Source organism: Nocardia sp. NPDC058705 (genome assembly GCF_042749305.1).
In the GTDB taxonomy this organism is placed as follows: domain Bacteria; phylum Actinomycetota; class Actinomycetes; order Mycobacteriales; family Mycobacteriaceae; genus Nocardia.
On the sequence record NZ_JBHYRN010000005.1, the window covers coordinates 57,672 to 114,096 of the forward strand.

A 56,425-nucleotide genomic window follows, 5' to 3' on the forward strand; every position below is an offset into this window, starting at 1 on the left:
GCCTGCTCACGTGCAACCGGACCGCGACCGCGTCCGGGTTCACCGCCGGATCGGCGAAATTGCGGTCGATGAAATCGGCCGCCCGGCGGCGCAGCACGTCCTCGGCCGTCAGTTCCCTTGTCGCATCAGCGAGATCGCGTTCGAGCAGCGCGACCACCGCCGCCCGGAACATGATCTCGTCGATGCGCGCGACTATCCGCAGATGGCCCGGACTCGTTGCGCCACAAGCTATATCGCGAGCGAACATCAGGGCCGACACCGCTGCCCGCGACAACGGCCACGACCGGCCACCTGCCGCGGCGGCGTCGAGGCCCCACGCGGTCAGCGAATCGACCGGCAGGTAGAGGTTCAGGACATCGGTGGAGGGGTTGTCGCGGCGTGTGAGTGCCGCTCGGTACGGGCTGTCGAGGCACAGCGCGAACGCCTCCCCGGCCACCGCGGTCGACCGGTGGCCGCGTTGTTCGAGGGTGGCGCGGCCGGTGAGGACCAAGCCCAGTTGCAGATAGTGGCTGTAATGGTCGGGGGCGGTGCGGGTTCCGCGTTCGGCGGTGATGTCGGAGGAGCGCAGCCGGGCGACCAGTACCGACCCGGTGCTCGAGGTCCACAGTGTGGCGGCGAAATCCTCCTTGGCGCGGAGGTGGCAACCGAACGCCACCCGTTGCAGATCGCGTGACCCCCGCAGGATCACTCCGCGATCATCGGCCGGGCCCGGTCGGTCCATCGGGCAGACGGTTTCCGGCTGGATCAGTTCGCTCGCAGATTGCCCCATATCGAACAAAACGGACTTCTGTCGTGTCGATGCTTTCCGATCGACTGTCAATCGGCCGGAGAGCTGTTCGGTCCCGATCGTGTGCGCGCCCGCCTCGCCGTGCATATCCCACCTCCGCGCAAGGGTGCGCGGTCGCCGGAAACGGGGTGGGACGCGTCTCCGTCACCGGTTGCCTGCACCTGTCGACAACTGGAACTGCTCTCGAAAGAGCAAGGATAACAGTGCAATTCGATGACGCGGACCAGACCGGTGGATCTCTTCGGCGCCGTGTGGACGACACTCGCATTCCGTGCCAGGTTCGCCGGGATGTCGTGCCAGGACCGGCTGCGAGGGGCTGGCTGTCGACGGCTCCGAACGCGGGTCCCGCCTGCCGATCCCGTCGTCCGGTGGGCATCGCGGGACCTCGCCCACGGTTTGCTTGGTCATTGCGGTCGCCGCAGCGGCGGCCTAACCTCGACATCGTTGGCCCCCTTGCTGTTCCGTGGTCGACAGTCACCGTGTTCTCCCCGATTTCCGGCGCGCATCATCGCCCACCTCGACGACGAAGGACTACCGAGACATGCTCTGGGAAGCACTGCTGTGGGTGATCGTTGCCGCAGGACTGGCCGGGACCGCCGCCTATTTCGTGCGCAGGCGGGGCAAGGGCCGCGACGAGGAGTCCACCAACGAGTCGGTGGGACAGGTCTTCACCCTCGTGGGTGGACTGCAGGTGGTGCTGGCGTCGTTCCTGCTCATCGGCGTGCTCGACACCAACGCGGGCGCGGCCAAGGCCGCATCGGACGAAGCGGACCGATTGCTCGCCCTGCAGTGGGCGGGCGACGCGCTGTCGGAACCGGCCCGCAGCACCGTCACCAGCGCCGTGCACGCCTACACCGGCGAGGTGATCGAGATCGAGTGGCCCGCGATGACCGCCGGTGCCGTCGTCGACGACACGGCGTGGAATCAACTGTCGGCGGTGCGCCCCGCCATCGCCGCGACCCCCGCCGCCGACGAATGGCAACGCTCGCGTCAGATCGCGGCAGCCGACCGGCTGTGGGAGGTCTACGAGGCCAGGCAGGTCAGGATCGAAGCCGCGGGCAGCACGCTGTCGCCGATGATGTGGCTGGCCCTGGCACTCGGCGCGCTTCTGTCGGTGGGTTTGTCGCTGCTGTTCGCGGGCACCAGCGCGCGCGTGCACGTCATCGTGGTGTCCAGTTTCGCGGCGGTGGTGACGTTCATGATCTTCACCATCTTCGAACTGCAGAACCCTTATGGCCGGGCGGCGGCTGTCGCGCCGACGGCCTTCGACGCGGTGCTGGCACAACTGAGGTGAAAAAGACTGTACGGGTGGGGATCTGGGCTGCCGCGCTGGCGGGAGTCGGCCTGTTCGCGCCAGGGTCGGTCGGTGCCGTTCCCGGTGGGCCCACCGTGCCCGGTCGCCCGCAGGAACCGCGACCGTCGCTCTTCCTGACGATCAACCCCGCACCGCCCCCGTCGGTCGAACAGCCGAGTGTCGTCGTGCCGACCACGGTCCCGACCGAACCTCTGGAGACGCCTCGCGCACAGCCGGGCACCACGACACCGGGCGGGGTTCCACGGCTGGTTCCCCCGCTCGAGGAACCGGAGGCCCCCGGCGCCGAGCGACCGTTCGTGGAGCCCATGCTCCCGGATCAGGGCGAACGGCCCGTTCTGCCGGAGATGCCCACGCCGACAACGACATTCGAGAAGCCGGATGCTCCTTTACTCGAGGGGCCGAAGATACCTGTCCCTGATCACTCGTACGAAGTGCCGATCTCCCCAGCGCCGGTCCCGCCCCTCGGCGGTCTGGAATTGCCCGCCCCAGCCCGCCCGTTCGATGGACCGGAAGCGCCTGTTCCGCCGCCGCTCCCATTGCCCGTCCCGGCGCCGCCGGTCCCGTTACCTGCTCCCACACCGCCCAAGCCGCTGCCTGCGCCGCCGCCACTGTCGCCGACCCCGCCGCCACTGCCACCTGCTCCCGAACCAGCACCGACCCGGGAACCCCTGCCGACGCCGGCACCATCGCCGAGCGTGCCGATCACCCCCGCACCGACCCCGCTTCCATCGCCCGCGGAACCGTCACCGAGCCCGCCCGTACCGGTCTCGCCGCCGGCGAAACTGCTTTCCCAGCCCGAGAAGGAACCGGAGGCAGTGGTTGCCCAGCCGGTGGTGTTCGAACAGCGGCGCTGGGCACTCACCGCCCTGCTTCTGATCATCGGGAGTACGGGTGCGGCCAGGGCGGCGATGAGGCGCAGATGAGCGTGACAAGCCACGTTCTACGTCGGCGCGGCGACGGAAGGTTCCACGAGTGCCGCTGCCGTCCTAGATGCGCCGGGACCGTCGGCGGGTAGAGCAGGTGCTCGCCCCTGGAGCACGGTCATGGCAGCCGACCGGAGAGGTGACACCGAAAGGTGTTGTGCCCAGCGCAGTTCAGACAGCGACCGACGCGCGCAAGGCGAGGTGGCCGCCTTCCCAGCGGCTGCGCAGGCGCCGGTCGTGGCTGACGATCACGATGGCTCCCGGGAAATGGGCGAGGGCGGTTTCCAGCTCCTCGACCAGGGCCGGTGACAGGTGGTTGGTCGGCTCGTCCAGGAGCAGCACATCGACGGGTTCGGTGACCAGGCGGGCCAGGGCGAGGCGCTGGCGCTGGCCGGTCGACAGGTCCTCGACCCGGGTCGTGAATTGGGAGACGTCGAACAGGCCCAGTGAGAGCAGTTGGTTGCCGTGGAATTCGGGGTCGCCGGGGCGGTCGCGTGCAAAGGCGACGAACATCATGCGGCCGCGGACGGCGGGCGGTGGTTCCTGGGCGAGATAGCCGATCTTGCCGTGTTTGGTGACAGTGCCGGTGTCGGGTGCGAGTTGACCGGCCAGCGTGCGCAGCAGGGTTGTTTTGCCCGCGCCGTTCGGGCCGGTGATCAGCAGACGGTCGCCCGCACCGAGCGTCAGGCTGGTCGGCTCGAGCCTGCCCGCGACCGAGATGTCGGTGGCCTCGAGGATCGTCTCGTGAGTTCCGGCGGTCGTCAGGGTCGGCGCGAAACGTAGGGGTTGCGGCGGTGCCGGGACCGGGTCGGCGAGCAGGCGCCGCAGGCGTTCCTGTGCGTTGCGCACCCGGCTGGACACCGATTGCTGCACCCGACCGCCCGCGCGACCATAGGCCATCTTGTTGTTGTCGGCCATCCCCCGGCCAGGGGCGACCCGGCGGGCCGTGGTGTCGGCGGCCTCGCGGTAGCGATCGGTGTCGGCCAGCCATTGCGCGTGCGCCTGCACCCAGCGTGCTCGTTCGGCCTTCTTTTCCGCCAGGAACCCGGGGTAACCGTCGCTGTAGCGGACCACGCGCTGCCGGTCCGCGTCGACCTCGAGCAGGCTGGTTGTCACGCGTTCGAGGAAGGCCCGGTCGTGCGAGACCGCCACCGTCGTGCCGCGCCGGGCGAGGAGGTGGTCTTCGAGCCAGGTCAGGGCGACGTCGTCGAGATGGTTGGTCGGTTCGTCCAGCAGCAGCACTTCCGGAGCTGCCGCCAGTACCGCGGCCAGACGCAGCCGGACCTGTTCGCCGCCCGACAGTTCGCCGATCGTGCGGTCGCGATCCACCAGATCCAAACCCAGCCCGTGGAAAGCCTGTTCCACGCGCGCGTCGGCGTCGTAGCCGCCGTGATGTTCGAAAAGTAGTGTCAGTTCACCGTATTCGTCGATTCCGGACTCGTCGCCGTCGGCCATCGCGACCTCGAGGCGACGCATCCGGGCTTCGACAGCCCGCAGCTCGGCGAGAGCCTGATCGATGAGCTGCTGCACGGTGAGGTGCTGGGGGAGTTGCTCGTCCTGCGCCAGGTACCCGACGCCACCCTCGGCATGGACCACGACCTCACCGCTGTCGGGCTGCACCCGCCCGGCGAACAAACGCAGCAGCGTGGTCTTGCCGGACCCGTTCTCGCCGATGATCCCGGTCCGCTCGCCGACCTCGAGCGAACACGTCACATCCGTGAGCACGGGATCGCCGTCGAAAGACTTACTGACCGCGAGCGCGGTGATCTGGGTGGGCATGGCTCTCTCCGAACTGTCGCACCACGGTATCAAGCCGACAATCACCTGATCACAGCCACCGCGCGCGAGGGGCTGATAACCCGACTCGAACGAGATCGGGTCGGGATATCAGCCGTGAACGAGGTGGCGGTAAGTGTCGAGGATGTGGCGGATGGAGGACGTCACCGGCAGGTCGCCGTCGAGCGGTGCCCAGACGTAGCGGGCATGGACGGTGAGGCGGATCGGGGCGGTCGCCGCGACGTCCACCGCGAAATGCAGGCGGCGGACCGGGCGCGCGTCGGGGGACAGGTAGTCGAAGTCTCCGACGTGGTGGCGGATTCCGGTGACGATCAGCCCTGTTTCCTCGTGTACGCCTCGGCTGACCGCCGCGGCGAGCGATTCCCGCGGCATCACGGTGGTGCCGGGCAGCTTCAGGGTGGCTCTGATCGGGCCACTGTCGTGGCGTTCGAGTAGGAGTATCTGGCCGCCGCGATCGATGATGACACCCACTCTGGGCGCGGTGCCGTCGATCTCGGCCCGGCGGGACAATTCTTCCAGCTCTGACGCAGATACCATGGGTTTCACCAATTCTCAACACCGACACCGATTGCTACACAACGCGGGAACCGGCGAGTGTAGTCGGCGGCTACGGTACTTGCCGGGTCCTTCCGGCGTGGGCGAATCGGAGCAGAGTAGGTGCGGTTTTCACCTCCTGGTACGAAATGGTTTCTCGTACAGTGGAACCAAGTGTTCGTTCGGGGGAGAGGCCGGATGTGGCGACGAATTTGTCGAAGGGCAGAACAGTCCGCTGAGTGTCGGTGATGTCGTGGTCTCGGTGCAGGTCGAGGCCATCCCGCCACACCACCGCAGCCAGTGGCCGATCCGCCGCAGCGCCCGAGCACCGGTCACCGACCTACGTCGACGCCATCGGTCTCGGCCAGTGAGGTCAGGTTGTCGAAGAACCGCCGCGTCAGCCTGGCGAAAGGGCAGCGGGTCACGCTCCGCAAGGACGGTGGCGTCGCGCTCACCTTCATTCGCATGGGATTGGGCTGGGATCCGATCCGGCGTGGTGGACTGTTCGGCCGCCGGGCGATCGAGATCGACCTCGATGCCTGGGTGGCGATGTTCGCCGACCGGAATCTGGTCGACGTCTGTTACTACGGTCAGCTCGCGTCGAAGGACGGATCGATCCGCCACCAGGGCGACAACCTCACCGGCGAGGGCGACGGCGACGACGAGGTGCTCCTCGTAGACCTGACCCGCGTCCCGGCCCACGTCACGACCTTGCTGTTCGTCGTGACCTCGTATCAGGGACACACGTTCGAGAAGGTCACCAACGCGTTCTGTCGCCTCGTGGACAACACCACCGACACCGAACTGGCCCGCTACTCCCTGACCGGCGGGATGCCGTTCACCGCGATGGCCATGGCGAAAGTCTTTCGCGGCGAAGGAGACTGGCAGCTGCAAGCACTCGGCGAGGGCTTCCACGCCAAGCACCCCGGCGAGGCAGTGCCGCTGCTGGGGCGCTTCGTGCGGTGACTAGGCCGCCACGACCTCGGCGGCTCCGTCGAGTTGGGCGTAGCGGCCCCCGTGGTCGATCAGCGTGGGGTGGTCGCCGAGCTCGATGACCCGGCCGTGGTCGAGTACCGCGATCTGGTCGGCGGTGCGGATGGTGCTGAGCCGGTGGGCGATCGTGATGACCGTGCGACCCTGGGCTACGACGTCGATGGCGGCCTGGACCGCGCGCTCGGTTTCGTTGTCGAGGGCGCTCGTTGCCTCGTCGAGCACCAGCACGCGTGGGTCGCGTAAGAGGGTGCGGGCCAGGGCGATTCGTTGTTTCTCGCCGCCGGAGAAGCGGTGGCCGCGGGAGCCGACCACGGTGTCGTAACCCTGGGGGAGCGAGGCGATCAGGTCGTGGATCTGGGCGGCGCGGGCGGCGCGCTCGATCTCGGCGTCGGTGGCACTCGGGGCTGCGTAGCGGAGGTTTTTGCGGATGGTGGTGTGCAGCAGGTACGACTCCTGCGACACCACGCCGACGATGCGAGCGAGGGTACCTAGCTCCAGGTCGCGGACGTCGACGCCGTCGATGCTCACCCGGCCGCCGGTCGCGTCGTGCAGTCGCGCCACGAGGGAGGCGAGAGTGGTCTTGCCCGAACCGGTTTCGCCGACGAGGGCGAGCGTCGAGCCCGGGGGCACGACCAGCGTCACATCGTCGAGCACGTCGGGACCGTTCGCGTCGTAGCGGAAGCTGACATTGTCGAAACGGACTTCGCCCACGACATCACGCGGGTCGACGTCGACCGGCTCGGTGGGCTCGTCGATCTCGACCGGAAGGTCGAGGTAGCCGAAGATGCGGCTGAACAATGCCATCGAACTGGTGACTTCGACACCGACATTGAGCAGGGCCATCAGCGGCCGGAACAGCCCGGCCTGCAGGGTGGTGAAGGCGACCAGGGTGCCGATCGTCATGCCGCTGCTGGTCGCGGGCAAGCCGGCCGCGAGGTAGATCACCGCGGGAATGGCCGCGAAGACGATGCTCATGGTGGCCATCCGCCAGCGGCCTGCCAGCTGGGCGCGCACCTCGAGATCGACCAGGTCGTGCGAGGTCTTCTCGAAGGTGGCGCAGGCGTGGGGGCCGGTGCCGAGCGTTTTGCCCAGCTGCACGCCGCTCACCGACAGGCCCTCTTCCACTTGACCGTGCAGGTCGGCGAGATGACGTTGGCGCTGGGCGGTGATCGTGCGGCGAAGCAGCGCCACCCGGCGGGTCAGCCAGATCGCAGGCGGCAGTACTACCAGCGACAGCAGCGACAACCGCCACGACAGCACCGCCATCGCGACGGCCGTGCCGACCACAGTGGTGACGTTGCTCGCGATGGAGGTGGCCGTGCTGGTGACCACGGACTGCATACCGCCGACATCGTTGATCAGGCGCGACTGGACCTCACCGCCGCGCGTGCGGGTGAAGAACGCCAGCGACTGCCGCTGCAGGTGGCGGAACACATCGGCGCGCAGGACGTGCATGACCTGTTGGCCGACCGTGGTGGAGATGAGGGTCTGGCCGACGCCGAGTACCGCGGTCAGCACGGTGACGGCGAGCATGCCGCCCACGGCCCAGAGCAGGAGCGAAACGTTCTGATGGGGCAGCGCGTCGTCGATCACCAGGCGTAGCAGGAACGGTGAGGCGAGACCGATCGTCGAACCCGCCACGATCAAGACAGTCAGCAGGGTGAGCTGAAGTCGGTACGGCGCGAAGAGCGCGGCGATCCGACGCAGGGACACGGGCGATTCGCGCAATTGATCGCGGTCGGCCGGGTCGGAGCGGCGAGTACGCCCTGAGTCTTTGTCTTTCATGCAACCCCCTTGGGTTGTGCAGTTATGCTGAGGTTACCTCACTATCCGGTTGGGTAAACGAATCGAGAGGCGAGTTTATGCCCGACAACGAGAGCGACCTCCTGATGCAGGTGGCCAGGACGCTCCGTAAGCGCTGGTCAGCGGCCTACGCGCCGATCGGGCTTACCCCGCACCAGGCTCGCGCCCTGCGGGTGACGGGCGAGCACGACGGCCTCCGACTGTCGGCCATCGCTGACACGTTGCGGATCAGCCCCCGGTCGGCCACGGAGGTGGTGGACGCACTCGAAAAGGCCGAGCTGGTCACGCGCAAGCCCGACCCGACAGACCGCCGCGCCACCCTGGTATCGGTGACCGCGCGGGGCGAACGAACCCTCGACACCCTGACCGCCGCCCGCACGAAGGATGCCGACGACTTCTTCAGCCGACTCAGCGACCACGAGCGGGCCGCCCTGCGGGACATCCTCGGCAAGCTCGTTCCGTGAATGGAACCGGTTTCCAGCTCATCGAGTGTCGCTGCGGCCGGCATACCTCTTGGCGACTTGGACGACGGCGAACAGCATGGCGACCAGCAAGAGTGTGCTGAGCAGCGGGACGAGATCGAGGGGCAAGGTGTAGGCCATGACGAGGCGGGTACCGGCGTCGATCAGGAAGGCGCAGCCCCAGGCGAGCGTCAGCAACCGCATCGCCCGGCGGAAGGTCGGATCGTCGCGCCAACTGTCCTCCCAGGAGCGGGCGGTCGCCTCGGGCATGAGCGACAGTGTCGCGCTCAGGACGAACGGTCGGGCGGCCAACAATGTGCCGATCATCCACAGCCCGGCCAACCCGGTCAGGTAGCTCTCCCGGGCAACCAGCAGTCTGGGGTCGCCGGTGAACAGCCCCACCGCGGTGCCGCAGAGCAGGATGCTGAGGGTGAACAGAGTTCGAGTCTCGACGCGGCGCTCGGCGACGAGTCGATAGACAAGCAGGACAAGGGGAATCGCGCCGCTGAGGACCAGCGCGAGCCACTGGTCCACGCCCGCCGCACGCAGCGCGTAGAACATGGCCAGCGGGAGGGCGGTGTCGGCGAAAAGCATTATGAGAGTGGCAGTTCGACCGTGCCGGTCGGTTTCGGCCGCTGTCATCGCGCGTTGTCGTTTCTGGTGGCCAGCTCCACCATGGTCACCAATTCGGCGGTGTAGGAGTCGATATCGAAGTCGGGATCCGACGCGATAGCCGCGCCCGCCGCATCGACTGCGGCTCGGATGACGATCGCCATCGGCCTGGTCGCGAAGGCGCGGAACTCGCCGCTGTCCTGCCCGGAACGCAGAATCGACTCGAGGTGTCGAACAAGGTCGTCGGCGCCGTCGTACCGGGGCCGATCGTCGGCGCCACGACAGTTCATCAAGATGTCGGCCACCACCCGCACATCGGTCGGATATTCCTTGATGAACGCCAGGTTCGCTTCGAGGTAACCACGCAGGGCCGCAGCGACATTCGACGCCTCCTCGACCCGAGCCCCGATCGCAGCGCCCGCCCGGGTATAGAGCTCGAGCACGACCTGCTCGGTGAGCTCGTCCTTGCCGGCGAAGTGATACGAGATCATCCCGGGACTGCTCAACCCCGCCCGCTTCGCGATCTTGACGAACGAGGTATGGGCATACCCCAGTTCGGCGATCGTCTCGATCGCCGCGGCAACGATCTGTGCCCGCCGACCTACCTCGGTGAACGTCCGATCCTGCGGGTTTGTTTGCATGAACAAATTCTAGTTCGAGTAAACAGATCTGGCTAGGGCTTGGGGAACGTCAGGACGAGCTTGCCGATCGCGTCACCGAATCGGAAGGTTCGTCGGCAATCTGGCACAACGACTCCCACGGCGTGCGAATCCACCGATCTCTTACCAGCTACGACCACTGATCCCAGGAACCAATCATCTAGGCGCGGGGTCGAACGTGACAGGGCACCTCGCCCACCGGGTGCAGAACCACGTCGGCGGTCACCTCGATGTCCCCGGGTGGGGTGGTGAATTCGAAGTCGCGAACCAAGGTGGCCAGCGTCAGTGCGGCTTCGAGCATCGCGAAGCGTTGCCCGATACAGCCGCGCGGACCGTGCCCGAACGGGAACCAGGCGAACCTGTGCAGCTGCCTGTCCTGGTCCGGGTCGAACCGGTCGGGGTCGAAGCGGTACGGCTCGGGCCACAGGTCGGCACGGTGGTGAATGATCCACGGCGCCACCGTGACTCCCGCACCGGCAGGGATGTGGAAGCCGCAGATGTCACTGTCCTGCACGGTCTGCCGGGGGAGGTAGGGGGCCGACGGGTAGAGCCGGGTGGCCTCTTTGAGCACCATCGTGGTGTAGGTCAGCGCGTGGATGTCGGCGGCCGTCGGCGAGGGGCCGGTCAGGATCCGATCGGCTTCCTCGCGGACCTTGGCTTGGATGTGTGGGGCGGCGCCGAGCAGGTGCAGCGCGAAGGTGAGTGCGGTCGCGGTGGTGTCGTGTCCGGCGAACAGGAAGATCTTCACCTGGTCGCGAATCTCGTTGTCGGACAGGGTATCATCGCCGTCACGGGCCGAAACCAAGCGGCCGATCAGGTCTGAGCCGGGAACCTCCGCGGCGCGGCGATGCGCGATGATCTCGTCGCACACGGCATTGATGGCGTGCTGCGCACGGGTGATGCGACGGTTCGCCGGCGACGGCCAGTTCAACGGCAGGGCCACCGGCGAGAGGCCGCGCGACCTGACCGCACGTCCAAGAACGGGAAAGGTGGACCGCACGATCGGCACCATCCGCGTCGAATCCTCACCGAATAGCACGCGCGCCACGATGGCCAGCGTGAGCCGGGTCATTTCCGCGCCGATATCGATCACCGCCTCGGGCCGGGCCCGCCACGTCGTCACCGTGCGATCGACCTCGCCGACCATCGAGTCGGCGTATCCGTCCACGCTGTGCGCGGTGAACAGGGGCTGGATGAACCGCCGCTGCCGCTGCCAGGTGTCGTCCTGGCTGGTGACCAGCCCGTTTCCGAACATGTCCCGCATCGGCCGATAGAACCTGCCCTCCTTGCGATAATTCCGGTTGGTGGGTGCGTTCAGTATCTGCGCGGCGCCGTCGGGGTCGCCGATGATGAAGTACTCGCGGCGCATTCCAGGCGGCCCGAATTCGTACCGGGCGACATCGCCGCACTCGTCGAAACCACGCAGTCCCGCGCCGAGCGGATCACGAAGGAACTCCCGGGTGGTACCGAGCAACCAGGTGCCGGAGACCGTCGCCGGTTCGGTCCGATGCGTCGCAGTGGTGGTCATCGGAAGTCCTCCTTCTCGCGTTCTTTCCATCCTCCGCCGCACGGACCTCGCCAGCGCGAGTATTCGACTACTTCAGCCCCGCGCAGGAGTAGCGCACCACTCGCGTCATCGGCGCGATCGGCACGCATGCTGGGAATATGGGCGACTACCAGCAGCGTCGGGCGGCGATGGACCGCCTACCGGTGCCTTACGCGCTTGCGCTGCGGTTGCGCGACGAGGGCGTCGACGACGCGACGATCGCCGCGCGGGTGGGTATCGAACCCGAAGCGTGGAGGAACTTTTTGGCAATCGCGGTCGCCAAACTGGCCGCTGCGGAATGTCTCGAACAGGACCTGTAAGGCAAGGGGCGGCGGCGTACAATTCGATGATGATCAGCGCGTGGCCGCTGGTGGGTCGGGACGAAGAACTGCGAACGACCGAAGCCGCGGTCGGCGAGAATGCCGGACTCGTGCTCGCAGGTGCTGCGGGCGTGGGCAAAACCCGTTTGGCACGCGATGCCCTCTCGGGTTTGACCGGTGCCAGGGTGCACTGGGCCCTGGCCACTTCTTCCGCGCGCGGTCTGCCCTTGGGCGCTTTCTCGGATCTGTGTCAGCATCTCGGGTCGGACCCGATGCAGCTCGTGCACGAGGTCATTCACGCACTGACCGCCCCCGATCAGCCGGTCGTTGTCGCCGTCGACGACGCCCATCTGCTCGACGAACTCTCGGCATTGCTGGTCCACCAGCTCGTGGTGCGGCGGCTGGCGACCGTGCTGCTGACGGTGCGCACCGGGATGCCCGCCCCGGATGCGATCACCGCGCTGTGGAAGGACCAGGCGTTGCCGCTGCTGGAATTGCAGCCGCTCGGTTACGGGGAAATGCAGGCCCTGCTCGAAGCTGTGCTCGCCGGTGCTGTCGAGTCCGACAGTGCGCGGCGGATCTGGTCGTTCACGCAGGGCAACGCGCTGTACACGCGCGAACTGGTCGACAGCGAGCTCACCGCGAACCGGCTCTATCACAGTGCAGGACTGTGGATCTGGCACGGGCAGCCGACGGTGTCGCGCACACTGCGCGAGCTGATCGACACGCGGATCGGGGCGTTGTCGACCGAGGTGGCGGATGTCCTCGACCTCGTCGCCCTCGGCGAGCCCCTCGACGCGACGGTACTGTGCCGGTTGGCGGGTCCGAGCGCGATCGAAGCGGCCGAAGTGCAGGGGCTGATCACCGTCACCGACGATGTACCACCGCGAATCAGGTTGGCGCACCCGCTTTTCGGTGAAGTCCGCAGATCCGAGGGCAGCACGCTTCGGCTTCGCAGGTTACGAGGCCTGCTCGTCACCGAACTGCGTAGGTCGGGCGGTCGCTCTTCTGCGCAGGGGGTCGTCGCGAGGGCAGATCTGACTCTCGAATCCGACCTGACGCCCGATCCGGAGTTGTTCACCGCCGCGGCCGACGCCGCGCTCGGGATGCTCGACCCGGCGCTGGCCGTGCGGTTCGCCCAGGCCGCGTGGGAGACCGGCGGTCGCGTCGACCACCAGATTCTGTATGCGAAGCTGCTGATGCTCGTGTCCCGAGGCCGTTGCGCGGAAACGGAATTCGCGCGCCTGGCGGATTCCGATCTCTCGACGGGGGACCGTGTCGAAGTGGCCGGTCTGCGCGCGGCCAACCTCGTCTGGATGCTCGGCCGACCCCGTGACGCGAGCGCCGTACTGGACGCGGCCGCCGCCGGACAGGCCGCCACGGTGACTGCCATCCGGGCCTCGGTGGACTCCGTACTCGGCCGACCTCACGCTGCGATCGAGGCCGCACGCACTGCGTTGCAGTCAACGCAGGTACCCGAATTCCACACGATGATGGCGTTGGGCGCGCAAGTGCTGTCCTTCGGGGCGATCGGCCGGATCACCGACGCAGGCAACGCCGCTCGCCGTGGATTCGAGCTGGCGTCACGCTCGGGCGAGACAGCGCATTTCCGATTCTGGCTCGGTGCACTCCACGCCCGGGCACTGCGACTGGCGGGACTGCTCACCGACACCGAGGCAGGCGCGCAGCGATTGCGCTCCGAAGCGCTCGACGCTCCCGGGCTGGCCCGCGTGCAGTCGGTGCTGCTGCTCGGGCACGCCGACCTGGGACTCGGCCACCTCGACACCGCGATCAGATCCCTGCGGGAAGCCCTCGCCGGCGCCACCGCCCACGAGACCACCGACGGTCTGCGCGCGGCATGCCTGATCTGGCTCGCCGAAGCCCTCGCCATCACCGGCGACAGCGCCGCAGCCACAGCGGCGCTCACCGAATGCGACTCGATCCGCTATCCGGACTTCGCCTTCACCGATACCGCCGTATCCATCGCGCGGGCGTGGACCGCAGCCGCGGAAGGCGCTGTCAGTCAAGCACTCTCGCTGCTCAACATTGCGAAATCCGTGGCGCGCGATCGAGGACAGCTGGCCAACGAAGTAATGTGCCATCAGGTGGCCGCCCAACTGGGCGACTGCTCGGGGGCCGCTCGTCTCGCCGAACTGACCGAACTCGTGGAAGGACCTCGCGTTCACGCCGCGGCCGCACACGCCGCCGCTGTCGCGAAGACCGACGGCCAGGCGTTGGAGTTGGCGTCGCAATCCTATGAAGCGATGGGCGACACGATCGCCGCCGCCGACGCCGCGGCACAAGCATCGATGGCATACGCCCACCAACAGCGGCGCGGTGCCGTCCTGACCGCCCTTGCCACTGCCACCCGACTGGCCGCACAATCCCGAACCGCCCTCACTCCCGCCCTACGCGAAGCGTCCTGCCCTGAACCGCTGACCGGCCGACAACGCGAAGTCGTGGCATTGGCCGCCCAAGGCTTGTCGAATCGCCAGATCGCACAACGCCTCACGGTGTCCGTACGCACCGTCGAGGGACACCTCTACCGTGCATCTCAACGCACCGGGGCCGTCAGCCGCGACGAACTAGGTCAAATCCTCCACGGCCGCCATTCGTAATTCCTCCGCCGTTCGAACCGCTCGAATTCGCGTAGCGCAGGGGCGGCCACGAAGGAAATGGGGTATCGGCATACCTGCGCTGTAGCAGCGCCGCGGGCACAGGATCGGTATGCGAGGCGTCCGCAGTGGCGTACCGAGATCAGCACAGGAAGGACCGAACAAATGTTCACCACATATCGACAGCGAGTAATCGGATTCGGCGTCAGCACGATCGGGGCCGTCGCCGCGACAGTGGCACTGGCCGCACCCCACGCGTCCGCGGCGGCACTGAGCGTCGCAGTCGAACCGGGATCCAGCTTCGGCTTGACCACGAGTTTCGGAACGGGCTGCAACTACAAGGTCACGGCGGCGGTGAGCACGCCAGGTGGCGCCGTCTATTTCATGGACAACGGCAGCGTCTTCACCGGCTTCAACCCGAATCAGGTGGAGGCGAACGCGGGTATCGCCGAGACCGTGTGGACCCCGGCAACACCAGGCGTCCACGTCATCAGTGCCTACCACGGAGTCTTCCCCAACGGTACCGAGGTAGCCGCCCCGCCGATCACGGTCGGAACCGGCATCAACACAGGATCCGGTTGCGCAGTGCTGCCCTGACCCGAAACCAGCGGCCCGGAACTCCGGCAAACTCCGGAAACGCGAACAATTACAACCCTTGCCCACCGCGAACACGACGGTCTCGTCGACCGCTGCGCCGCAGACAACATCGCGTTCGCGCTGGCCTGGCTGCTGTTTCGGTCGCCCACCATCGCACTGATCCCCGGCACTTTCTCGGTCGGGGATCTGCGCGACAACGTGGCAGCGGCGTCCCTCGCGCCGCCGCCGAAGGCTGTTGCCGAACTCGACAGCATCGGTGCCGCCGCAGCCTGACGGAGGTCCGGAAACGGCCGCGGAGAGCCGGAATGCTAGGAGCCGGTGCCGAACTGGGGGATGGGCTCCGGTATTGCGATATCCGCAGGCAGTGCGGGAGCGGCGCACCGCTGCGCTTCGCGCGAATGACCTGGGCAGCCCATCGTGAGGTCGCGGCGTTCTCGGTCTCGGACATCTGCCCCCGCCGACACGTGAGGTAGGGCGAAGGTCTCGACGTGGTCAATGACGTAGAGAAGGCAGGGTTCCCGAGCGGGGCCACCCGTATGCCCATCGTGATCGCGGACTGCGGTCAGCTCTGACCATGTGCGTGAGCTGACCGCTTCGACTGGGCGGACAACACCGCCTTCGAGTGCCTGAATCTTGACCAAGGACTCTCGAGGTGTCCCTGTGACCTGCCTATTCGGCGGGCTTCCAGTCCGGGTGGCCCGGCATCGGCGGGAGGTTCGGGCCGCTGAGCCACTCGTCGAAGAACGAGCCGAGGTCGCGTCCGGCGACTTCGGAGGCGACCTTCACGTAGTCGGCGGTGGAGGCCGACTTCTGCAGGAATCGGTCGAGGAAGGTCTGCTCGATGCGGTGAAAAGTGTCCTCGCCCACTGTGTTTCGCAGTGCGTAGAGGGTGACGGCGCCGGGAGCGTCGGTATCGGAGAGCACGCCACCCGCGGTGCTCAGGCGGGTCGGCGGGCCGTCGTCGGGCCGGGCCGCCGCGGCGCTCTGGTAGAGGGCGAGCATGCGTTGCTCGAAGTCGAGGAAGCCGCGGTCGGCGGCGTACCGGTTCTGGTAGTACATGGCGTGGCCTTCGCTGAGCCACATGTCGTCCCACGACCACAGGGCGACGGCGTCGCCGAAGTATTGGTGCACCAGTTCGTGCATCATGGTCGGCGCCTCGACATCCTCGGGACCGGCCAGTGCCGTGGCGCCGAAGGTGGACAGGGTCGCGGTCTCGAGTGCCGAGTCCCGGTAGGAGCTGTCCACGCCGAGCACGCCGTACTGCTCGAACGGGAACGGTCGTCCGAGCGTGGTTTCGAGCCAGGCCAACTGCTCGGCGGTGCGGGCGACAACCGGCCGCAGGGCATCGGTCTGCGCGGTGGGGACGTAGCTGCGCAGCGGCAGTCCGCTGTTCGCGGTGGCATCGATCTCGGTGAGCCGACCCACGGCGACCTGGACCACATGCGTCGGAATCGGCTGCGCGGTGCGGTAGACGACGGTGGTGCGGCCGTTGTCGGTGGTGCTCGACTGCCTCGTGCCGTTCGCGACGGCCTGCACATCGGCGGGCGTACTCACCCGGAAGCTGACGATCGCCTTGTCGCGCGGGTGATCGTTGGACGGGAAGAACACGTGCGCCCGATCGGGCTGGCCGAGCAGCGCGAAGCCGTCCGGCGCGGCGACCCACGGGGTGTTCTCGGCCAGAATGGCCTGGGCCTCCGGTGGTAGATCGGGCGGCAGGTTCAGCGCGGGGGAGAGCGGGTTCGCACTGCGATCGGCGACGAAGGTGATATCGACAGTGAACGAATCCCCTTCGGGCACTGAGCTTTTCGGCGTGATGATCAGCTTCTCGCGTTCGGTGCGAAACTGTGCGTCCGTGCCGTCGACGCGGACCGATTCGAGGCGCTGGCCTGCCGAGTCGAGGCTGAATTCGGAGAGATCCTGGGTGGCGCGCGCGGTCATGCGCACCGTGGAATCCATCGTCGGCGACTCGGGTCGGTAGTCGTAGCTCACCTCGTAGAGTTCGGTGTCGTAGCCGCCGTTGCCCAGTTCGGGGAACAGCCGGTCGCCCAGTGTTTGCGCACCGGGTGTGCCGGAAGCGTCGTTACCGCAGGCGGTGGCGAGCACGGCGGTGGTGACGGCGGCGGCCGTCAGGGCGAGGCACCGAAGGGCGAGGTGGTTCATGGAAACCACCTTGCCGCAGCGGGCTGTCACGGATCGTACCTGCCGCCCGGCGCGTTGCCCCGGCGTCGAGCGGTGTACTCCTACCCGGCCGCGATTCTGGTCGAATTGACCGGTGGTCAGGCCAGTCCGTTGCTGCCGATGGTGAACCAGCTTCAGCCGGTCTTCTGCGGCTGAGCAGGACGTAGGCCACGGGTGCCGCGGCGGTCAGTGTGACGAGCGTCCACGCCAACGGTCGGGCATCGTGGGGTCCCGCGATGCCGACCAGCGGCGCGACCAGGCCGCCGATGACGAAATGAGTCAGACCCAGCAGGGCGGAGGCGCTGCCCGCTACTTCCGCTGACCCGGTCGACAGCGCGAGGGACACGCTGTTGGGCATGGACAGCCCGATCGCGGACACGATCAGGAAGAACCCGATCAGCAGGGTCACCAGGCCCAGGCCGGCGAAGATCGCCGCGGCCGCGATGACACCACCGGCGAGGGAAACGCCGAGGCCCGTCGCCAGCAGAGTGCGCGGGGAGTAGCGCGTCAGGCGGGCGGAGATCTGTCCGGCGAGAATGATCCCGAGGCCGTTGGCGGCGAAAACCAGGCTGAACGCGACCGGGGCCAGGCCGTGGATGTCCTGCAGGACGAAGGGGGAGCCCGCGATGTAGGCGAACATCGCGGCGAACGAAAGTCCCCCTGCCAGTGCGTAACCCGCGAAATTCGGGGTGCGGGCCACGTGGAGCAGGGTGCGCAGCATCGGGGTGCCGGTGCGCGCCGGGTTGGTTTCGGGCAGGCGCAGCACCGCCACGATCAGCACCACACCCACCGCCGTGACAACGGCGAACAGGCCTCGCCAGGATGTCACCTGCAGCAGCAGGCCGCCGACGAGCGGTGACAGGATCGGCGCGAGCCCACTGACCTGCATCAACGTGTTGAAGAACCGGGCGGCCGCAGCGCCTTCGTAGAGATCACGCACGATCGCCCTGGCGATCACGATCGCCGTCCCACCCGCGATGCCTTGCGAAAGCCTCGCGCCGACAAGGAATTCCGCGGTGGGTGCGACCACGCAGAGCACCGAGGTGACGGCGTAGGCGATGACGCCGATCAGCAGTGGGCGGCGCCGACCGTAGCGGTCGCTCAACGGCCCCGCGATCGCCTGTCCGAGTGCGAGTCCGACCAAACATGCCGTGAGGGTCAGCTGGATCGTTGACGCTGCGGCATCGAGCTCACGGCTCAGGTCGGGCAGCGCGGGCAGATAGAGGTCGATCGAGAGCGGCCCGAGGGCTGTCAACGACGCCAGCAGCAGCACCAGACCCGACGTGGTCCGCTTGGTGGTGGTCAATAGTGCTCCTCGAGACGAGAACGCCCCTCCCTATCGAAGGGAGAGGCGTCGAATTCGGCAGTCGCTCAGACAGTTTCGAGTGTCCGTGCCTGCGGTGCGGAGGTTTCGGTGATGCGCTTGCCAAGGGTGATGAAGAAGAACACCAGGCCCACGGTCAGGATGATGTGGCCTCCTCCCGCGAAATGGGCTGCCAATTCGGGGGTTTCGTGGCCGAGGACTGTTCGGGTACCGCGGATTGTCATCACTGTGACGGTCAAGGCCAGGCCCGCGTTGTAGGTCCAGAAGAACGGGTTGAACAGCTTGCCCGCCGACAGCGCGAACATCTTCTCCAAGGCAAGGACGATCAGGAAGAACAGCATGCCCAGAGCCAGCAGATGAGTGTGCACGAGTCCCAGTTGGGACTCGCCCTGGAAGTCGTTGAGCTTGGTGATCTCGCGGTAGTACAGGCCGCTGATCAGACCGACGATCATGTAGGTGTGCGCCGCGTAGTAGAGCTTTTTCATCATGGTCCTTCAGTAAGAAACGGTGAAACGCTGACCCACGAAGGAGGCGTTCTGTAGTGCGTCGACGATGGCGCTCGCGTAATCGCCTACGCTGATGCGGCTTTCGCCATCGGCATCGGTGATCGGGGTGTCGCGGGCCTCGGTGCGGTAGGTGCCGGTCGCCTCACCGGGCACCAGGTGCACCGGCGGCGGGCTGGCGTAGGACCAGCGGACCGACGTATCGGACGCACGCAGAATTTCCAGTGCTTCGCCCTGGTCGCGGGCAGTTTCGAGGTACTGCGGCGGGAAGTTCGGCGAGTCGACGAAACGTTGCCCTGGCGCGTATTCGAGGCTTCCGCCACCGCCGAGGAACACCAGGCGGTCGACGCCCGCGAGGGGCAGTGCCTCGAGCAGGCTCGCCACGCCGCGGGGGACCAGTCGATCCTCACCCTTGATAGCGGCGACGACGGCATCATGGCCTACGACAGCGTTTTTGACCGAGGCGGGGTCGGTGACGTCCATCGTTGACCGGTCGAGGGCGGTGACCCGCAAGCCGCGGGCGGTGGCCTCGCGGACGACCGCACTGCCGAGGTTGCCACGGGCGCCGATGACAGCGATTTTCATGGGCTCCTGATTCAGGTCGTCGATGAAATCGCTGATGAGCGGGGCGATTTCGGGAAGGATCTCCTCGAGTGCGAAGTGGCCCGTGTCGAAGATGTGGATGCCTGCCTCGGGAAGATCACGTAGGTAGGCATGCGCGCCTGCCTCGGGGAAGAAGGCGTCGTTGCGGCCCCACAGGATCAAAGTGGGTGGCTGGTGGTCGCGGAACCACTGCTGCCAGACCGGGTAGAGGGCGAGGTTGGTGTGGTAATCCAGTCCCAGCTCGACCTGGGCATCTTTGCGGCCCGGCAGGTCGAGGAAGTGCTGGTCCAGGGTCCAGCCGTCGGGCGCGATGAGCTCGGGATCGGTGGTGCCGCCCTCGTATTGGCCGCGCGTGACGGGCAGTTCGAGGATCTGGCGCACATTGTCCGCGCCGCCCGGTACCTGCGGGGTGTTTGCGGTCATGGCGCGGGCGAGGTCGGACAGACCCTCGTCATAGGCGTTGGAGTTCTGGACGATCAGCCCGGCGATCAGTTCGGGGCGACGGGTCGCCAGGCGCAAACCCACGGGACCACCGAAGTCGAAGGCGTACAACACAAATCGTGAAAGCCCCACCGCATCGACGAACCCTTCGACGATGTCGGCGAGCCGCTCGAAGCGGTACTCGAAGTCCGCGGGTGCCTCGGTGTGCCCGAACCCCGGATAGTCGGGGGCGATCAGCCGGTATCGCCCGCCCAGCGCATCCATGAGCCGCCGGAACTGATGCGAAGCCGACGGAAAGCCGTGCAGCAGAAGCAAAGTCGGTGCCCCTTGCGGTCCGGTCTCACGGTAGAACACCCGGACCCCGTCGACCTCCACGAACCGATGCCTGATGCGCGGAACGCTGACTGCCACCATAGCAAAACCGACCTCTCTGAATGTTTTTCGTAGACGAATCTATGATTGAGCGTTCGCTGGGTGCGATCAACGAGAAATCACCCAACGATCGTTAACCGGCGGGCAAGGATCACGAGGACGACAGTGGAACGAAACGAGATCGAGGCGTTCCTGACGCTGTCGGAGGAACTGCATTTCGGCCGCACCGCCGAACGACTGCGGGTGTCGACGGCACACGTCAGCAAGACGATCAAGGCGATCGAACGCCAGGTCGGGGTGCCGCTGTTCGAGCGGACCAGCCGCAAGGTCGCGCTCACCGCGGTCGGAGTCCAACTGCGTGAGGAATTGCGCCCCGCCTACGAGCAGGTGCAACGCAGCATGCGCAACGCCAAACTGGCCGGGCGCGGCATCGCGGGGACGTTGTGGGTGGGCTACTTCGGGTCCGCCGGTGGCCGGTATCTGCTCGAGGTGGGCGAGATCTTCCACGCCCGCTATCCCGAATGCGAGGTGCGGATCGCCGAGATGCAGCTCAGCGACGGGGCGAACCGGCTGCGCTCGGGTGAGGTCGAGGCACTGCTGTGCTGCTTCCCGATGTGCGAGCCCGACATGGCGATCGGGCCGCCGCTGATCTCCGAGGACAAGATGCTCGCCGTCCCGTCCGGCCACGAGTTCGCGAGCAGGAAGACACTGTCCCTGGAAGACCTCGCCGAGGTCGAGATGATCCAGAACCCGCCGGAACTCCCGGCCGACTTCGACGAGTTCCACCACCCCAAACGCACCCCCTCCGGCCGTCACATCCGCCCCGGGCCAACGGCGTGCACCTTCCAGGAAATCCTCGCCCTCGTCGGGGCGGGCAAGGGCGCCTACCTCACCACCACCCAGGCGCCGCTGTTCTACCTGCGCCCCGATGTCACCTTCGTCCCCGTCACCGACGCCCCACCCCTGCAATTCGGCCTCGGCTGGATGGCCGCGAGCCTGACCCGACGGGTCGAGGCGCTGGTGCAGGTGGCGGTCGACGCCGGGAATTGAGACTTCACGATCGGGGACGGCATCGCCGCAGCGTGGCGCCTATAGTATGAGACATACAATAACGGCGGACTGGGTGAGAGGGTGATGGGCGATGGCGGCGCGAGCAACTACCCGGCAGAAGATGCTGCTCGGCGGGGTCGAGTTGCTGCGGGAGCGCGGGGCGGCGGGTGTGACCATTGATGCGATCCTGGCCCGGACCGCGACACCGCGCGGGTCGGTGTACCACCACTTTCCCGGCGGTCGCGGGCAGATCCTCAGTGAGTCGCTCGATCTGGCCGGTGACGCGATCGCGGCCATCATCGATGAGTCGCTCAAAGACGGGCCGGTGGCGGGGCTGGAACGATTCGCCGCGTTCTGGAGGCAGATTCTGCAGGCCAGCGACTTCGAAGCGGGGTGTCCGGTGATCGCGGTGGCGGTCGGCGGGGCGCCCGACGACGAGCTTTCGCACAAGGTGGCGGCGATCGTCGAGCGGTGGCAGGCCAGCTTGCGCGCCTGCCTGGTCGCGGCCGGGCTCTCGCCGCAGCGCGCCGTCCCGCTGGCGACCATGGCGATGGCCTCGATCGAGGGCGCGGTCATTCTGTGCCGGACCACGCGCACGATCACCCCGCTCGATGACGTGATCGGCGAGCTCACCGGGATGCTCGCGATGGTTATTCCGCGTCGATAGCCGACTCGATCGCGAGCAATTGGCGCAAGGTCGCGAGTTGCTGGTCGTAGTCGCCGTCGAGTTTGGCCAGCAGGCTGGTGATTCCGGTGGTTCGGTACCGGTGCAGGCGGTCGGCGATCATGGCCGGGGTGCCGATCAGGTTGGTGAGTTGGCCCAGTTCGTGGGGGACCGCTTGTCGTGCGGCGTCGCGGTCGCCGGACTGCCAGAGCGCGGCGACTTCGGTGACGGCGGTGCCGAATCCGAGGCGGGTGAAGGCGTCGTTGTAGAAATTGCGGCCACTGCCCATCGCGCCGATGGTGAACGCGTAACCCTGTGCGTGCTGCTCGATCGCGGCGGCGGCGGTTGACTGTTCTGCGGTGATTTCGACAGCTACCGGGGCGACTAGATCTAAGTCGCTCAGTGACCGGCCCGCCCGTTCGGCGCCCTCGCGCAGTGGGTCCATGAACAGTTCGGCGGCTTCGGGTATGAAGGCGTTGGCGAGCCAACCGTCGGCGAGTTCTCCGGTCAGGCGGAGATTGTTCGGACCCATGGCCGCGTTGTAGATCGGGATGTGCGCGGGTGCGACCATCGGCCGCAGTGCGCGTCCGGGGCCGTCCGGTAGTGGCAGCGGATAGATTTCCCCGGCGTGCTCGAGTCGCTCGGCGCGACTGACGGTGCGAATGATCTCGATGGTTTCGCGGGTGGTCTGGATCGGTTGCCGGAACCGGACACCGTGCCAGCCCTCCATCACCCGTGGGCCGGAAACCCCGATGCCCAGGTCGAATCGTCCGCCCGAGAGTTCATGGATGCTCAATGCCGAGGTGGCCAGCAAAGCCGGTGTGCGGGAACCGAGTTGGACCACAAAGGTGCCAAGGCGGATCGACGAGGTTTTCGCCGCCAGATACGCGAGCGCGGTGAGCGCGTCATAACTCCAGACCTCCGGGACCCACAGTGATGACGCGCCGGCTTCCTCCGCGGCGATGGCGAAGTCGATCGCGCCGGGCAGTCGCGGTTCGATCAGAACACCGATGTGCATTCGGCCTCCTCGTTCATGAATTATGCTCTACAACATACTTCATGGAACCAAGAGTAGAGGAAGGTTCGCCGTGCGCTACCGCGACTGCCCGACGATCGAAGTGACCGAGCGAGTTTCCGGCGATCCGGCCACCGTCTGGGCCTTGGTCACCGATATCGAGCTGCCGGTCCGCTGTGCCGGCGAGCTCGCCGAGGTCGAATGGATCGGCCCGATCGACCGAGTCGAAATCGGCGCGCGATTCCGTGGGCGCAACAGCCATCCTGCGCTGGGCGCCTGGGAAACCGAATGCGAGATCGTGGAGGTCGAACCGGGTCGCCGCTGGGTATGGAACGTCTTCGGACCCGAAGGGGTCAGTGCCACCTGGGGTTTCGAGGTCGAACCGGCACGGGAGGGAACGCTGGTGCGCCAGTGGGCCAAGCTCGGCCCCGGTCCGTCCGGATTGTCGTCGGCGATCGCGGCGAAGCCGGACATGGAGGGCCGCATCGTGTCCCGCCGCCTGGCCGAGTGGGCCGATGGCATGCGCGCCAACCTGGCGTGGGTAGGTACCCACAGCGAGGCCGGGGCAGCGGACTAGACCCGGCCTGTCGGGCTGGATCTCGTTCCGCTCCACCGTCGTCCCGGTGACCGTTGCCCGCTGGTTAACGACCATTGGGCGATTGATCGTTGATCGCACCCGCCGAACACTCAATCATTGATCCGTCTACGAACATTCAGATACGTCGGTTCGGTACATACCGGCTTTGCTTCTGCCGCACGACTTTCCGTGAACGCCAGTCCTGTCCTCCGCGAGACCAGCGATGGCAAGGAGCTGGCCGCGCGGCCTGCCTGACGTCTGTACGCCACGAAATAGTCCTTCGCAATTTATGAGAGCTCGAAACGGATGACGATGACGACGAACGATCTACGCAGTGCCCTCAAAGGGCGCGTGCTCCTGGCCGATGACGACGGCTTCGAACAGGCGGCCACCGCCTGGAATGTGACCGCCGGACAGCCGGTGGCGGCTGTGGCGGAGGCCCGCGGATGCCGATGACGTGGCGGCGCTCGTGCGTTATGCCCGGCGGACAGGCATGACGGTGACCGCGCAGCCGAGCGGACATGGCGCCTCGGGTGATGTGGACGGCGTGATCCTGTTGCGTACCGGCGCGCTGAACGAGGTGGAGGTACGCCCGGAGGATCGCGTGGTTCGGGTGGGGCGGCGTGAAATGGGGGTAGGTGCTGGCGGCGACTGGTCCGCTGGGTCTGACCGGCCTGTCCGGCAGCGCGCCAGGAGTCAGCGTGACCGGCTACACCCTGGGCGGTGGGATCGGCTGGTTCAGCCGCAAGGACGGCCTCGCCTCCGACAGCGTGCGTGCCATCGACATCGTGGACGCCGGAGGCGAGCCGCGTCGGGTCACCCCCGAGTCCGATCCTGAGCTGTTCTGGGCCCTGCGCGGCGGTGATGGGGACTTCGCGGTGGTGACTGCCCTCGAACTGGACCTGTTCCCCGCGCCAGTCCTGTACGGCGGGCGTGTGATCTGGCCGGAGCCCCGGACCAGGGAGGTCTACGACGCGTTCCTGGAGATCACCGCTGAGGCGCCTCGTGAACTCAGTGTCTGGATCAACCGGCTCCAGCCACCCGGTACATCGCCGATGGTGACGCTGGATCTGGCCTATCTGGGTGAGGCGGCCCAGGCGGAGGACCTGCTGGCGCGCATCGACAAGATCGGGGGTGCGATCGTGGACAGTCGCGGCGTCATCCCGGTTGCCGACGGGTGACATCGCCGCCGAGCCCACCGATCCGGTCCCATCCATCGCTCGGTCGGAGCTGCTCACCGGCCTGGACTCGGATGCGGTGGAGCGACTACTGGCCAAGCCGGTCGAGCCACTCATCAACGTCCAGATCAGGCACCTGGGTGGGGCGCTCGCCGAGCCGAGCGGCGAGACCGGTGCGAGCGGCGCGGTGAAAGAGCCGTACCTGCTCGGTCTGGTGGGTCTCGGCATCGGGCGCACGGCCGATGCGACGCGAGCCAGGCAGGCCGAGGTCGTGGCCGATCTGGGGGCCTGCATCAGCGGCCGCAAGCCCTACACCGTGCTGTCGCCCGGTGACACGGCAGCGAAGGCCTTCTCCGACAGCACCCTCGCGCGACTGCGGGAGATCAAGCGGACCCGTGACCCGCACAACGTGTTCCGCGCGAACTACCCGATGCTCGGATAGTCCAGCGCCACTCATTGTCACGGCCCGCCGCCCATCGGCGCGGCGGGCCGCTCTCTGAACCCGGGCAGGTCGCCCATTCTAGAAATGCCGACCGGCGTAGCTGCAGCGTTCGCGGCCTTCGTCGTCCGCCGCCAGTGCGTTACCGAGCAGCGACCACCTGCTGGGACTCGTTGTGCTGCTTGGACTTACCCCGCAAGGTCAGCGTGTAGACCAGGGCGGCCGACGCGGTGGCGGCGAGCAGCAGGTAGCCGAGGGTGTAGTCGTGCCAGTGGCTGTAGGTCAGGCCCATCACCAGCGGCGGGAAGTAGCCGCCGAGGCCGCCTGCCGCACCGACCAGACCGGTCACCGTGCCGACCTTGCTCGGTTCGACCATCTTCGCCAGCAGCGCGAACACACCACCGGTACCGAGGCCGAGGAACAGCGCGGTCAACACCAGGCTGGCGCCTGCCGCGAGTTCGAGCGGCGGACCGAACGACAGCACGACCGCCATGGTCGCGGTGCCCGCGAAGGCGATGGCCAGCACCATGACCGGGCCGATCTTGTCCGACAGGATGCCGCCGAGCGGGCGGGCGGCGACCCCGGCCAGGGCGAAGCCTGCGGTGCGCAGGCCCGCGTCGGACTGGGCGAATGCGTAGACGTTGTGCAGCACGGTCGGCAGGTAGGTGGAGAACGCGACGAACCCGCCGAAGGCGACGGCGTAGAGGAACGCGCCCTGCCAGGTGGCCTTCATCTTCAGCGCGGCGCCGATCCGGGGGAGTGCGGGAGTGGTCGCGGGCGTCCAGCTCGGGGCGTCCTTGCTGAACAGGTACATCGCCACACCGGCCACCGCCAGCGCGATCGCGATCAGCACATGGGTGGTGCCGCGACCGAACCACTCGACCAGGCGCGGGGTGAGCAACGCAGAGAGCGCGGTGCCGCCCATACCGGCCCCGAAGATGCCGGTCGCGAAGCCACGACGGCTGGGCTCGTACCAGTTGTTCACGAACGGGACGCCGACGGCGAAGGTGGTGCCCGCGATGCCGAGGAAGAAGCCCCAGAAGATCAGTGCCCCATAGGAATCGGCCCAGCCGACCATCAGGACCGGGATGATGCTGACGAAACACAGGATCGTGAACATGCGCCGCCCGCCGTACCGGTCGGCGAGGACACCGACGGGGATCCGGCCCAGCGAACCGACCAGGACGGGGGTGGCGACGAGCATGGACTGCTGGCCCGCCGACAGCGAGAGCAGTGTGGTGTAGGAGGTCGAGAGTGGGCCGATGAGATTCCAGGCCCAGAAGGTGATGCCGAAGACGAGGGTCGCCAGGGCAAGATTGCGTGACTTCACTTGAGCTCGGTCCTTTCTTACGTGAGGAGGTGGGTGAGCAGGCCCGCGACGGCGCCGCCGAGCAGCGGCCCGCAGACGGGCACCCAGGCGTAACCCCAGTCCGCGTCCTTGCGGGCGGCGGTCACGGGAGCGCGGAACCGGTCGGGGATCGAGACCGGCGAACCGGCGGTGACGAGCGTGCGTGGCGAGACCCGGCTGGTGGGCAGCAGGGCGTAGGCCAGGCGCGGGGCCAGGTCGCGGGCGGGGTTGATCGCGTACCCGGTGGGTCCGCCGAGGGATGCGCCGATGCCGACGACGACCAGTGCCGCGGCGAGCGGGCCGAGACCGCTGGGCGTGTGACCGAAGGACAGGATCACCAGGACCAGCGCGAACGTGGCGATCGCCTCGGTGACGAAGTTCCAGCGGTGCGAGCGGATGGCGGGGCCGGTGGCGAAGACGGCGAGCTTGGTCGCCTCCGAGGGTTCGGCATCGAAATGCTGCTTGTAGACCGCGAACGCGGCGCACGCACCGAGGAACGCACCGGCGAACTGCCCGGTCAGATACGCCGCGGTGGTGCCGACCGTCACCGGGATGCCCGGCGCGAATTCGGTGGCGCCACTGGTGATCATGCCGAGGGTCACGGCGGGGTTGAGATGGCCGCCGGTCTTGTAGGCCGCGTACACACCGGCGAAGACGCCGAGGCCCCAGCCGAAGGTGATCAGCAGCCAGCCGCCGTCGATCCCTTTGGATTTCCGCAACGTCACATTGGCGACGACGCCGACACCGAGCAGCAGCAGGATGCCGGTGCCCAGCGCCTCGCTGACGAAAATCGAACAGAGGCTCATAGCCAGCGCGCGGTGACCAGACGGGCCGCGTTGGCCGAGGCGTCGGTGGTGGCCTCATTGGCCGCCAGTTCCGCGTGTACTCGGTCGAAGTAGGCGTTGACCTCGTCGTCGACACGGTCGTTGTCCCAGCCGAGCGGGCCCGCGACCAGTCGGCCGATGTCCTGCGCGGCGGTCAGGCCGCGGTCGGGTACTTCGATCGAGATGCGGGTGCGGCGGGTGAGCAGGTCGTCCAGGTGCAGGACGCCTTCGCTGGTGGCCGCGTAAACAACCTCGGCGGCAATGTAATTCGGTGCGCCCTCGATCGGTCGGGCCAGGCTCGGGTCGGCCGCGACGAGGTCGAACAGTTCGGTGATCAGTGAGCCGTAGCGGCCGAGCAGGTGCTCGATCACCTCGGTCGACAGCCCGGCCCGTTCCACCAGACCCTCGGGGTCCGACAGCAGGGTCGCCCGCAGTTCGTAGTAGCCCTCGGCACCGAGGATCGGCATGAACTCGGTCGCCGACGGTGCGACCGGGCGGCCGAGGCGCTGCGCGGCGGCGTCGACCACGTCCTTGGCCATCACCCGGTAGGTGGTGTACTTGCCGCCGGCGATCACGAACAGGCCAGGGGCGGGTTCGGCGACGGCGTGTTCACGCGAGAGCTTCGCGGTCTCCTTCGTCGCACCGGTCATCAGCGGGCGCAACCCGGCGTAGGTGCCGACGATGTCGGCGCGCGTCAGCGGTTCGCGCAGTAGCGAATTGACGTGGTCGAGGATGTACTGCACGTCGGCGGCGCTCGCGGTGGGGTGGTTCTTGTCGAGGGACCATTCGGTGTCGGTGGTGCCGATGATCCAGTGCTCGGCCCACGGGATCACGAACAGCACCGACTTCTCGGTGCGCATGATCAAACCGGTGTCCATGTTCAGGCGCTCGCGCGGCACCATGATGTGCACGCCCTTCGACATCTGTACGTGGAAGGGGAATTCGACGCCGGTCATCTCGATCATGTCGTCGGTCCACACGCCGGTCGCGCTGATCACGGTCTTGGCCTTGATCTGGTGCGTCACACCGGTTTCCAGGTCTTCGACCGTCGCGCCGGTGACGCGGTCGCCCTCGCGGAGCAGGCCGACGACCTTGGTGCGGGTGAGCACGGTGGCGCCCGCGTCGGCGGCGGTGCGGGCCAGCATCATGGTGTGGCGGGCGTCGTCGACCTGGGCGTCGTAGTAGCGGATCGCGCCGGTCATCGCGTCGTCGGTGAGCGCGGGCGCCAGTTCCAGTGCCTTGGTGCGGCTCAGGTGCTTGTGCATCGGCACCGAGCGGGCGCCGCCGAGGGTGTCGTAGAGGGCGATGCCGGCGCCGATGTAGGCGCGCTCCCACACACGGTGCTGTAGCGGGAACAGGAACGAGACGGGGTGCACGAGGTGCGGGGCGAGCGAATTCAGCAGCAGCCCACGCTCTTTCAGCGCTTCCCGGACCAGCGCGAAGTCCATCTGCTCCAGGTAGCGCAGGCCGCCGTGGATGAGCTTCGACGAACGGCTCGAGGTACCGGCGGCGAAATCGCGGGCCTCGACCATGGTGACGGACAGGCCGCGCGAGGCGGCGTCGAGCGCGGCGCCGGCGCCGGTCACCCCGCCGCCGATGACGAGGACATCGATCTCGGTGTCGTCGAGGTCGGCGATCGCGGCGGCGCGGTAGTCGGGGTCGAGACGGGTGGTGCGGGCATGGCTGGTCATGGGGTGCTCCTCGAGCGGAAGTAAGGGGGAAAGTTATTGGTGGGGTGTGTTATTCGACGTCGACCCAGTCGAGGGTGCGGCCGACCGCGTTTTTCCAGCGGGTGTAGCCGCTGGCTCGCTGCTCGGCGGTCCACCTCGGCTCCCAGTGCTTGCCCTCGTGCCAGTTGTCGACGAGCTCGTCGATGTCGGACCAGAATCCGACCGCGAGACCCGCGGCGTAGGCGGCGCCGAGCGCGGTGGTCTCGGCGACCACGGGCCGCGACACCGGCACACCGAGTAGGTCGGCCTGGATCTGCATCGCCAGCGAGTTCGCGGTGACGCCGCCGTCGACGCGCAGCGCCGCCAGGTGCACACCGGAATCCCGTTGCATCGCCTCGACCACGTCGCGGGTCTGGTAGCAGATGGATTCCAAGGTGGCGCGGGCCAAGTGCGCGTTGTTGCTGTAGCGCGACAACCCGACGATCGCGCCGCGGGCATCGGGCCGCCAGTACGGGGCGAACAGCCCGGAGAACGCGGGCACGAAGTAGACGCCGCCGGTATCGGGAACCTTGGCCGCCAGATCCTCGATCTGGGAGGCCCCGCCGATGATCCCGAGCTGATCGCGCAGCCACTGCACCGCCGACCCCGTCACCGCGATCGAACCCTCCAGCGCGTACACCGGCTTGTGGTCGTCGAATTGGTAGGCGACGGTGGTCAGCAGACCGTGGGTGGAGTGCACGATCTCGGTGCCGGTATTGAGGACGAGGAAGTTGCCGGTGCCGTAGGTGTTCTTCGCTTCGCCGGGACGGAAACACACCTGCCCGACCGTGGCGGCCTGCTGGTCACCCAGCACGCCGGTGATCGGCACCTCACCCTTGAACGGGCCGTCGGGGTTGGTGAAACCGAAGCTCATCGGGTTGGACGAGGGCGCGATGCGCGGCAACATCGCCGCGGGCACATCGAAGAGCGCGAGCAGCTCGGCGTCCCATTCCAGGGTCTCGAGGTTCATCAGCATCGTGCGGGAGGCATTGGTCGGATCGGTGATGTGCAGACCGCCGTTGATCCCGCCGGTGAGGTTCCAGATCAGCCAGGAGTCGGTGGTGCCGAACAGGGCGTCGCCGCGCTCGGCGTCGGCGCGCACACCCTCGACATTGTCGAGGATCCAGCGCAGTTTGCCGCCGGAGAAGTACGGGGCGGGCGGCAGGCCGGTTACCTTGTGCACGAAGTCGGCGTGGCCGGTGCGGTGCAGGTCGGCGACGATCTTGTCGCTGCGGGTGTCCTGCCAGACGATGGCATTGCAGTAGGGGCGCCCGGTGTGCCGGTTCCACACCACGGTGGTCTCGCGCTGGTTGGTGACCCCGACCGCCACCAGGTCACGGTGGGTGAGCCCGGCGCCTGCCAGTGCGCTCTTGATGACGGTACGGGTGCGCTCCCAGATCTCGTCCGGGTTGTGCTCGACCCAGCCGGGCGCGGGCAGGATCTGCTCGTGCTCGAGCTGGTGGCGGGCCACTACGTTGCCACGCCAGTCGAACACCATGAATCGGGTGCTTGTTGTGCCCTGATCGATGGCACCTACGTATTGCGTCATCTGCGGTCCTTTCCGACCGGCTCATCGTTGAGCCAGGCCGCCCGGCGTAACCCGGGTCCACATTCGACGTTACGAAGCTATGACGAGCTGTACCGCCTACCCCGTTCGACAATGTCGAATTGTGGCGATCCTCATGCTCACCAGCCCTGACGCTCGGGCCGCGACCCCATCAGCTCGTCGGGCTTGGCGGTCGAGCGCGACCGGTAGACGATGTAGGGCCGGTAGAAATAGCTGATCGGGGCGCTGAAGGCGTGGACGAGGCGGGTGAACGGCCAGATCGCGAACAGGGTCAGCGCGATCAGCACGTGGATGTGGAACGACGTCGGCGCTTCGGCCATGAGGTCACCGCGCGGCTGCAGGATCCAGATCGACCGGAACCACGGCGAGACCGTTTCCCGGTAGTTGTGTTCGGGGCCGACCGCGCCGGAGCCGATCAGCGTGGTCGCCAGGCCGGTGATCAACGCGCAGACCAGGACCAGGTACATGATCTTGTCGTTGAGGGTGGTGGCGGTGAACACCGGTCCGTTGCGGCGGCGCCGGTAGATCAGCAGCGCGAGCCCGACAAGGGTGGAGACACCGGCGATGCTGCCCAGCGCGATGGCCTGGATGTGATAGACGTGCTGGCTCATCCCCATGGCGTCGGTCCAGGATTCGGGGATCACCAGGCCGATGATGTGGCCCACGATCACCACCATCATCCCGTAGTGGAACAGCGGGCTGCCGATGCGCAGCAGCTTGGATTCGTAGAGCTGGGAGGAGCGGGTGGTCCAGCCGAACTTGTCGTAGCGGTAGCGCCACCAGGTGCCGACGATCAGGATCGCCAGACTCACATACGGGATGATGTTCCAGAAGGTGCTCACCTGAGTCCTTTCGCTACGGCGGGTTCCCGATCGTCGGCGCTGCGGCGCGGCGGCACGGTCAGGGTGAACGGGGCCAACCCCACCGATTCGGCGGCCGGGCCGGTGTCGACGAGCCTGCGCGCCCAGCCGAGATCGGAATCCGTCGCGGCGGGCAGCGTTGCGGTGACCGCCGCCAAAGTCGGGGCATAGAGCGAGTTTTCGTCGTCGAGCGCCAGACCGATCGCGTGGATCGCGCGACGGTTGGCGGTGAGCAGGGCCGCACCGGCGATCGGGTCGACGGTCGCCGCGAATTCGAGGACGACCGGGAGGTGGTCGGGGACCTCGCTCGACGGCGGGGCGACACCGGCAGTCCGGTAGGCCTCGGTGAAGGTGAGCATCGCCATTCCACGATTGCGAGTGTCGCCGTCGGTCCAGTACGTGAGCAACAGGGTCGCTCGTCTGCGCAGGTCGAAGGTGTCGACATACTGTTGCGCCGCAGCCGTTTCCGACAGTGCGCGCAGGGCGGCGGCGGTGTCGAGCAACGGTCGCGCCTGCTCGGGTGAGAGGTGGTCACACAGTTCTGTGACGAGTTCGAGTCGCGCGTGCTGGTCCGCGTTCGGGTAGGCGAGCAGCAGCGACGCGGCCTGCCAGGTCAGTCGATGCTCTGCGGCTTTGCGGGCCGTGCGTCCGCGCATCATTTGCCCCCGCCGGGGAACATTCCGTCGGGTGCGCCCTTGCCGTCCCAGTTGAGCAGGTTGACGCGGGAGGTGTTGCCGGCTTCGGCACCGAGCGTTTCGCTGGTCTGGCGTTGTTTGAGCGCCTGGAACGTTTCCACCGCGACCGGCACCGGCTTACCGCTGGTCTCCCCGAACGGGCCGGAGGCCTGCTCGTACATGCCGGGACCGCCGTCGAAGTCGAGCGCGCAGTCGGTCATCGATTCCTCGAGCTGATGCCCCTGATCGGCGTAGGCCGACGGAATCACGTACCGGTCTTCGATTTTCGCGAGCGCGAGCAACCGGTACATCCGGTACATCTGCTCCTCCGTCATCCCGACGGCCTCCGGAATATGGGCCTGCGGTTCGCGTCCGAGATTGATATCGCGCATGTAGGAGCGCATCGCGGCCAGCTTGCGCAACACCGCCGCCACCGGTTCGGTATCGCCCGCGGTGAACAATTCGGCCAGGTATTCCAAGGGAATACGCAGTGATTCGAGCGCGCCGAACAGATTGCCGACGTCTTCGCCGTCGTGACCGTCGCGGCTCACCGCGTCGACCACCGGCGACAGCGGCGGGACGTACCAGACCATCGGCAGGGTGCGGTATTCCGGATGCAGCGGCAACGCCACCCGGAAATCCTTGATCAGCGCGTGGATCGGCGACCGCTGGGCCGCCTCGATCCAGCTGTCCGGAATACCCGAAGCCTTCGCTCCCGCAACAACTTCCGGATCGTTGGGGTCGAGCATCACGTCCAGCTGCGCCTCGTAGAGGTCGCGTTCATCGGGCACGGCCGCCGCGTCGAGCACCCGGTCCACGTCGTAGAAGACCAGCCCGATATAGCGCAACCGGCCCACGCAGGTCTCCGCGCACACCGTCGGCAACCCGACCTCCACGCGCGGATAGCAGAACGTGCATTTCTCGGCCTTGCCGGTCTTGTGGTTGAAATACACCTTCTTGTACGGGCATCCGGAAATGCACATGCGCCAGCCGCGGCACTTGTCCTGATCGACGAGCACGATGCCGTCCTCGGTGCGCTTGTAGATCGCCCCCGACGGGCACGACGCGACGCACGCCGGGTTCAGGCAGTGTTCGCAGATGCGCGGCAGATAGAACATGAATGTCGACTCGAGATCGGACTTGACTTTCTCGCTCACCTTCGCCAGCACCGGATCCCCGGGCAGGATCTCCGGCGAACCGGCCAGGTCGTCGTCCCAGTTGGCCGACCAGTTGATCTTCATCCGCTCGCCGGTGAGCAGGCTACGCGGTGCGGCGACGGGGAACTGGTCGCTCAGTGGGGCATTGATCAGGTTCTCGTAGTCGTAGGTCCACGGCTCGTAGTAGTCGTCCATCGACGGCATCTTCGGATTGGCGAAGATATTGGCGAGCTTGGCGAAACGATCACCGCCGAGCAGCCGCAACCGGCCCTTCTTCAGTGTCCAGCCGCCGCGCCATTTCTCCTGATCCTCGTACTGTCGCGGATAGCCCTGTCCCGGACGGGTTTCCACATTGTTGAACCAGACGTATTCGGTGCCGGATCGGTTGGTCCATGCCTGCTTGCATGTCACCGAACAGGTATGGCAGCCGATGCATTTGTCCAGGTTCATCACCATCGCCAACTGCGCCATGACCTTCATCAGTACGTCACCTCCTGGCTGCGGCGACGCACCACGGTCACTTCGTCGCGTTGATTTCCGGTGGGGCCGAGATAGTTGAACGCGAACGAGGTCTGGGCGTAACCGCCCGCCAGGTGCGTCGGTTTGATCAGGAGCTGGGTGATCGAATTGTGAATGCCGCCACGGGTTCCCGTGGTATCCGAGAGCGGGACATCGATGGTGCGTTCCTGCGCGTGATAGACGTAGACCACGCCTTCGGGCATGCGCTGGGACACCACCGCCCGGCACACGTACACGCCGTTGCGGTTGAGCGCCTCGACCCAGTCGTTGTCGCGCACACCGATCTTGTCGGCGTCACCCGGGCTCATCCACATCGTCGGGCCGCCGCGTGAGAGCGACAGCATCAGCAGGTTGTCCTGGTATTCGGAGTGGATCGACCATTTCGAGTGCGGGGTCAGATAGCGCAGCGTCAGGCCGACACCGTTGCGCTCACCGATGGCAGGTTCGCCGAAGAGCTTGCCCATATCCAGGGGCGGTCGATAGATCGGGAGTGCTTCGCCGAGTTCTTCGATCCAGTCGTGGTCGACGTAGAAATGCATGCGTCCCGTGAGGGTGTGGAACGGTTTGCCGAACTCGATGTTCTGGGTGAACGGGGCGTAGCGCCGCCCGCCGGTTTCGCTGCCCGACCATTCCGGGCTGGTGATCACCGGGACCGGACGAGATTGGGTCTCGGCGAAGGTGATTCGGCGTTCCTCGCTGCCCTCGGACAGTTCGACCATGTGACAACCGGTGCGACGGTCGAGTTCCTTGAAACCCTCCACCGAAAGGCGTCCGTTGGAGGTTCCCGACAGCATGAGGATGGTTTCGGCGGCCTTCTCGGCGGTGTCCAACGCAGGCCGACCGACCGCTACGCCCGAATTCATGACCCCGTGCAAACGGCCGAGTTCGGTGACTTCCTGATCCGGGAAGATGGTGATGCCCTTGGTGGTCAGGCCAAGCTTCTCCACCAGCGGTCCGAGCGCGGTCCACTTCTCGGCGACCGCCGCGTAGTCGCGTTCGACCACCGCGATCGGGCCCATCGTCTTGCCGGGCACGGGCGCCTCGCCGGTGACCTGCCAATTCGATTGGGTGCCATGGGGATAGGCCATCGCGCCCGGTGTGTCGTGCTGCAGGGTACCGAGCACGACGTCGGTCCTGGTGCCCAGATGTTGCGCCGCCATCGACGAGAACACCCGGGCGATCGCGCCGAACGCGTCGAAGTCGGACTTGGTTTCCCACGGTGGGTCGATGGCCGGGGTGAAGGCGTTCATGAACGGGTGCATGTCGGTGCTGGACAGGTCGGCCTTCTCGTACCAGGTCGCCGCGGGCAGCACGATGTCGGAGAACAGGGTGGTCGAGGTCATGCGGAAGTCGATCGACATCAGCAGATCGAGCTTGCCCTCGGGGACCTCGTCGGGGGAGACCACGTCGACCGGGCGGTCTTTCGGCCCGGCGATGTCGTTGCGCACGTTGGAGCTGGTGCCGAGCAGATGCTTCAGGAAGTACTCGTTGCCCTTGGACGAGGAACCGAGCAGATTCGACCGCCAGACGCTGAGTACGCGCGGCCAGTTCTTCGGATTGTCGGGATCCTGGACGGCGAATTTCAGTGCGCCACTGTGCAATTGGTCCACGGTGTAGGCGACAGGGTCGACGCCTGCCGCCTTCGCCTCGTCGGCCAGCGCCAGCGAGGAGCGGTCGAACTGGGGGTAGAACGGCGTCCAGCCCATCGCCACGCCCGCGCTCATCACGTCCATCGTGTGCTTGTCACGGAACAGGCCACGACCGGTCGGGGAGGCGAGCACGTCGGCGCGGTAGCCGTCGTAGCGCCACTGGTCGGTGTGGGCGTACCAGTAGGAGGTGCCCGCCATCAGCCGCGGCGGGCGCGACCAGTCGGTGCCCATCGCCACGGTCGCCCACCCGGCCACCGGCCTGCACTTCTCCTGGCCCACATAGTGGGCCCAGCCGCCGCCGTTACGTCCCATCGATCCGGTGAGCAGCAGCATCGCCAGGATCGCGCGATAGGTCGCGTCGCCGTGGAACCACTGGCAGATGCCGGCACCCATGATGATCATGGAGCGGCCACCGGAATCGACGGCGTTGTCGGCGAACTGGCGGGCGATCCGGATGACCTGCTCGGCGGAAACGCCGGTGATCTGTTCCTGCCAGGCGGGGGTGTAGAGGCTGTCGACGTCGTCGTAACCGGTGGGCCACCCACCCTGCAGGGGGTCGCGCCCCACGCCGTACTGGGCGAGCATCAGATCGAAGACCGTGCACACAGGTCGGCCGTCGAGGACCATCACCGGCACACCGCGATCGATCGTCTCGCCGTGGCCGTCGAGGGTGTCGAACCGGGGCAGCGTGACGGTCGCGCTTTGCAGCTGCGCGCCGCGTACGTCGGCCACGCTGAGCACCGGCTGCAGGTCACCGAGTTCCAGGTTCCATTTACCGGCGCCGTCGGGGCCGTAGCGGAAGCCGAGCGAGCCGTGCGGGATCACCGGTCGGCTGGTGACGCCGTCGATGAAGATCGGTTTGAAGGCGGCGTTCTCGTCGGTGCTGCCGAGGTCGGCGGCGGTGAGATTCTTGCCGGGGACCAGCCTGCCGTCGCGCTTCTCGAGACTCACCAGGAACGGCAGATCGGTGAACTTCTGCACGTAATCGACGAAGAACGGTTCGCGCTTACGGACGAAGTACTCGTTGAGAATGACGTGGCCCATCGCCATGGCCATCGCGCCGTCGGTGCCCGCCGCGCACGGCATCCACTCGTCGGCGAACTTGGTGTTGTCGGCGTAGTCGGGGCTGATCGTGACGACCTTGGTGCCGCGATAGCGCACCTCGGCCATCCAGTGCGCGTCCGGTGTGCGGGTCACCGGCACATTCGAACCCCACATGAGCAGGTACGAGGCGTCCCACCAGTCCCCGGATTCGGGGACGTCGGTCTGGTCGCCGAACACCTGCGGTGAGGCCACCGGCAGGTCGGCGTACCAGTCGTAGAAGGAGGTCATCACGCCGCCGAGGAGCTCGATGAAACGCGAACCGGCGGCGAAGGACACCATCGACATGGCCGGGATCGGCGAGAAGCCCGCGACCCGGTCGGGGCCGTACTCCTTGATCGTGTGCACGTGCGCCGCGGCGATCATCTCGACCGCCTCATCCCAGCTCACCCGCACCAAACCACCCATGCCCCTGGCCTTTTGGTACTTGCGGCGGCGATCGGAATCGGCCTGGATATCGGCCCAGGCCAGCACCGGGTCGCCCAGCCTGTTCTTGGCTTCGCGATACATCTCCACCAGCAGGCCGCGCGCGTACGGATACCGCACACGGGTGGGGGAGTAGGTGTACCAGGAGAACGCGGCGCCGCGCGGACAACCACGCGGCTCGTAACCGGGGCGGTCGGGGCCCGCCGACGGATAGTCGACGTCCTGGGCCTCCCAGGTGATGATGTCGTCTTTGACGTAGACCTTCCACGAGCACGAACCGGTGCAGTTCACGCCGTGGGTCGAGCGCACCACCTTGTCGTGGCTCCACCGGTTGCGATAGAAGATGTCGCCTTCGCGTCCGCCCTTGCGGGTGACGGTCCGCAGGTCGGCGGATTCGGTGCCGGGAGTGAAGAACCGGCCGCTCCGCACGAGCAGGTCTTCGACAGGACCGCCGATTCGAGCTCGGTTTGCCACGCACTTCTCCTTCGACGAGGCGGATCTTCAGTGGGAGGACTTACTCGACGGCGTGCAGCTTGACCACGGTGTAGACGAGCGCGGCCAGCGCGGTCGCCGCGAGCAGCAGCAGGCCGACGGTGTAGCTGTGGCTCGCCTCGTTGTAGGTGATGCCCATGATCAGCGGCGGGAAGTAACCGCCGAGACCGCCTGCCGCCGAGACGATTCCGGTGACACTGCCGACGCTCGAGGCCGGCGTGCGCCGCGCCACCCACGCGAACACCCCGCCGGTCCCGATGCCGAGGAACAACGCCAGGGTGATGAACGTGGCCGCCGAGGCGACGTCGGCGGGCGGTTTGAAGGCGGCGACCACGGCCATCACCGCGGTGCCCGCCAGCGAGGTGACCACGATGTACTTCGGGGCGATGCGATCCGACAGCGCGCCACCGATGGGCCGGGCGATCACCGCGGCGAGCGCGAAAGCCGCCGTTCGGGTGCCCGCGTCGACCGCGGAGAAGTCGTACACGTTCTTGATGTAGGTCGGCAGATACGAGCTGAACGCCACGAAACCGCCGAACACCACCGCGTAGAGGAACGACATCTCCCAGGTGACACCGAGTTTCATCGCCGCACGCAGTTTGGGCAGCACCGGATCTGTGTTCGGTGTGAAGTCGGGAGAGTTGCGCATGAACAGGATGCACAGCACCGCGGTCACCGCGAGGACCGCCGCCACGATCAGGTGGGTCGGCAGCAGCCCGAACCAGCGCACGAACCGCGGCGTGAAGAACGCCGACACCGCCGTGCCGACCATGCCCGCCCCGAACACCCCGGTCGCGAACCCGCGCCGGGCAGGCACGTACCAGGAGTTGGCGAACGGAATGCCGACGGCGAAAATCGTGCCGGGAATACCGAGCAGGAACGCGAACACCAGCATCAGCGGATACGACTCGATACTGCCCGCGATGCCGACCGCGACAACCGGCACGATCGAGGCCAACGACACCCCGATGAACATGTTCCGCCCGCCGATGCGGTCGGTGAGGGCACCGGACACGATCCGGCCCAGCGAGCCGACCAGGATCGGCATCGCCACCATGATCGAGGCCGCCATGCTGCTCAACGCCATCTTGTCGGCATAGTTGGGCGACAGGGGGCCGATGAGGTTCCACGCCCAGAAATTGATGGCCGATACCCAGGTGGCCAGGGCGAGATTCAGGGTCGGCGACCCGGTGCGTACCGCTGCTCCAAGCGAGGTCACCCGCTCAGGAAACCACACGTTTCACCGGGTACGACGGCGAACACGCAACAATTCAGCAACCTGATCGTGCCCGCCTGAAGTGGATGTACCTGCGAATTCGGACAAGCTGGACTTCGGACTAGTGCCGCTGGCAAACAGACCGCCGCGCGTCGACCCGACCGCTCTATGGTGTTCGGCATAATCCCGTGTTATGTTGCGGTGCATAATCCGGCCCGTTCTCGGGCTGCGGCGTATCGGAAGGTGTTCCCATGACGGAACCGGAGCAGCAGGCGACCGCGTGTGTGCTGTGCGAGTGCAACTGTGGGATCACGGTCGAGCTGGACGGACGCCGATTGGCCAAGATCCGCGGCGACAAGGCGCACCCGGCATCGGCGGGCTACACCTGCGAGAAGGCGATGCGCCTCGACCTGTATCAGAACGGGCCGCACCGGATCACCTCCCCGCTGAAGCGCACCGCCGACGGTTCCTATGTCGAGATTGATTGGGGAACAGCGCTCGACGAGATCGCCGGGCGATTGTCACAGATCAAGTCGCGATTCGGTGGCGACAAGATCTTCTTCTATGGCGGTGGCGGCCAGGGTAATCACCTCGGCGTGGCGAACCAGCTCGCGCTGCGCGGCGCGCTCGAGTCGGTGTATCACTCGAATGCGTTGGCGCAGGAGAAGACCGGCGAGATCTGGGTCGACGGACGGCTCTACGGTGGGCACACCAAAGGCGACTTCGACCATGCCGAGGTCCTCGTGTTCGTCGGGAAGAATCCGTGGCAGAGCCACAGCTTCCCGCGTGCGCGGCCCTTGCTCAAAGAGGTTGCGGCCGACCCGAATCGGTCGATGATCGTGGTGGATCCACGGGTCAGCGAGACCGCGGCGATGGCCGACCATCATCTGCGGGTGACGCCGGGCGGCGATGCGTGGCTGATCGCCGCGATGATCGCGGTGATCGTGCAGGAAGATCTCGTCGACGCCGATTTCCTCGCCGCGCACACCACCGGCTACGACGAGGTGCGCGCCGCCTTCGCCGGAATCGATATCGCGGCTTTCGCTGTCACCAGTGGTGTTGGCGAAGAACAGGTTCGGGCCGCCGCGCGCCGGATCGCCACCGCTTCGAGTGTGTGCGTGTACGAGGATCTCGGCATTCAGCAGGCGCCCAACAGCACGCTGGTGTCCTATCTGAACAAGCTGCTGTGGATCCTCACCGGCAACTTCGCGCGACCGGGGACGATGTTCCTGCACTCCTCGTTCGCGCTGCTGGCCGGTGGTGGATCGGGCTCGGGTAGCCGCAAACCGCCCACCGCTCTCGACCGCGCGCGCAAGGCGGCGATAACGCGTGCGGTGACGCTGACGGGCGGGGCGGTCGGCGTCGCGCTGCCCGCGTTGGCTGGGGTCGCGGCCTTGCGTCCGGCGGTCGAGGCGGGCTCGCGCGCCCTGCTCGATGCCATGATGCCGCTGGCGGCAGGCATGCTCGGTGGTGCCGCGGGGGCCGGGGGCGGCGCCAGGACGAGCCCGGTCACCGGGGCGAAGATCATCGGCGGTCTGCTGCCGTGCAACTCGATCGCCGACGAGATCCTCACCGAGCATCCCGACCGGTTCCGGGCGATCTGGATCGATTCGTCCAATCCCGCACACTCGCTTGCTGATTCGAAGCGTTTCCGCGCCGCCATGCGGTCGATCGAACTCTCGGTCGTGATCGATGTCGCCTTCACCGAGACCGCCCGCGAAGCCGACTATGTGCTGCCCGCCGCGAGCCAATTCGAGAAGCCCGAAGCCACGTTCTTCAATTTCGAGTTCCCGCGCAACATCTTTCACCTCCGCAAGCCCATCATGGCGCCGCTGCCGGGCACCCGGTCCGAGCCCGAGATCTACGCCGAACTGCTGCGTCGCCTCGGCGCGGTCGACGCGGCCACGATCGAGCGCCTGCGCCGGGCCGCGCACGGGGGGCGCGACACGTTCGGCGCCAGCTTCTTCGCGACGCTCGCGTCCCGGCCCGCGCTCGTGAAGGTCGCGCCGTATCTGCTGTACGAAACGCTCGGCGAGACGCTGCCGCCGCGGGTGCGTGGTGCTGCCGTGCTGTGGGCGCTGAGTCAGATCTGTGCGATGTCGAACGTGAAAGGTGTTGCCCGAGCCGGGTTTACCGGCAAGGGCCTCGCGCCGGGCAACAAGCTGTTCGACGCGATCATCGACTCGCCCACCGGCGTGGTGTTCACCGATGACACCTGGGACGACGTCTGGCATTACGTCAAGCGCAAGGATCGCAGATTCACCATCGCCATCGAGGATCTCCTGCGTCAGGTGCGCGAGCTGCCTTCGGCCAGATCGGTATGGACCAGCGACGAGTTCCCGCTGGTCCTGGCCGCCGGTGAGCGACGTTCGTTCACCGCCAACACCATCTTCCGCAACCCCGAATGGCGGCGCCGCGACAAACAGGGCGCGCTGCGGATCAGTGCCGAGGACGGCGCGTCGTTGCGTCTGGCCACCGGCGATCAGGCGCGACTGTTCACCGAAAACGGTTCCGCGACAGTCACTGTGGAGATCAGCGAGATGATGCGGGCAGGCAATATCGCCCTCCCGAATGGCCTCGGCCTCGACTTCCCGACCGCAGACGGCACCACCACGTCCGCGGGCGTATCACCCAACGAACTGACCAGCGTCGGACTCAAGGACGACCTGGCGGGCACGCCGTGGCACAAACATGTCCCCGCGCGCCTGGAAGCGCTCGTCACCCCGTGACCCATCTCGAGCAGGAGACTCCGATGCCGGACCGTGTGCACCTGGAAATCCGTGACGGTGTCGCCTATGCGACCCTGTCCCGCCCGGACAAAAGGAACGCACTCGACTTCGCCATGCTCGACGCGCTGGCGGAGGTTCCCGGGCGGATCGCCGGCGACCGCTCCGTCCGCGCGGTGATCCTGCGCGGCGAGGGCACCGCGTTCTGCGCCGGGCTCGATTTCGCGAGTACCGGCAAGGACCCGCGGCGCATGGTCACCGGATTCGCGAAACTGCCGGTCCAGACCACGAATCTGTTCCAGAAGGCGTGCTGGGCCTGGCGGGAGCTGCCGGTTCCGGTGCTGGCGGTGCTGCACGGGCATTGCTACGGCGGCGGCATGCAGCTCGCGCTCGCCGCGGATTTCCGGTTCACCACACCGGACTGTCAGCTCTCGATCATGGAGACCAAGTTCGGCCTGATCCCGGACATGACCGGGTCGGTCACCCTGCGAGAGCTGATCCCGATGGATCTGGCCAAATATCTGACGATGACGGCCGAGGTGTTCGACGGGGTCGAAGCCAAGGAGTACGGCCTGGTCAGTGTGGTCGCCGACGACCCGCTCGCGGCGGCCGAAGAGCTGGTCGCGAAGCTGGTCCGCCGTTCGCCGGACGCTCTCGCCGCCACCAAGAAGCTGTTCCAGGACACGTGGACCGAGTCGCCGCGCAGCGCGTTCTGGACCGAGAGCGTGCTGCAGGCGCGGCTGGTGACCGGCAAGAACCACAAGATCGCGCGGAAAACCGGTGAGCGGGAGCCGGACTGGGCACCCCGCTCGCTGGGCTGAGCCTATGAACCACCCCGGTCGGTGAAGGTGATCCGGACCGAGATCGGGGTGGTTTGCAAGGCGCGGAAGGTGGCGGTGCTGAGCGCGCCGAGGACGCGGTTCGTCACGAAGGATCGGTTGCGAGCGGCGATGTCGTCGTCGGGGGTGAATGCGGCGGTGCCGGTGCGCCAGGTGTCGCCCTGGCGGATTCTGACGTTCGGGTCGGCGGTGATGTTGATGCCCCAGCCGGAGCGGCGACCGTGCTGGGAGATGACCCAGGCGCCGTTGTCGTCGAACGCGGCGGCGACCGGGACGCGGCGGGGGAGACCGGATTTACGTCCCGTCGTCTCCAGTTCGGTGGCGAGGGAGGTCTGGATGCCGATTGCGTTGAGCGCTCGCACCGCCGGGTTGGCCACGTAGCGCCCGACGAGGCGTTCGGCCTTGAACTTGCGCAGTCCTTGATCGGTCACGATGGTCCTCGCTGAATCGACGGCTGTTATGTTATGTGACATAACATAGCATTGCGTCGGCTCGACCGGCGTGGCGGTCGGTGACCGACCCGGTGTCGGCTGCGACCATGGGCGGAGCTTGTCGCGACCAGCGAACGGAGAACATGATGTCCACACCGCTTCCCGGCGGCACCATCACCCTCGCCGACGACCTCACCATCACCCGAATGGGTTATGGAGCAATGCAATTCGGCCTCCCCGGCACCGTCGCCACTCCCGACGCCGCCGGTGACGCGGGCAACGTGCTGCGGCACGTGGTCGAGCTGGGCATCAACCACATCGATACCAGCGATTTCTACGGCGCCGGCGGCGTGAACCAGCTCATTCGCGCCGCACTGCGCCCCTACCCGGACGATCTGCACATCGCGACCAAGGTCGGTTTCCGCTCCGATCGCGAGGGCAACTGGTCGCCCGCGCCCGACCCCGACGACCTGCGCCGCCAAGTGCGCGAGAACCTCGACAGCCTCGGTCTCGACGCCCTCGACCTGGTCAATCTCCGCGTCGACACCCCGACACTCGAGTCGGTCACCGACGACTCCATCGCCGAGCAGTTCACCGCCTTGGCGAAGCTGCGAGACGAAGGCCTGATCCGGCATCTGGGCCTCAGCTGCGTGTCGGAGAAGCAGTTGACCGAGGCCCAGTCCATCGCACCGGTCGTCAGCGTGCAGAACTACTACAACCTCGCGCAGCGCGATCATGACGATCTGGTCGACCGCTGCGAAGCCGACAACATCGCCTTCGTCCCGTTCTTCCCCCTCGGCGGCTTCTCCCCGCTGCAATCCCAGACCCTGACCGACGTCGCCGCCCGCGTCGGCGCCTCCCCGCAGCAAGTCGCCCTGGCCTGGTTGCTGCAACGCTCCACCACCATCGCGTTGATCCCCGGCACCTCCTCGATCGCCCACCTCCGCGACAACATCGCCGCCGCTGCCCTGACATTGCCCGCCGAGGCGATCGCCGAGCTCAACACGATCGGCGCTGCGGGCTGAGTGAGGGACTCGCCGGCCAAAATCAAGTACCGGTCAGGTCCTGACATGGCCTACAGTCAGCTCGCACGGAGAACGTCAGAGGGCGGGCCGGACTCGGTCGGTTAACTTGATCAGCGGGTAGCGGGTTCGACTCCCGCCGGTCATCGACATGGCCGTAGCTCATGAGGAAGAGCAGCCGACACCAACCCGGCCGAAACCCACACGCCCGCCCTCTCCCGTGCGTGAATGGCTGCTCCGCTGGTGCTCGGCGGTTGTGGATGCATAGCATCGGTGCGGTGGGGCATCAACTGACGGGCAGCGGCGACGACCAAGGGGCGACGGTGATCGCGGCGGCGGAGGTCGGGGATGTGGTCGAACTGACGAAGCAGCTGGATAGATGGCCGGAGCTGGTGAACGCCAGAGGGTGGATGAATGTCACCCCGTTGATCGCGGCCACTTGGACGGCCGAATCGTTTGCCGCAGTGAAACTTCTGCTGGAACGGGGCGTGGATCCGTTCGCGAGGCGCGTGAACGGGGACAACGCCCTGCACTTCGCGACCACTGGTCCGATCGCTGGACTGCTCGCCGAGGCTGCTGGGTCGCGGGGGCTGTCGGTGCGATATCTGTTGGAAGCGACGCCGTTGCACGTCGCAGTCGAGAAGAACCGGCGCGATGTCGTAGAAGCTTTCCTGGCTGCGGGCGCTGATCCGGCGCTGACGGCTCGTCGGGCCACTGCCTTGGATATGGCGGACAACCCCGACATCGCGCGCCTGTTGATCAACGCCGGCGCCCCGGTGCAGACGTCGCAATCACACACTCCGCTGCACCGCGCGTGCACACGAGCCGATGAGCCGTTGTGGGTGGAGGTCGCCGAACTTCTGCTCGAACGCGGCGCAGATCCTGGACAACGTGACGAGTTCGGGGACACCGCGATCGACATCCTGAATCCTGATGCACCAGAGTCGTTGCGCACCAAAATGATCGACACCTTGCACAGCGCGCACTGGGCGCTCGACCTCAGTGACGTCGTCGTCGGCGCACACGAGGGATTGGCGATCCATCCCTCGCGTCCGGAAGCATTGAGCAGTATGTACTCCGGTGCCTACCTGGTGCATTGGCGGTTGACGCCCGGTCCCGAGCCGATGCGGATTATCAAAGTGCCCGGACGTCAGCGAATTCGTGGACCCTTCGGATCGCTGAAAGGTACGCGAATGGCGTTTCTGGCCGACGAATCCGTGCTGTTGCGCGACTGGTGCGACCTCGACATCGTCGAAGTACTGCCCGCTGAACTACTTCCGCGGCGGAGACTGCAGGGACAAGCGGCGTGTCGCCGGACGGCAGACTGCTCGCCCTGACCGGTAGTGAAGAGTTGGTGGTTGTCGATACCCGGCACGGTGTGCGCCACGACGCCGACAACGACGCGGAGATCCAACTGGGCGATTGGAGTCTCACGCCGCAGTTCTCGCCCGATGGGCGTTTCCTCGCGGTCGGCAACTGCATGCAGGGGTCGGCCTGGCTCAGCGGGATCGACGTCTCAGCGGAAGGTGTTCTCACCAGCCGCTACGAACAAGAAGACCTGCCACGGACTGATCACGGCGATCTGGTCGGAGCAGTGGAGTTCAGCCCGGACGGGCGCCGATTCGCCGCCTGGATCCGACCGGACCACGGTCAGAGCGGAGCCAACGGCTACCGCGGTCTCATCGTGGTCGTAGACACCGCTACCGGCGACCCGGTGTGGCACCTGCGCATCGACGACGACGTGACCGGTGCTCACGGCGGGTCATGTTGGGCGCCGCTGTGTTTCACCACCGGCGGCAGTTGGATCGCGGTCGGTCTCGACACCGGTGTGCTGTGGTTGAACGCCGAAACAGGCACACCCGCAACCGAATGCACGTCGATGGCTCCGGTCCGTGCCTTGGTGAGTGCCGCCCACGTCGGCGTTGTGGCGGCGACCGAGCGGAATGTCCATCGACTTACGCCGCCGTTGCTGTAGCCCTCGACAGTTCGATGGACTGCCTGCGTGAGCTGGTGCGGGGTCAGGCCGAGCGTGCCTGGAAAACCTCTGGGGGGTCGAGCAGGTGGGCGGCTTCCAGTTCGCGTTCGATCGCTGCTGCGGCGAAGTGCATGCCGGTGCGGCGCAGTTGCTCGATTCTGTTGTGCACCATGGCGATTCCGTATGATCGGATGACCTCGGCGATCCCGATTCTGCCGCACGGATCGATGACGAATCCCACAGCCGTGTCACTCATTTCCATCACAAGCCCCCAACGGGGATTCCTATCGATCCCTCTAGAAGCTTAGCGCCTTGCACGTGCATCTGCACGTGCAACGCGCTACCCGTCCAGATGGAAAAGGTTGTGGCACACTCGGGTTCGCGAAGAGTTGATGCCGACAGGAGTGTTCGTGGGTGAGGATGTGAGCGCCGTCGTCGGCGCGTGCGGCGGGCAGGACTCGGCGGAGGATCCTGCTCTGCTGCGCCGGGTGCTCGGGGTGCGGCTGCGGCGGCTGCGGGAGGCGGCCGGGATCAGCGGGGATGCTGCCGGTCGGGCGATTCGGGCCTCGCATTCGAAGATCAGTCGGCTCGAGGCCGGTCGGGTGAGCTTTCGGGCCGCCGACGTCGATGATCTGCTGACCGCGTACGGGGTGCGTGACGTCGAACTGCGCAACGAGTATCGACGGCTTGTGCAGCGGGCCAACGGGATCGGACGGTGGCACACCGGTGCGGATCTGACGGTCGAACGGCCGGACACCTACCTGGCGCTCGAGGATGCCGCAGCTCTGATCCGGTGCTATGCGCCGAACCTGCTGCCCGAATTGGTGTGGACGCCCTCCTACGCGCACACGGTCTACACGATCGCCGACCGGCAACCGGACATCCAGCGCCGCGTCGAAATGCTCGCGCAGCGGCAGCAACTGCTCACCCGCGAGGATCCGTCGAGGGCCTGGTTCGTCATCGAGGAGTCCGCGTTGCGCCGCCCGCTCGGCGGTGCCGAGGTCTGGCAGGGGCAGATGGAACATCTCGCCGAGCTGGCGCAACGCCCCAATGTGACCGTGCAGGTGGTGCCCGATCATGTCGGTGGCCCGGCCATCAGCGGCACGCCGTTCACCGTGTTGCGGTTCGCGGCGCCCGAATTGAGCGATATCGCGCACTATCAGCACCTGGCCGGCCCCCAGTTCCTCGAGAAGCCCAGCGAACTGGATCGATTCAATGCGGTCTGGGATCGGCTGTGCGTCTGTGCCTTTCCGCCTGAGCGAACCACTGAGCTGCTGGACACACTCGTCGACCTCTCCGTGTAGCGAACCTCGACCAGAACAGAGATCCCATGTCCGACAACGCCTTCGGTGCCGCGCTATCCATCGACATCGACACCACGATCGCCCACGAAGCACGCGTCTACGACTATTGGCTCGGCGGCAAAGACAACTACCCCGCCGACCGGGCGCTCGGCGACGCCATCGGCCAGCACGTCCCAGCCATCAAGACGATGGCACGCGCCAACCGCGCCTTCCTCGGCCGCGCTGTCCGGCATCTGGTCGGCGAGGCGGGGATCACCCAATTCCTCGACATCGGCACCGGGATACCCACGGCCGGAAACACCCACGAGGTCGCGCAACAGCTGGATCCCCATGCGCGGGTCGTCTACGTCGACAAGGATCCGATCGTGCTCGCGCACGCCCGCGCGCTGATGAGCAGCACCCCGCAGGGCCGCACCCGATTCATTCACGCCGACCTGCACGACCCCCGGTCGATCCTCGATCACCCCGATCTCGCCAGCACCCTCGACCTCGGCGAACCGGTTGCCATCATGCTCGTCGCGATCATGATGTACTTCCCCGACAGCGACCGTCCTCGCGACATCGTCGCCGAACTCCTCGATGCCGTCCCGTCCGGCAGCTACATCGCGATCACCCACCCCACCGCGGATTTCGCACCCGAGGCGGTGGCCGGAGTGACGGCGGCCGCGCACGCCGCGGGCATCTCCTTCCACCCCCGCAGCCACGCGGAAACCAGCGAGCTGTTCGCCGGAACCACCCTCATCGACCCCGGCCTGGTTCCCGTCGCGGCCTGGCGACCCGAACTCACCGACCGCCCCGTCGCTGTCGCGGAGGCCGAAAGTGCTTGGTACTGGGCAGGTATCGGTCGCAAACCCTGAGCTAGCCCCAGGTGCGGCGGGTGGCGGGCATGGCGACGTCGCCCGAAACCTGCGGCACCACACCGAGTACCTGGTGGATTCCGAGTCCGCCGTCCTCGAAACCGAGCGCGGAGGCAGCCATGTAGAGCCGCCAGATGCGAGCTCGCCCTTCGCCGACGAGTGAAACCGCTTGCTCCCAAGCGTTTTCCAGATTCGCGACCCACTGGCGAAGCGTGAGCGCGTAGTGCTCGCGCAAGGACTCGACGTCACGAACCTCGAATCCGGCCCGCTCCATGGCCAGGACGACCTCGCCCACGTCGACCAGTTCGCCGTCGGGGAAGACGTAGCGCCCGATGAAGGAGCGATTCTTCATGACGGAACCGCCGGGGGAGGAGATGGCGTGATTGAGCAGCCGTCCGCGCGGGCGCAGGAGTGCGCGCAGGGTGTCGAAATACTCGGCGGCACGCGTGGATCCGACGTGTTCGAACATGCCGATCGAGGAGATGGCGTCGAACTCCTCGCCGCGCAGGTCCCGATAGTCGGCGAGCCTGATCTCGATACTGCCCGACAACCCGGCGTCGGCGACTCGTTGCCGGGCGAGATCGACCTGCGCGCTGCTGATCGTGACGCCGACGACCTGCGCACCATAGGTCGACGCCGCGTGGATCGCCATGGAACCCCAACCGCATCCCACGTCGAGCAGGCGCAGACCCGACTGCTCGGCCAGACCCAGTTTGCGGCAGATCAGATCGTGCTTGGCGCGCTGGGCGGTTTCCAGCGAGCCGTCGTCGTCGGGCACGAACCGCGCGCAGGAGTAAGTCATGCTCGGTCCGAGAACCAGGCGGTAGAACTCGTTGCCGACGTCATAGTGATGACTGATCGCCGCCGCGTCGCGGCGTTTGGTGTGCAACGGCCCGCGCGGGGGCCGCGCTTCCTCGGGCGGTGGTGGTGGTCGGCGGCCCAGCGCTCCGAGTTGGCGTGCCGCACCGATGGCCTGCCAGGTCGCGCCGAGCCCGAGGCGGGCATCGTTGGGCGCGGTCGATTGGAGGGCGCGAAGCATGGTGAAGATGTCGCCGTCGAGATCGACTGTGCCGGAAACGAATGCACGCGCGAGGCCGAGTTCGCCGGGCGCCCAGATCAGGTGGCGCAGTGCGTCCTCTGATCGCACGCGCATCGTGCCGGGGCCGGCACCGTCGGGTTCGATCGTGCTGCCGTCCCAGAACTCGAAACCCACCGCAGGGTGCGGGCCGAGGGTGGCTCGCAGCAGAGGTTCGAAGGCGTCGGCGATAGTGGCCTGGTTGCCCATCAGACCACTATGGCGCGCGTCGAGGTGCTGGTGTGGCAATGACGCGGGCTGGGTTCGCGTCAGTCGTTGGCGCACCGGTACCCGCCCTGGGCGAGATCGGCGAGCCGCGACAACGACTCGCGGTTGCGTGGCCCGAGCAGTAGCGACTCGATGGCATCCGGTATCAGTCGACCCGGCCCGCGAACAGCTCGTTCGAACATGACCGCCTCACAGGACATCGAGTCGATGGCACGCAGCTCCACGCGGACCACCGCGGCGCCGATCGGCCAGGCCCTGGCGTCGAGTTCGATGGAGTGCGGGGCGTCGACGGAGGAGACCGAGGTGGTGTCCTGGATGGTGCAGGGCCAGGGGCCGACGCTGTGATGAATGCGCGCGCCGACAGCCGGCCAGGTGTCGTCCACGTCGCGGATATGGGAGGCGCCGACCACCCAACTCGCATACGACCAGCCGTCGGCCAACACCGCGAACACGTCGTCTATCGGGGCGTGGATGGTGCGTGTCACCTGAACCATGTCGTGGTTACCTCCTCGGCCGATTTCGAGCGGAGCTAACTGGCTATACCCGGTTGTCGTCGGCTGACACCGGCGACGATCGGGTCGCCGCTTGCGCCATGGACAACAGCAATTCGAGCGCGTACTGCACCGATCGTTCGACGACGTCGGCGGGATCACCGTCGAACTGCCGGTGTTCGGCGCGCGCAGCGCCGCGCGAAACCACACAGAACCAGACCGAACCGGGTGGCTCACCGTCCTGCGGATCGGGGCCGCCCGCACCGGTCGTCGCGACGGCGATATCGGCGTCCATCAGCGATCGCACCCCTTCTGCCATCGCTGTCGCCGCGGTCTCGGACACGACCGGCACATCGGGAACACCCAGCACCTGACGTTTGACTTCGGTGGCATAGGCGACCACCCCACCTCGGAACCACACCGCCGAATCCGGTGCCGCACCAAGGGCCGCGGCGACATTGCCCGCCGTCAACGACTCGGCAACGGCCACGGTGATCCCACATCTCTCGGCGAGCTCAGCGAGTCGGCGTGCGATCACGGTGCGTCCAGCACGCTCGCCGGGACGCCGTAGGGGAGAAAGCGGACGCGACGGCGATCGTCGGTGTTGTCGCGGTGGGCGCGCAAGGCCTCGAGCTCGTTCGGGAAGACCTGGTCGATCATGGCCTGGCCGTCCTCCTCGACTGTGTAGATCGCCCACACGCCGCTGCCGGTCGCACCGGTGGTCTCGTCCTCGGGTGCGGGCGGGCGTTGTGGCCCGACGAACTGGCCGAGCAGCGAAGACAGCGCGCCGACGCCGACTTGATCCACGCGATTCAGGTAGGCGCCTGCCTTTCCGAGCAGATCGCTGAGCTCGGCTCCTGTCCCGCGCAGCGCACGTTCGAAGCCTTCCGGATCGATGCCGAACGGCCCATTTGCCATCGCGTGCCCTCCTGAGGACGAGTTGGCTTGTCTCTCCACAGTGTCCTCGCCGATCGGCGGCTTCGCCATGATCTGACAACCTGGGATGAACGGCGGGTCCCAGGTTTACGCGCTGGCACCAGGGGAGGTGGGGCCGACCACGGCGTCGTTGACATCGGGCTTGTCGATTTCTTCTGGTTCTGATCCGGTCGCCGCGTCGATCTGCTCGCCGATATAGCGGATGACCACCGCGATCATCGCGACCACCGGTACCGCGAGGAACGCGCCGGTGATGCCGTAGAGGGAGCCGCCCGCGGTGACGGCGAGCAGCACGATCACCGCGTGTAGTTCCATACTGCGGCTCTGCAGGACCGGTTGCAGCACATTGCCTTCCAGTTGCTGCACCGCGATGACGACACCGAGCACGATCAGCGCGGTAGTGAGCCCGTTGCCGACCAGCGCGACGAGCACAGCCAGCGCACCGGCGACGAAAGCTCCGACCATCGGGACGAATCCGCCGACGAAGGTGATCACCGTCAGCACCATCGCCAACGGAACATCGAGGATGAACAGTGCCGCGCCGATGCAGACGGCGTCGACCATGCTGACGATCGCCTGGGTGCGGATGAAGCCGCCCAGGGTCGCCCAGACTCGTTCCAGGACGGCCTCGACGTGGCGGCCGCTGCGGTCGCCGAGCACCCGGTGGGTCCAGGGCAGGAACCGCGAGCCGTCTTTCAGGAAGAAGAACACCAGCACCAGGACCAGGAACACGGTGATCAGGACCGAGGTGGCAGTGGACACGCCGCTGAACACTCCGTTGGCGATCTGCGCGCCGCTGGACTGGAGGCGCGTCACGATCGCGTCGACCGCGGAATCGAGTTGCTCGTCGCGGATGTTGAGCGGTGGGCCCTGGATCCAGTCGCGGACCTGGTTCACCCCGTCGGTGGCCTTGTCGGCGAGTTCGGGTGATTGATCGGCCACCGAGGGCACGATCAGCGCGATGACCCCGGCCAGCAAGGCGACGAATCCGAGCAGCGTGGTCGTGGCGGCGAGCGCGGGCGGCCACCTGTGTTTCGTCAGCCAGTGCGACAGCGGCCAGAGGACCGTGGTGACCACGATCGCCAGCGCGACGGGCAGGATCACCACCCACAGTCGACCGGTGATCGTGCCGAGCACCCACGCGCCCGCCGCGATCGCCACGATGCACAGCGACCATTTGGCCAGCCACAACAGCCCGCCGCCGATCACTTCCCCGCGCTCACGGCCCGTCTTCGGGTTCGGTTGCGCCTCACTGGTTTCTTTCCCCTGCGCGCTCACGCCGTCAGTCTGGCACGAACGTCGGGTCCGCTCTAGTCGCTGACCGATTCAGGCAGGTCGGTCGGCGCGCTGGGCGAGGAAAACTCGTTCCAGCAGTGCGTGCAAGGAGTCGCGATCCTGATCGCTGAGCCTGTTCAAGCCGTCTTGGGTGACGCGCATTTTCGCCGCGAGCGCGTCGGTGACGCGCTCGCCCTCGGGCGTGATGACCAGAAAGGCGTAGCGTGCAAGCCCGGTCCTTCAGCACCGGGTCAGCGCGTCAGCTTCGGCCTTCCTGGGGCGCGGGGTGGCCGTTGCTGTTGCTCGATTTACTGCCTCACGAGAGAGACCGGCGCGCCGCCGCAGGACGAGGCGAGGTAGCTAGGACTCCACAGGTGTCCGTTTATGCTGTGCTGGTTCACCCAGTGCGCGTACTCGACACGAAGGCGGCGAGCCGACACCCCCTCGATGCTGTTCACCAGTCTCGACACCGCGACCTTGGGCGCGTACTCGGCGAGCAGGTGCACATGGTCGGTTTCGCCGTTGAATTCGACCAGAGTCGCTTCGAAGTCGGTGCACACCTCGCGCATCACCCGCTCGCAGGTGGTGAGTCATGTCGTCGGTACTCTCGATCTTGTGCAACTCCGGTACAACTACCGCGTGTATCCGACGCCGAGTCAACAGGATTCGTTGGCTCGGGTATTCGGTTGCGCACGTGTGGTGTACAACGACGCATTACGCGCCCGCCGCGATGCTCACGCCGCAGGGTTGCCGTACATCAAGGACTCGGCGTTGCAGACCAGGGTGATCACCGAGGCCAAGCGGACACAGGAACGGGCGTGGCTGGCCGAAGTGTCATCGGTGGCACTGGTTCAAGCGTTGGGCGATCTGCACACCGCGTTCCGCAACTTCTTCGCGTCCGTCACTGGGAAACGCAAGGGCGCGAGGGTCGCTGCTCCGAGGTTCCGGTCCCGCAAGGACAACCGGCAGGCGATTCGGTTCACTCGCAACGGTTTCTCGCTGCGCCCGAACCGGCGACTGTATGTCGCGAAGATCGGTGAACTGAAACTCGCGTGGTCGCGGGAACTGCCCGCCGACCCGTCGTCGGTCACGATCGTCAAGGACGCGGCGGGCCGCTACTTTGCGTCGTTCGTTGTGGAGGTCGACGCGCAGCCGCTCACCTTGGTCGATTCCGAGGTCGGAATCGATTTGGGCTTGGCTACGTTCGCGGTCCTGTCGGATGGGAAGACGATCGCCTCGCCAAGGTTCCTGCGGCAGGCCGAACGCCGGTTGCGGAAGGTGCAGCAGTCGTTGTCCCGTAAGGACAAAGGCTCGAAGAATCGGTCCAAGGCGCGGCTGCGGGTCGCGAAGGCTCATGCGAGGGTGGCCGATACGCGCCGGGATTGGGCGCACAAACAGTCCACGACGATTATCCGCGACAACCAAGCGGTCTACGTCGAGGACCTGTGTGTGAAGGGGTTGGCCCGGACTCGGTTGGCGAAGTCGGTGCACGATGCTGGGTGGGGCATGTTCACCTCTATGTTGGAGGAGAAAGCCGCCCGGTACGGGCGGACGTTGGTCAAGGTGGATCGTTGGTTCCCGTCCACCCGCCTGTGCTCGGAGTGTGGAGTTGTGGGCGAGAAGAGGCCGTTGCATGTTCGGGAATGGACGTGTGGGTGCGGTGCGGTCCACGACCGCGATCGCAATGCTGCGGTCAACATCCTCGCCGCCGGACAGGCGGAGAGGCTAAACGCCTGCGGAGGGACTGTAAGTCCTGCCGCCTAGCGGAAGGCACGTCCCTGTGAAACAGGAACCCACCGGAGGACCGCGAGGTTCAGGAGGAATCCCGGCCCTTCAGGGGTCGGGAGGATGTCAAGCGCATGTTCTCCCCGTGGGGGGTGTCGTCACCGGGGGCACCTATGTCGACCACGAGTCCGCCGGGCAGAGCGATCGTGTGCCGCGATTCCACGGCGACGAGCAGCTGGCCGACTGGCGGGCGGATCCGACGAACTGAAGCCCTACGACGCGGCGGCACGGAAGACACTGAGCTGAGGTTCGCGGCGCCCGCTGGTGTGGCGAGCTCCACCAGCGGGCGCGCGATTGGTTTCGTCGCCGCTGCGTAGTCCGTCCCAGTCGGGGTATGCGCTGAATACTTCTGTTCGGCGATGCTGGGAGGCGTCATGGTGGATGTAGACGAGAAAGTCTCGACCGGCCGCGGCGGACGGCTGCGGATTCCGCGGAGCCGGGGCGCGTTGGGCGGGCTGGCGGTGCTGCTCCTCGGGATCTGGGGCGCACTCATCCCGTTCGTCGGCCCGTATTTCGATTTCGCGTACACCCCCGACGAGGCGTGGGCCTGGACGTCGGCGCGCGGCTGGCTGCAGGTCCTGCCGGGTGTCGTCGCGATTGTCGGTGGGCTGTTGATGCTGATGAGCCGCAACCGGCTGGTCGCGAGTTTCGGTGGCTGGCTGGCGGTGGCGGCTGGCGTATGGTTCGTGATCGGGCCGTTCCTGGCCGCGCTGCTGCGGCTCGGCGACATCGGCGAACCGGTAGCGACCACGGATCTGAAGCGCGCACTGCTGCAGCTGACGTTCTTCTACGGACTCGGCGCGCTGATCCTGTTCTTCGCCGCGAGCTCGCTGGGACGACTGTCGGTGCGCAGCACACGAGACATCGCCTTCGCCGAACGCGTCGGTGCCGATCAGCGCCGCGTGGTCGAGAAAGAGGAAGTGGTTCCAGACGGCGGCGCCCACACCACTACCGGCCGACTACACCCCACCGACATCCGGCACCGGCCGGTCTGATCAGGCCGCTTTGACGGTGACCATGGTGTCGGCGCTGGGGAAGTCGAGCACGCGGAGGCGGCCGGTGACCAGGTCGACGGTGTCGGCGACGACTCGACCGGCACGGCGGGCGTCATCGGCGAAGCTCGTGCTGACCACCCGGTAGCTGCGCTTGGTGGTGACCACGACATCTCCTGGCTGCAGCGACCCGGCCGCGGTGGGGGGCTCGGTCGTCGGGGGTTCGGCCGGTTTCCGTATGAGCTCGATCAGTTTCAGCAACCTGTTCTCCACACTGTGAAACGTCCGCCAGGACGTCCCGTTCGCCGGATGCGCGAACGGAGTCGAACTGTTTATACCCAGCCTCATAACGTTTGAACCCTCGGATTCCGGACAGCGACTTCGCGGGCTGCAAGGCGCTGCCTGCCTGTCGAGGTCTCTGCTCACCCGCGCGGATATCACTCCCGAGTCCGATTCCGTCTCATACCAAGGGATTACGGCGGACGAGAAATCGCTCGATAGCGTCGAGATCTATGACGAAACCTGCTCTGGTCCCCGAGTCCACCCCACGGTCACCACGGCGAGGCGCCGACGGTGACTACGCCCGGCTGCTGCGCCGGATCTCCGAAGCCGGGCTGATGAACCGTCGCCCCGGCTACTACGCCATCCGGCTCGGCCTCGTCGGGATCATGTTCGCGGGCGGCTGGGCGACGTTCTTCCTGGTCGGCGATTCGTGGTGGACGCTGCTGATCGCGGCGTTCATGGCGGTGACGTTCGCCCAGGTCGCACTGGTGATGCACGATGTCGCGCATCGCCAGGTGTTCCGGCTGCGTCAGCCGACCGAACTGGTGGGACGTATCGCGGGCAATGCGGGCATCGGCCTCGGCTACGGCTGGTGGCAGGACAAGCACACCCGCCATCACGCCAACCCCAACCACGAGGAACTCGACCCCGACGTCGCACCCGACATCCTGGTCTGGTCGCAACAGCAGGCCCGCTCCAGCCGCGGTCTGCCTCGCCTCATCGGGCGGGCGCAGGCCTTCCTGTTCTTTCCCCTCCTGCTGCTGGAGGGTCTCAACCTGCACGTGGCGGGCGTGCGCGCGCTGCGGAATCGCTCGGTCAAACATCGTGGCTGGGAGGGTGCGCTGCTGTTGGGTCACTTCGCCCTCTATCTGACCGCGCTGTTCGCGGTGCTGCCCGTCGACAAAGCGCTCGTGTTCCTCGCCGTCCACCAGGGCCTGTTCGGCCTCTACATGGGCTGCATCTTCGCCCCCAACCACAAAGGCATGCCCACCCTGACCGGCGACGATCGCCCCGACTTCCTCCGCCGCCAGGTGCTGACCTCCCGCAATGTGCGCGGCGGCGTGGTGACCGACCTCGCTCTCGGCGGACTCAACTATCAGATCGAACACCACCTGTTCCCGAGCATGCCGACGCCGAATCTGCGCCACGCCCAGGTGATCGTCCGCGACTACTGCGCCGAAATCGGCGTCCCGTACCACGAGACCGGGCTGATCGCCTCGTACCGCGAGGCGCTGACCCACCTGCACCAGGTCGGGGCCCCGCTCCGCTCGTGACGTCAGGGCAGGTCTTCGAACCGGACATCGTGCGCGACGGCGGTGGCGTGCAGGCCATCGTCGCCCGGTTGGATCGCGGTCAGCC

The 56,425-nt window shown here is 66.8% G+C and carries 53 protein-coding genes and 3 pseudogenes (2 of these 56 only partly in view); 25 read left to right on the top strand and 31 right to left on the bottom strand.

The features are described 5' to 3' along the window. Positions 1-721: the 5' portion of a helix-turn-helix domain-containing protein gene (locus ACFW6D_RS09255; protein WP_379326410.1), read on the bottom strand. Its footprint begins 239 nt before the window's first position; 721 of the gene's 960 nt are visible here — the first part of the coding sequence; its start codon is at positions 719-721; its stop codon lies beyond the left edge, outside the window. Between the two features lie 607 nt (positions 722-1,328). On the opposite strand from ACFW6D_RS09255, the gene ACFW6D_RS09260 reads away from it, so the two are divergent. Both ACFW6D_RS09260 and ACFW6D_RS09265 read left to right on the top strand, forming a co-directional pair. Continuing rightward, the gene (locus ACFW6D_RS09260) at positions 1,329-2,081 is read left to right on the top strand and encodes a hypothetical protein (RefSeq protein ID WP_379326412.1); all 753 of its coding nucleotides are present in this window, start codon (positions 1,329-1,331) and stop codon (positions 2,079-2,081) included. 14 nt (positions 2,082-2,095) lie between these two features. Continuing rightward, positions 2,096-3,025 (top strand): hypothetical protein, encoded by a 930-nt coding sequence (locus tag ACFW6D_RS09265; RefSeq protein WP_379326414.1) that lies wholly within the window; start codon positions 2,096-2,098, stop codon positions 3,023-3,025. A gap of 171 nt (positions 3,026-3,196) precedes the next feature. On the opposite strand, the gene abc-f is transcribed toward ACFW6D_RS09265, so the two are convergent. Together abc-f and ACFW6D_RS09275 are read right to left on the bottom strand one after the other, a co-directional pair. Then, a complete protein-coding gene (gene abc-f / locus ACFW6D_RS09270; protein ID WP_379326416.1) occupies positions 3,197-4,804 on the bottom strand; it encodes a ribosomal protection-like ABC-F family protein in 1,608 nt (535 codons plus the stop codon). A gap of 108 nt (positions 4,805-4,912) precedes the next feature. After that, positions 4,913-5,359: an NUDIX hydrolase gene (locus tag ACFW6D_RS09275; protein ID WP_379326418.1), complete on the bottom strand. Its 447-nt coding sequence runs from the start codon at positions 5,357-5,359 to the stop codon at positions 4,913-4,915. A gap of 366 nt (positions 5,360-5,725) precedes the next feature. On the opposite strand from ACFW6D_RS09275, the pseudogene ACFW6D_RS09280 reads away from it, so the two are divergent. Continuing rightward, positions 5,726-6,322 (top strand): annotated as a pseudogene (locus ACFW6D_RS09280) (TerD family protein); the annotation flags it as partial. Here ACFW6D_RS09280 and ACFW6D_RS09285 read toward each other — a convergent pair. Beyond that, on the bottom strand, positions 6,323-8,134 hold the full coding sequence (locus tag ACFW6D_RS09285) for an ABC transporter ATP-binding protein (protein ID WP_379326420.1): 1,812 nt from the start codon (positions 8,132-8,134) through the stop codon (positions 6,323-6,325). Between the two features lie 77 nt (positions 8,135-8,211). Here ACFW6D_RS09285 and ACFW6D_RS09290 point away from each other — a divergent pair, with 77 nt between their 5' ends. Next, the gene (locus ACFW6D_RS09290) at positions 8,212-8,616 is read left to right on the top strand and encodes a MarR family winged helix-turn-helix transcriptional regulator (protein WP_379326422.1); all 405 of its coding nucleotides are present in this window, start codon (positions 8,212-8,214) and stop codon (positions 8,614-8,616) included. An 18-nt stretch (positions 8,617-8,634) separates the two neighbouring features. Here the strand turns inward: ACFW6D_RS09290 and ACFW6D_RS09295 are convergent, their stop codons facing one another. From ACFW6D_RS09295 to ACFW6D_RS09305, 3 genes are all read right to left on the bottom strand, one after another. Beyond that, positions 8,635-9,207: a VC0807 family protein gene (locus tag ACFW6D_RS09295; RefSeq protein WP_379326424.1), complete on the bottom strand. Its 573-nt coding sequence runs from the start codon at positions 9,205-9,207 to the stop codon at positions 8,635-8,637. A 44-nt stretch (positions 9,208-9,251) separates the two neighbouring features. Beyond that, positions 9,252-9,866 carry a TetR/AcrR family transcriptional regulator gene (locus tag ACFW6D_RS09300; RefSeq protein WP_379326426.1) on the bottom strand — a complete coding sequence of 205 codons (615 nt, stop codon included), beginning with the start codon at positions 9,864-9,866 and terminating at the stop codon, positions 9,252-9,254. A 178-nt stretch (positions 9,867-10,044) separates the two neighbouring features. Next, entirely contained in the window at positions 10,045-11,412 is a 1,368-nt protein-coding gene (locus ACFW6D_RS09305) for a cytochrome P450 (protein WP_379326428.1), read from the bottom strand. Positions 11,413-11,549: 137 nt separating this feature from the next. Here ACFW6D_RS09305 and ACFW6D_RS09310 point away from each other — a divergent pair, with 137 nt between their 5' ends. The 3 genes from ACFW6D_RS09310 (at position 11,550) to ACFW6D_RS09320 (ending at position 14,962) form a co-directional block, all read left to right on the top strand. Next, a complete protein-coding gene (locus ACFW6D_RS09310) occupies positions 11,550-11,750 on the top strand; it encodes a hypothetical protein (RefSeq protein WP_379326430.1) in 201 nt (66 codons plus the stop codon). Positions 11,751-11,779: 29 nt separating this feature from the next. Continuing rightward, the gene (locus tag ACFW6D_RS09315; protein ID WP_379326432.1) at positions 11,780-14,368 is read left to right on the top strand and encodes a LuxR C-terminal-related transcriptional regulator; all 2,589 of its coding nucleotides are present in this window, start codon (positions 11,780-11,782) and stop codon (positions 14,366-14,368) included. Positions 14,369-14,530: 162 nt separating this feature from the next. After that, the gene (locus ACFW6D_RS09320) at positions 14,531-14,962 is read left to right on the top strand and encodes a hypothetical protein (RefSeq protein ID WP_379326434.1); all 432 of its coding nucleotides are present in this window, start codon (positions 14,531-14,533) and stop codon (positions 14,960-14,962) included. Positions 14,963-15,631: 669 nt separating this feature from the next. Here the strand turns inward: ACFW6D_RS09320 and ACFW6D_RS09325 are convergent. The 4 genes from ACFW6D_RS09325 to ACFW6D_RS09340 all read right to left on the bottom strand — a co-directional run bounded on the left by ACFW6D_RS09325 (position 15,632) and on the right by ACFW6D_RS09340 (position 20,425). After that, on the bottom strand, positions 15,632-17,122 hold the full coding sequence (locus ACFW6D_RS09325; protein WP_379326436.1) for a M1 family metallopeptidase: 1,491 nt from the start codon (positions 17,120-17,122) through the stop codon (positions 15,632-15,634). Then, complete coding sequence (locus ACFW6D_RS09330; protein WP_379326438.1) at positions 17,043-18,446, bottom strand: multidrug effflux MFS transporter; 1,404 nt, start codon at positions 18,444-18,446, stop codon at positions 17,043-17,045. The genes ACFW6D_RS09325 and ACFW6D_RS09330 overlap by 80 nt, the downstream gene beginning before the upstream one ends. A 65-nt stretch (positions 18,447-18,511) precedes the next feature. Continuing rightward, on the bottom strand, positions 18,512-18,952 hold the full coding sequence (locus ACFW6D_RS09335; RefSeq protein WP_379326440.1) for a DUF2871 domain-containing protein: 441 nt from the start codon (positions 18,950-18,952) through the stop codon (positions 18,512-18,514). A gap of 6 nt (positions 18,953-18,958) precedes the next feature. Continuing rightward, complete coding sequence (locus ACFW6D_RS09340; protein WP_379326442.1) at positions 18,959-20,425, bottom strand: alpha/beta fold hydrolase; 1,467 nt, start codon at positions 20,423-20,425, stop codon at positions 18,959-18,961. Between the two features lie 123 nt (positions 20,426-20,548). Between ACFW6D_RS09340 and ACFW6D_RS09345 the strand changes: the two genes are divergently transcribed. Continuing rightward, complete coding sequence (locus ACFW6D_RS09345; RefSeq protein ID WP_379326444.1) at positions 20,549-21,433, top strand: LysR family transcriptional regulator; 885 nt, start codon at positions 20,549-20,551, stop codon at positions 21,431-21,433. Between the two features lie 91 nt (positions 21,434-21,524). Next, on the top strand, positions 21,525-22,100 hold the full coding sequence (locus ACFW6D_RS09350) for a TetR/AcrR family transcriptional regulator (RefSeq protein WP_379326446.1): 576 nt from the start codon (positions 21,525-21,527) through the stop codon (positions 22,098-22,100). Here the strand turns inward: ACFW6D_RS09350 and ACFW6D_RS09355 are convergent. Beyond that, complete coding sequence (locus ACFW6D_RS09355; RefSeq protein WP_379326448.1) at positions 22,084-23,115, bottom strand: LLM class flavin-dependent oxidoreductase; 1,032 nt, start codon at positions 23,113-23,115, stop codon at positions 22,084-22,086. The genes ACFW6D_RS09350 and ACFW6D_RS09355 overlap by 17 nt on opposite strands. Positions 23,116-23,185: 70 nt before the next feature. Here ACFW6D_RS09355 and ACFW6D_RS09360 point away from each other — a divergent pair, with 70 nt between their 5' ends. The 5 genes and pseudogenes from ACFW6D_RS09360 (at position 23,186) to ACFW6D_RS09380 (ending at position 25,309) form a co-directional block, all read left to right on the top strand. Continuing rightward, positions 23,186-23,689, top strand: coding sequence for an SRPBCC family protein (locus ACFW6D_RS09360; protein ID WP_379326450.1), 504 nt, complete (start codon positions 23,186-23,188; stop codon positions 23,687-23,689). A gap of 312 nt (positions 23,690-24,001) precedes the next feature. After that, positions 24,002-24,145, top strand: coding sequence for a hypothetical protein (locus ACFW6D_RS09365; RefSeq protein ID WP_379326452.1), 144 nt, complete (start codon positions 24,002-24,004; stop codon positions 24,143-24,145). 37 nt (positions 24,146-24,182) lie between these two features. Beyond that, positions 24,183-24,248: pseudogene (locus tag ACFW6D_RS09370) on the top strand (hypothetical protein); the annotation flags it as partial. Positions 24,249-24,327: 79 nt separating this feature from the next. Then, positions 24,328-24,870, top strand: coding sequence for an FAD-binding oxidoreductase (locus tag ACFW6D_RS09375; RefSeq protein ID WP_379326858.1), 543 nt, complete (start codon positions 24,328-24,330; stop codon positions 24,868-24,870). After that, positions 24,857-25,309, top strand: a complete 453-nt coding sequence (locus tag ACFW6D_RS09380) for a BBE domain-containing protein (RefSeq protein ID WP_379326846.1) — start codon at positions 24,857-24,859, stop codon at positions 25,307-25,309. Before ACFW6D_RS09375 ends, ACFW6D_RS09380 begins: the two co-directional genes overlap by 14 nt. A gap of 139 nt (positions 25,310-25,448) precedes the next feature. On the opposite strand, the gene ACFW6D_RS09385 is transcribed toward ACFW6D_RS09380, so the two are convergent. The 9 genes from ACFW6D_RS09385 to ACFW6D_RS09425 form a co-directional block, all read right to left on the bottom strand. After that, on the bottom strand, positions 25,449-26,636 hold the full coding sequence (locus tag ACFW6D_RS09385) for a nitrate/nitrite transporter (RefSeq protein ID WP_379326454.1): 1,188 nt from the start codon (positions 26,634-26,636) through the stop codon (positions 25,449-25,451). Between the two features lie 17 nt (positions 26,637-26,653). Next, entirely contained in the window at positions 26,654-27,460 is an 807-nt protein-coding gene (locus ACFW6D_RS09390) for an MIP/aquaporin family protein (RefSeq protein ID WP_379326456.1), read from the bottom strand. Beyond that, complete coding sequence (locus tag ACFW6D_RS09395) at positions 27,457-29,169, bottom strand: glycerol-3-phosphate dehydrogenase/oxidase (RefSeq protein WP_379326458.1); 1,713 nt, start codon at positions 29,167-29,169, stop codon at positions 27,457-27,459. Before ACFW6D_RS09395 ends, ACFW6D_RS09390 begins: the two co-directional genes overlap by 4 nt. A 49-nt stretch (positions 29,170-29,218) precedes the next feature. Continuing rightward, positions 29,219-30,736 carry a glycerol kinase GlpK gene (gene glpK / locus ACFW6D_RS09400; RefSeq protein WP_379326460.1) on the bottom strand — a complete coding sequence of 506 codons (1,518 nt, stop codon included), beginning with the start codon at positions 30,734-30,736 and terminating at the stop codon, positions 29,219-29,221. A gap of 137 nt (positions 30,737-30,873) precedes the next feature. Continuing rightward, on the bottom strand, positions 30,874-31,596 hold the full coding sequence (narI, locus tag ACFW6D_RS09405; RefSeq protein ID WP_379326462.1) for a respiratory nitrate reductase subunit gamma: 723 nt from the start codon (positions 31,594-31,596) through the stop codon (positions 30,874-30,876). Then, a complete protein-coding gene (gene narJ / locus ACFW6D_RS09410; protein WP_379326464.1) occupies positions 31,593-32,270 on the bottom strand; it encodes a nitrate reductase molybdenum cofactor assembly chaperone in 678 nt (225 codons plus the stop codon). The genes narI and narJ overlap by 4 nt, the downstream gene beginning before the upstream one ends. Beyond that, positions 32,270-33,925: a nitrate reductase subunit beta gene (gene narH / locus ACFW6D_RS09415; protein ID WP_379326466.1), complete on the bottom strand. Its 1,656-nt coding sequence runs from the start codon at positions 33,923-33,925 to the stop codon at positions 32,270-32,272. Before narH ends, narJ begins: the two co-directional genes overlap by 1 nt. Further along, the gene (locus ACFW6D_RS09420; RefSeq protein ID WP_379326468.1) at positions 33,925-37,614 is read right to left on the bottom strand and encodes a nitrate reductase subunit alpha; all 3,690 of its coding nucleotides are present in this window, start codon (positions 37,612-37,614) and stop codon (positions 33,925-33,927) included. The genes narH and ACFW6D_RS09420 overlap by 1 nt, the downstream gene beginning before the upstream one ends. 40 nt (positions 37,615-37,654) lie before the next feature. Continuing rightward, a complete protein-coding gene (locus tag ACFW6D_RS09425) occupies positions 37,655-38,851 on the bottom strand; it encodes an MFS transporter (RefSeq protein ID WP_379326469.1) in 1,197 nt (398 codons plus the stop codon). 248 nt (positions 38,852-39,099) lie between these two features. On the opposite strand from ACFW6D_RS09425, the gene ACFW6D_RS09430 reads away from it, so the two are divergent. Both ACFW6D_RS09430 and ACFW6D_RS09435 read left to right on the top strand, forming a co-directional pair. Continuing rightward, positions 39,100-41,577: a molybdopterin-dependent oxidoreductase gene (locus tag ACFW6D_RS09430; protein WP_379326471.1), complete on the top strand. Its 2,478-nt coding sequence runs from the start codon at positions 39,100-39,102 to the stop codon at positions 41,575-41,577. A gap of 23 nt (positions 41,578-41,600) precedes the next feature. Continuing rightward, entirely contained in the window at positions 41,601-42,395 is a 795-nt protein-coding gene (locus tag ACFW6D_RS09435) for a crotonase/enoyl-CoA hydratase family protein (RefSeq protein ID WP_379326473.1), read from the top strand. A gap of 2 nt (positions 42,396-42,397) precedes the next feature. Here ACFW6D_RS09435 and ACFW6D_RS09440 read toward each other — a convergent pair whose 3' ends face one another. After that, positions 42,398-42,844, bottom strand: coding sequence for a nitroreductase family deazaflavin-dependent oxidoreductase (locus tag ACFW6D_RS09440; protein WP_379326475.1), 447 nt, complete (start codon positions 42,842-42,844; stop codon positions 42,398-42,400). Between the two features lie 146 nt (positions 42,845-42,990). Between ACFW6D_RS09440 and ACFW6D_RS09445 the strand changes: the two genes are divergently transcribed. The 3 genes from ACFW6D_RS09445 to ACFW6D_RS09455 all read left to right on the top strand — a co-directional run bounded on the left by ACFW6D_RS09445 (position 42,991) and on the right by ACFW6D_RS09455 (position 45,841). Then, the gene (locus ACFW6D_RS09445) at positions 42,991-43,869 is read left to right on the top strand and encodes an oxidoreductase (RefSeq protein WP_379326477.1); all 879 of its coding nucleotides are present in this window, start codon (positions 42,991-42,993) and stop codon (positions 43,867-43,869) included. Positions 43,870-44,144: 275 nt separating this feature from the next. Then, entirely contained in the window at positions 44,145-45,203 is a 1,059-nt protein-coding gene (locus ACFW6D_RS09450; protein ID WP_379326479.1) for an ankyrin repeat domain-containing protein, read from the top strand. Continuing rightward, positions 45,173-45,841, top strand: a complete 669-nt coding sequence (locus ACFW6D_RS09455; protein ID WP_379326481.1) for a hypothetical protein — start codon at positions 45,173-45,175, stop codon at positions 45,839-45,841. The genes ACFW6D_RS09450 and ACFW6D_RS09455 overlap by 31 nt, the downstream gene beginning before the upstream one ends. 43 nt (positions 45,842-45,884) lie before the next feature. On the opposite strand, the gene ACFW6D_RS09460 is transcribed toward ACFW6D_RS09455, so the two are convergent. Further along, complete coding sequence (locus ACFW6D_RS09460) at positions 45,885-46,013, bottom strand: hypothetical protein (protein ID WP_379326483.1); 129 nt, start codon at positions 46,011-46,013, stop codon at positions 45,885-45,887. A gap of 238 nt (positions 46,014-46,251) precedes the next feature. On the opposite strand from ACFW6D_RS09460, the gene ACFW6D_RS09465 reads away from it, so the two are divergent. Both ACFW6D_RS09465 and ACFW6D_RS09470 read left to right on the top strand, forming a co-directional pair. Then, positions 46,252-47,145 (top strand): helix-turn-helix domain-containing protein, encoded by an 894-nt coding sequence (locus ACFW6D_RS09465; RefSeq protein ID WP_379326485.1) that lies wholly within the window; start codon positions 46,252-46,254, stop codon positions 47,143-47,145. Between the two features lie 26 nt (positions 47,146-47,171). Beyond that, entirely contained in the window at positions 47,172-48,002 is an 831-nt protein-coding gene (locus ACFW6D_RS09470; RefSeq protein ID WP_379326487.1) for an SAM-dependent methyltransferase, read from the top strand. Between the two features lies 1 nt (position 48,003). On the opposite strand, the gene ACFW6D_RS09475 is transcribed toward ACFW6D_RS09470, so the two are convergent. From ACFW6D_RS09475 to tnpA, 6 genes and pseudogenes are all read right to left on the bottom strand, one after another. After that, entirely contained in the window at positions 48,004-49,287 is a 1,284-nt protein-coding gene (locus ACFW6D_RS09475) for a class I SAM-dependent methyltransferase (RefSeq protein ID WP_379326489.1), read from the bottom strand. A 59-nt stretch (positions 49,288-49,346) separates the two neighbouring features. Further along, positions 49,347-49,799 (bottom strand): SRPBCC family protein, encoded by a 453-nt coding sequence (locus ACFW6D_RS09480; RefSeq protein ID WP_379326491.1) that lies wholly within the window; start codon positions 49,797-49,799, stop codon positions 49,347-49,349. A gap of 43 nt (positions 49,800-49,842) precedes the next feature. Then, positions 49,843-50,334, bottom strand: coding sequence for a CinA family protein (locus ACFW6D_RS09485; RefSeq protein ID WP_379326493.1), 492 nt, complete (start codon positions 50,332-50,334; stop codon positions 49,843-49,845). Continuing rightward, the gene (locus ACFW6D_RS09490) at positions 50,331-50,714 is read right to left on the bottom strand and encodes a hypothetical protein (protein WP_379326495.1); all 384 of its coding nucleotides are present in this window, start codon (positions 50,712-50,714) and stop codon (positions 50,331-50,333) included. Before ACFW6D_RS09490 ends, ACFW6D_RS09485 begins: the two co-directional genes overlap by 4 nt. A gap of 105 nt (positions 50,715-50,819) precedes the next feature. Next, positions 50,820-52,010 (bottom strand): AI-2E family transporter, encoded by a 1,191-nt coding sequence (locus ACFW6D_RS09495; protein WP_379326497.1) that lies wholly within the window; start codon positions 52,008-52,010, stop codon positions 50,820-50,822. A gap of 305 nt (positions 52,011-52,315) precedes the next feature. Beyond that, a pseudogene (gene tnpA / locus ACFW6D_RS09500) lies at positions 52,316-52,597 on the bottom strand (IS200/IS605 family transposase); the annotation flags it as partial. 25 nt (positions 52,598-52,622) lie between these two features. On the opposite strand from tnpA, the gene ACFW6D_RS09505 reads away from it, so the two are divergent. The 3 genes from ACFW6D_RS09505 to ACFW6D_RS09515 all read left to right on the top strand — a co-directional run bounded on the left by ACFW6D_RS09505 (position 52,623) and on the right by ACFW6D_RS09515 (position 54,787). After that, entirely contained in the window at positions 52,623-53,771 is a 1,149-nt protein-coding gene (locus ACFW6D_RS09505; RefSeq protein WP_379326499.1) for an RNA-guided endonuclease InsQ/TnpB family protein, read from the top strand. A 106-nt stretch (positions 53,772-53,877) separates the two neighbouring features. After that, positions 53,878-54,000: a hypothetical protein gene (locus ACFW6D_RS09510; protein WP_379326501.1), complete on the top strand. Its 123-nt coding sequence runs from the start codon at positions 53,878-53,880 to the stop codon at positions 53,998-54,000. A gap of 166 nt (positions 54,001-54,166) precedes the next feature. Next, complete coding sequence (locus tag ACFW6D_RS09515; protein ID WP_379326503.1) at positions 54,167-54,787, top strand: hypothetical protein; 621 nt, start codon at positions 54,167-54,169, stop codon at positions 54,785-54,787. Here ACFW6D_RS09515 and ACFW6D_RS09520 read toward each other — a convergent pair whose 3' ends face one another. After that, a complete protein-coding gene (locus ACFW6D_RS09520) occupies positions 54,788-54,952 on the bottom strand; it encodes a hypothetical protein (protein ID WP_379326505.1) in 165 nt (54 codons plus the stop codon). A gap of 344 nt (positions 54,953-55,296) precedes the next feature. On the opposite strand from ACFW6D_RS09520, the gene ACFW6D_RS09525 reads away from it, so the two are divergent. Then, positions 55,297-56,340: a fatty acid desaturase family protein gene (locus ACFW6D_RS09525; protein ID WP_379326507.1), complete on the top strand. Its 1,044-nt coding sequence runs from the start codon at positions 55,297-55,299 to the stop codon at positions 56,338-56,340. A gap of 2 nt (positions 56,341-56,342) precedes the next feature. On the opposite strand, the gene ACFW6D_RS09530 is transcribed toward ACFW6D_RS09525, so the two are convergent. Further along, a protein-coding gene (locus tag ACFW6D_RS09530; RefSeq protein WP_379326509.1) for a DUF2993 domain-containing protein crosses the window boundary here: on the bottom strand, positions 56,343-56,425 show its 3' portion. The gene runs 613 nt beyond the window's last position; the window shows 83 of its 696 coding nt (coding positions 614-696); its start codon lies off the right edge, out of view; the stop codon is at positions 56,343-56,345.

Excerpts from the sequence above, each read along its gene's own strand:
- ACFW6D_RS09325 (WP_379326436.1), bottom strand. The coding sequence starts at position 17,122 with ATGAACCACCTCGCCCTTCGGTGCCTCGCCCTGACGGCCGCCGCCGTC.
- ACFW6D_RS09260 (WP_379326412.1), top strand. The coding sequence starts at position 1,329 with ATGCTCTGGGAAGCACTGCTGTGGGTGATCGTTGCCGCAGGACTGGCC.
- ACFW6D_RS09305 (WP_379326428.1), bottom strand. The coding sequence starts at position 11,412 with ATGACCACCACTGCGACGCATCGGACCGAACCGGCGACGGTCTCCGGC.
- ACFW6D_RS09310 (WP_379326430.1), top strand. The coding sequence starts at position 11,550 with ATGGGCGACTACCAGCAGCGTCGGGCGGCGATGGACCGCCTACCGGTG.
- narJ (WP_379326464.1), bottom strand. The coding sequence starts at position 32,270 with ATGCGCGGACGCACGGCCCGCAAAGCCGCAGAGCATCGACTGACCTGG.
- ACFW6D_RS09515 (WP_379326503.1), top strand. The coding sequence starts at position 54,167 with ATGGTGGATGTAGACGAGAAAGTCTCGACCGGCCGCGGCGGACGGCTG.
- ACFW6D_RS09295 (WP_379326424.1), bottom strand. The coding sequence starts at position 9,207 with ATGCTTTTCGCCGACACCGCCCTCCCGCTGGCCATGTTCTACGCGCTG.
- ACFW6D_RS09340 (WP_379326442.1), bottom strand. The coding sequence starts at position 20,425 with ATGGTGGCAGTCAGCGTTCCGCGCATCAGGCATCGGTTCGTGGAGGTC.
- ACFW6D_RS09300 (WP_379326426.1), bottom strand. The coding sequence starts at position 9,866 with ATGCAAACAAACCCGCAGGATCGGACGTTCACCGAGGTAGGTCGGCGG.
- ACFW6D_RS09315 (WP_379326432.1), top strand. The coding sequence starts at position 11,780 with ATGATCAGCGCGTGGCCGCTGGTGGGTCGGGACGAAGAACTGCGAACG.
- ACFW6D_RS09470 (WP_379326487.1), top strand. The coding sequence starts at position 47,172 with ATGTCCGACAACGCCTTCGGTGCCGCGCTATCCATCGACATCGACACC.
- ACFW6D_RS09445 (WP_379326477.1), top strand. The coding sequence starts at position 42,991 with ATGTCCACACCGCTTCCCGGCGGCACCATCACCCTCGCCGACGACCTC.
- ACFW6D_RS09350 (WP_379326446.1), top strand. The coding sequence starts at position 21,525 with ATGGCGGCGCGAGCAACTACCCGGCAGAAGATGCTGCTCGGCGGGGTC.
- ACFW6D_RS09335 (WP_379326440.1), bottom strand. The coding sequence starts at position 18,952 with ATGATGAAAAAGCTCTACTACGCGGCGCACACCTACATGATCGTCGGT.
- ACFW6D_RS09435 (WP_379326473.1), top strand. The coding sequence starts at position 41,601 with ATGCCGGACCGTGTGCACCTGGAAATCCGTGACGGTGTCGCCTATGCG.
- ACFW6D_RS09355 (WP_379326448.1), bottom strand. The coding sequence starts at position 23,115 with ATGCACATCGGTGTTCTGATCGAACCGCGACTGCCCGGCGCGATCGAC.
- ACFW6D_RS09480 (WP_379326491.1), bottom strand. The coding sequence starts at position 49,799 with ATGGTTCAGGTGACACGCACCATCCACGCCCCGATAGACGACGTGTTC.
- ACFW6D_RS09320 (WP_379326434.1), top strand. The coding sequence starts at position 14,531 with ATGTTCACCACATATCGACAGCGAGTAATCGGATTCGGCGTCAGCACG.
- ACFW6D_RS09275 (WP_379326418.1), bottom strand. The coding sequence starts at position 5,359 with ATGGTATCTGCGTCAGAGCTGGAAGAATTGTCCCGCCGGGCCGAGATC.
- ACFW6D_RS09365 (WP_379326452.1), top strand. The coding sequence starts at position 24,002 with ATGACGACGAACGATCTACGCAGTGCCCTCAAAGGGCGCGTGCTCCTG.
- ACFW6D_RS09490 (WP_379326495.1), bottom strand. The coding sequence starts at position 50,714 with ATGGCAAATGGGCCGTTCGGCATCGATCCGGAAGGCTTCGAACGTGCG.
- narH (WP_379326466.1), bottom strand. The coding sequence starts at position 33,925 with ATGAAGGTCATGGCGCAGTTGGCGATGGTGATGAACCTGGACAAATGC.
- ACFW6D_RS09430 (WP_379326471.1), top strand. The coding sequence starts at position 39,100 with ATGACGGAACCGGAGCAGCAGGCGACCGCGTGTGTGCTGTGCGAGTGC.
- ACFW6D_RS09395 (WP_379326458.1), bottom strand. The coding sequence starts at position 29,169 with ATGACCAGCCATGCCCGCACCACCCGTCTCGACCCCGACTACCGCGCC.
- ACFW6D_RS09285 (WP_379326420.1), bottom strand. The coding sequence starts at position 8,134 with ATGAAAGACAAAGACTCAGGGCGTACTCGCCGCTCCGACCCGGCCGAC.
- glpK (WP_379326460.1), bottom strand. The coding sequence starts at position 30,736 with ATGACGCAATACGTAGGTGCCATCGATCAGGGCACAACAAGCACCCGA.
- ACFW6D_RS09460 (WP_379326483.1), bottom strand. The coding sequence starts at position 46,013 with ATGGTGCACAACAGAATCGAGCAACTGCGCCGCACCGGCATGCACTTC.
- ACFW6D_RS09290 (WP_379326422.1), top strand. The coding sequence starts at position 8,212 with ATGCCCGACAACGAGAGCGACCTCCTGATGCAGGTGGCCAGGACGCTC.
- ACFW6D_RS09390 (WP_379326456.1), bottom strand. The coding sequence starts at position 27,460 with ATGAGCCTCTGTTCGATTTTCGTCAGCGAGGCGCTGGGCACCGGCATC.
- ACFW6D_RS09525 (WP_379326507.1), top strand. The coding sequence starts at position 55,297 with ATGACGAAACCTGCTCTGGTCCCCGAGTCCACCCCACGGTCACCACGG.
- ACFW6D_RS09475 (WP_379326489.1), bottom strand. The coding sequence starts at position 49,287 with ATGGGCAACCAGGCCACTATCGCCGACGCCTTCGAACCTCTGCTGCGA.
- abc-f (WP_379326416.1), bottom strand. The coding sequence starts at position 4,804 with ATGCCCACCCAGATCACCGCGCTCGCGGTCAGTAAGTCTTTCGACGGC.